The sequence below is a fragment of the Tardisphaera saccharovorans genome (assembly GCF_046635845.1).
Classification (GTDB): domain Archaea; phylum Thermoproteota; class Thermoprotei_A; order Marsarchaeales; family UBA168; genus UBA168.
Genome location: NZ_JAQQXN010000002.1, coordinates 145,999 through 202,052 on the forward strand (window position 1 = coordinate 145,999; position 56,054 = coordinate 202,052).

The following is a 56,054-nucleotide window of genomic DNA, read 5'->3' on the forward strand; positions in this document are numbered from 1 at the left end:
CGGTCTCCAACCAGTCTTCTGGGCTATTTCCTTGAGCAATGGGCTGCTAGGCCCGCCCAAAGGACCATACTTCTTTGCCACTATCATGACCTCGCCCTCGTCTTCATTAAATATAATGCTCTCCAAGCCGATATCATCGCCCAAGGTCTCCCTTATGAGCTTCTCGGCATCTTCCTGAGGCATAAGCTGAGACGGATCGGTCCTTACAATAATCCTGGTCTTTATCTGCTTTGCCATGCTTCTCACTATGCTTTCATCTGCAAGGAGCGCCTGTGGCTTCTCGCAATACAGCGCTATGTTGGGCCCCTCAAACTCGACCTTCGTGAGCCTGGCTTCCGGAGGGACGCTCCTGAATATTACCTCCCTTATCTGCTTCAGCCTTGCTTCGAGGTCATAATCAGCCAAAAAAGTTCACCGGATTCCTCATAACTTTTTAGCGCCCTCTTTGGTTATTGCCACCACGTCGACGCCTTCTCCTGTGGCTGTATCCCACTCCATTGCTGCTTGTATTGCCCTTCTAACTATGGGTAGGGCCTCCTCCACCTTCATAGAAAGGAAGTCGTGACCCTGAAGCTCTCCGAGCGCGACTGGCGAACCCGAGCCCGTAGCTATGAGTTTTTCCTCTGTCATAGCACCGAAGAAGTCCACGGCGAACAGCGAAGGGCCATCGTCGTCATATCCTCCGATTATGAGTTGAATTGGGTAATGCGCGAACCGATATTGCCCTCCCATGTTCTGGGCTGCAAGCGACGCGAGCGCCCTAACGGACATCCTTCTGCCATAGGTCATCTCGAACAGGTTGGCCTCACCCTTAAGCTGATCTATCAATATCTGAGCCTCAGCAACTGTACCAGCCATGGTAACCGCTATGTATTGCTTTATCAAGGAGATCTTGTCAGTCCTCTTGTGGCTTATGAAGTAACCAGAAACCGCCCTCTTGTCAGCGGCCATTATGACACCATCAGAGCAAAGTGCACCGACCGTCGTAGTACCCTTAAAGACTTTAGCTGTTTGCAAGCTAGAACACAATTGTATTGTTTTTTTGCTTTTAACGTTATCGGAGCTCGGCGAAACCCCAGCGGACCTCTTAAATGCGGATCGTTCTTTAAAATATGCAGGAGAGAAAAGTTGTGCTTATGCCGGCCGAGTCCGCTAAGGTCGGCTACACTTTCAAGAGGTGGGTTGGTGAGTCGGATTGTTTGGATTGCCCTTTGCGCGACTTTTGCGGAGGAGACCTTGACCCAAAAGCCAATTATAGGGTAAAATCCGTTAGAGATGCCGGGAGAAAGTGCCCGAAGACAGGAGAAGACCTGAGGGCAGTCGAGATAGAGAGAGCACCAATAGTGACCGTAGTGGAGAAGAAAGGACTCATAAAGGGAATGACGGTGACCTTCAAAAAAGTGCCATGTGATAGCATCCTAAACGAGTACTTCTTTTACTGCCAAAAACAACTCGATGAGGGCGATAGAATCAGGGTTGAAGAAGTGCTCCGGGACGTAGTCATAAATGGGCATGAGTACGCCATGGTCAGGGGTTCTCTGAAGTCCGAGACCTCAGGCGGCAAGCAGAAAAGAGATCGATCACTGCCCCATATATTTACTCTTAAATTCCTTTATCTTTGATGCCACAACCTCGATGTCCCACGAACTTATGTTAAACCTTGCGAGATCTACTTTCCACTCCCCATTCTTGTTTCTCCAGCGGTAGAGCCTAATCTGCTTCGACCCGTTTCCCGTTTCCACGGCGAGTATGGCCTCCCAGAAATTTTGGCTTTTCAGTATAGTGTATCCATCGAGCACCTTGTAGAAGTCACCAACTGGATACGTAGTTCCTTCCTTCGTTTGCCCCTCAGGGGCTCCTTCTTTTTCGCTCAATTTCCATAGAACAAGCGGGCACAAATTTAAGTCTAGCCGTTAAATACAAAAAATTTATAATTCACAGCATCTAAAGCTTATATGGAAGAAGAAATTTTTCCCATAATTGCAAGAAAAAACACCACCGGGGAGCTCGAGATATGGTATACCGATGGCGAGAGGCGTTACAAGGCGCTGTCAACGCGAATAGACAGGATCCCGCTCTTCAAGTGGTGTAAGGTCGAGCTCACGCCAACATATTCCTACGGCCCTGAGCAGCAGGCGCAGTTCGCAATTGAGAGGGTTGAGGATTCGGAGAGAAAGGAAAAGCCGAACATCAGGTGGGTACTGATCGATATGATCGCATGGCCGCGCTTCAAAATATACAGCTCGTTGAGGAGCACGTTTGGGGATGAAGTCGAGGGCGAGGGCTTGTTTGCAACCATAGGCTATTATGATCCAGATTTCATAGGGATAACCACGCGCAGCAGGCGCGCGCTTGACTCGCTGGCCCTCGACCACGCCAAGGAACTCAGGGCCCTTGGCAGAGATGGTAAGGGATCGATGATAAAGGGATGGGGTATTCCTAAGTTGGAGGGAAGGATCGCTTTTGATCCCCTAGAGATTTCACACCTTACGGGTCTTTACGATCTTCCGGGTCCTGATGCTTTTCCAACCCTGCTGGAGGCGGTCGAGTTCCTCATGCAATTGTCCTCGTCCTCATACTCGTTTCTGCTGACATCTGGCTTTAACTCGATAGCATCCCTCATACGTAAGCGCAAAGAAAATGAGGCAGTCTACGCAAGAACTGGCATACATGAAGGAGCTTTTTACGATTCCGTTGTACTGGCAAGCGATCTGGCCGATCTGGCCAAGATAGCGGACTCGCAGTTGAAGATGAAGCTTCTCTCTCAGGTCGCCGAAGGGCTACCCGCAGGAGAAAGCGAGGGCCAGCCCCTTTACAAATGCGGAGCAAAGATCATATCAGGTGACGGCATTGGAACTGCTGTGGCAAAATACAGCAAGGTCCTCGTGGGAAGGAGAGAAAGAGAGTGGGCGGGGATAAGCAATGATGGAGTATTCGCTGAGTTCCAAATGAGTAATCCTAGATACTCTCCCCTAGCGAGAAAGTATCAGGCGTCCTTTATAGCCGCCGTGCTACAGAAAGGGCCAAAAGAGGCCAAAGACGAAATACCTCCATCAATGCCTGAAGTCGTAAGCCCGTTTCAACTGGTTGTCGAGAGAGAGATAAGAGTGGACGATTTAATCAAAAGGAGGAGAGGCGTCTTGATGATAGATGGAAGCCTGATGCCTCCTCTTTGGGTTAAGCCTGATTTGAGTGGCGTTGACCTAGAGGCTTACAAAAAAGAGCTATCAACTCTTCAGGCTCAGGTCCTATCGATTTTTGAACAAACCAGGCTGGGAGACTTCGGCACGCAAAGCCGACAACGAGGCTCCTAACGTTTTCTGAGTTCCTTTTCTGACATTATGGTGAGGCCAGGGGGGTTCTTGGAAACGTTGCCAACCCTTACCCCTATTATGGTCTTGACGTTCTTCTCTGCTGCTATGTCAACTAGGCGCTGGGTTATTACGCCGTCGAAAACGACCGCGTAGACCTTATCTGGCTCTGAATCTCCTAGCTTTTCGGCAAGATCTCCTACCGGAATGCGAGCTATTGTGTTTAGCTTTGAGTCAAGAAGCACTGCCTCCAGCGTCCCCTGGACGCTGTCCAATACGTCTATGACCTTCTTATCTACAGTAGGTTGAGGTGCGGCTTCCTCAAGATGAACCTGCTCTTCGCCACGAACCTGCGCAACCTGCGCAGGTGGTACGGCTTGCTCCTTGACCTCCTCTTTTTGCTGCTCCTCGACCTTCTCAACTGCTTGTTCAGCGACTTGCTCAGGCCGCGCTTCGACGCTCTCCTGCTCGGTAGCTTCGTGGGCTTCAACTCTAGCCCTTTCCTCGATGCGCTCACGGGTCTTAACGAATGGCTCTTTGGCATCTAGCGCTCTTGCTATCTCTTTGCCTGTTAGTTCCTCTACCTCCTTTCCGCTGGGAGCGCGGGCCACAAAATCGATGTCAACGCCAGCTTCCTCGAGCTCTCTCAGTATCATGTCGCCTCCGCGATCTCCATCGAGAAAGGCTATGAGGGTTCTCTCCTTGCCAAGCTCTATAACCTCTTTCGGGATGTTGCCGCCCGTAGCACCTCCCAAAGCCAAGGCATTCTTATACCCATGCTTGAGCAGATTAACGACGTCTGCCCTACCCTCCACAAGGATGACTTCCTCGGATTTCTTAACTTCAGGGCCAGCTGGGAGCCTTGACTGCCCGTACTCTTCGATCGAAGAACCCTTTATGGAATACATGAGCTCCATAAGGGCTTCCTCAACGCTACCTACGTTCTCCTGCTCTTTTTGTTTCTCAATTATTTCTTTCGTGCGCTTTAGTATCTCTTCCCGTTTCTGCTGACGCAAATCCTTAAACGATTTTAACTCTATGCGAGCATTATAGGGCCCTACCTTGTCGACGCTCTCTATTATAGCGATTATGAAGGCAGTTTCTTCCTTGCTGAGGTTAGATGGAACGGTTATCTCTCCTATTGTCTTCTTTCCCCTCACCTCAGAATTTATTTGAATCCTACCTATCTTACCCTTTTCTTGAAGCTCCCTTAGATCATATTCCTCCGTAAATAGGCCCTCTGTCTGGCCGAAAAGCGCGCCCACTATGTCAGCGCGATCAACTGGACCGTCAACTTCCAGCGAGAAGAGCGCTTCATACTTTGCGCTTGCTAAACTTGCTCCTCCCAAAACGTTTCACCGCTCACCTGACGCCAAAGGTATCCCCGGCGCCCTGTTCTTGTCCGGCGCGGCCCTTCTTTGTGGTCCACTTCAGGTCCATTTCCATGAACTCAAGGGCCACTTTCTTAAACCCGTCGAATAGCTCTCTCAATTCATCCTCCGTGAAGGTGTCGATTATGGCTGGATCGCTAAGCCATTGATTCCAGCCATTTACCGACTCCAATATCGCGAGATTGATAAGTCTCACGTCGGAGTAAAGGGATAACCTATCCCCATAATTCATCTTTTTAACCATATCCATTTTCTTAATCAATCTGTCTTCCCATGTGGACATTCCTAATCGCCTTAATGAATAAACTATATTATCTATATTTAACCTTACCGGGCTTAAGCGAGCGGAAATCCCATTCAGTAAAGCATACGATGAATAGCCCCTCTTATATGCTTTGTTGAACAACCCCTAAGTGACTTTTTTCCCTGGCCTTTTTGCCTCTCTTATTCTCACGTCTTTACCCTCGCGTAGCGGGCCATAAAGTCGTGAGCTTAGGCTTCCTGAGCAGCTCTACCACGAGCGTTCTCTTATTTCTAAGGGTTGAATGCTCATCGATCTTCCTCTTCACAGCGGGCAAGAAGCCCTCGACGGTCCGGCACATGCCATAATCGACCTTTTTCGCTAAACCTCCTGTACCGAAAGCGTGGCGCTTCCCGATCTCGTCAGTTCTTCTCTCAGACCCATGGAAACGATCCCTAATGATTTTTCCCTTATGTTCACGGCGCTCTCCCTTGCTCCCGACCTCAGACCTAATACGGTTTAATGACGTCTTTAGCTCTTGATGCTTAGTGATTTATTTCTGGGGTCATCCTCGTATGCTATGCAGGCCGTTATGCAGCAATCAGTTCTGGGTATCATGCGACCTACCCCCTCCCCTCCCCCCGCGTCGTTACGTGAGGACTTTGGGGGCCTCAAATAGCGTGGCCGCCTTAACCTCCCTTAGGGTTGCGCAGCCGAGCCACACCTCTCGTTAAGTCGCTGGACCGCGTTTGAATCGCGATCGCAGGTTAAACACAGGTTTCCAGCGATGAAATAATGACCATTAGCTTCCAAGCGTAGCGTTTATCGAGCACCACAAGCAGATGCATTCTTGCTCATTTCATCGTTCTCTTTAGCCGTTCAAGGGCGTTTTGCATTCTAAACAACATCTCATGTTAGAAGTGCAAAAACCTGGTCGACGTAAGTGTAAAACTCAAAGGACTTCTTATCCCTTGGCCGATTCAACAGGATGTCGATCTCACCCACAACGTGAGCGGGACGGGGAGAAAGGACAACCACCTTATCGGAGAGTTCTATGACCTCCTCAACATTGTGGCTTACCATTATAACGGAGCGTATCGGAGATTGGGGGTTAATGAGATAAGAATATACCTCATTTCTCAAGTGGTCGGCAGTTAATGGATCAAGCGCGCTGAAGGGCTCGTCCATAAGCAAAATCTCGGGCTCGAGGACAAGCGCACGCGCTATGGCCACCCTTTGTTTCATCCCGCCGCTAAGCTCGCCCGGATAAGCGTTCTCAAAGCCGCTCAGCCCAACCGCCGTCAGGGCCTTCAGCGCTTTTCCTCTCTTCTCCTTCGCGGGCAGCTGATCATTAGAATAAAGCGCTATCTCAACGTTCTCGAGAGCGGTTTTCCACGGTAGCAAAGCGTAATTTTGGAACATCATTGATATGTTCTTAATCGGACGAGTTACCTCTTGATCGCGATAATAAACATGACCGCTGGTAGGGCGCACAAGACCCGCAATTATCCTCAGCAGCGTCGACTTGCCAGCCCCGGATGGACCTATGATTGAGACGAACTGCCCATCGTTAACCGAGAAGCTTATGTCCTTAAGGACGTCGAGCACGCGTTTTTCAAGCTGCACACTATAGGATATCGACTTAACCGTAAGAAGAACTGCGCTCGTTTCCTCTTGTGGCTGGCCTTCATCCTGTGTGGCCTCTTCATACATTGTAGCTGAACCTCTTGGTCGTGTAATTATAAGCCCACCGCCAAAAAGTCAAGTTTATGACAACAATCAACAGCGACATGGAGATAATCGATAACCCGAGCAAGGGTAAGTTTCCTGAGTACGTAGCTATGTCAAGCAGTTTTCCTATGCCCTGGCCGACCTGGGTCAGTACCACCGATCCAGAGCTGGATGAAACGGCGAAATACTCAGCTACCATAAGGGTGTTCCAAGCACCTCCTATGAATGTTATAGAACCCGTGACTAGCGATGGCATTACGGCAGGTATATAAATATCTTTCCAGCGCCTAAGTCCCCTAATTCCGTAGAGGTCGGCGGCTTCTAGCATGGGCTTCGGTATGGTGCGGGCCGAACCTAGGACGTTGAAGAATATATACCAAAAACTTCCGAGAAAGATTACTATAGCAGCGACAAGCTCTCCCCTGAAAGGCAGCGTCAACAACGCAACTACCATTGCCGGAAGGAGTACCGGACCAGGTATCGAAGATATGATCTGAGTCGCTGTTGACACTGGCTCGTAAAGCTTCTCCGAAAGGGCGGCTTTTATTGCCAGAGGTACGCCTATCACAAGGGATATCGCGTAAACGCCCCATACGCGAATAAAGGAGTAAGCTAATGCCACGATGACCTCCCTCTCGAGATGGGCTAAGTAAAGCCAGAACGAGAGTTGAAAAATCGGATGGAGCGCCACTATGCCCAAGAATATTGTATGAATAATCAGGGCCAGTACGAAAAGAGAAAATACAATGACAGCCAGCTTGCCGACAAAAGTGGACCTAGTTCCAAGGCGCCTGTTAATGGACCTAGCCGCCCTTGAAAAAGGCTTGAATATTAGTCCGATTCCTTGAAGGTTATAAAAGATCTTTGCCTTTGCTTTTTCGCCTATCCATCTATAGCTTCTGTACACCACGTCCGGGCGCTCCGCTCTGGCCTCTTCGGCAGTCTTGAATTTCTCCGACCACAATGCCCATGGCCGTAGGAAAAGCGCGCGCGTGATCACAAGCACAACTAGCAAAAGCGCAATTGCTTCTGAATATGCGACGTAATTTCCCTGCGCTGCGTACGTTGCTATGGCAACGCCGATTCCATGGCTGACCGAGTAACTAGAATTGCCAAGTGTTATTATCTCACTCGAGACTAGGAAGAAAAGACCCACATCCCATGACACCAGGGCGTTGTAAGCGAGCTTTGGCCAAGAGGCAGGGATGTACAGGTGGCGGAGCTTTCCTAACGCTGACATACCTATGTCGTTGGTCATCTCTACGAATTCTTTCGGTATCGCCTTCACGGCCTCGTACACGGCAAAAGCCATGTTCCATGCCATGCTTGTGAATATCAGGAACACGACCGCAAGTTCGATTCCTGGCTTTCCTGGCAAAACTGCAATTATGGCAAAAATCATGACGGGAAAAAAGCCGAGTATAGGCACCGATTGCAGTACGTCAAGAGTCGGAAGGACTATCTTTTCGGCAGTTTTGTTTGTGGCTGCTGTCACGCCGACCGCCCAGCTGAATATAACGGAGAGCAGAAGGGCGGCTAACATACGCCACCATGAATAACCTATGTCAACGAGTATAGGTATAACGTAGGCCAGGGGGCTAGTCATTACTTTAAGCTACGCTTGCCCTTTAGGTTTTTTCAATGGGGTTGTCAGATTAGATTGGGCTACGTTAATGTACCGAGTTGATAGTTGAGCCGCGTCGCCGAATCCCTGAGGATTGCCTTCGTCTCGAGGGGAAAGTGTGTCAGCGAAAAATCGAGAATCTTCTTCTTGGCATTCCGCCTGGGTCCGTCACTGAGCTTGCCTAAATATGCGTACAGCGATGAACGGGGCAAGCCCAGTTGACTTGACAGCGCAACACCACCGATGCGATCAACTAAGAAGGATAGGAGCATCTTTGAGGCAGCCGGGGATATTAGGTCAACTAGCTCAAAAGACCCCCACCCCTCCATTTCCGGTGGAATAGCTTGTTTGTTTTTATTTTCGTGCGAACGTATTTTCTTTCTTACCATTTCCAGCTTTCCAGTAGAAGAACACGGGTGGGGGATATGTGTTTCTACCCGCAGACTAACGCTCTAATTGATGACATAAGCACATTGCTTTTTCGTCGTTATTAGTGTAGATAAGCAGATTACCTCTCGGAGCTTCCCATGTTAGGACTTAATTGGTTCATTGCCAAATAGATATCTGTTTTTATCTTAAGTCTATGTGAGGCGTCAATCAAGGTCGTACTTTGTGAGGAAAATTCAATTAAAAAAAGAGGGAAGAACGCCTACCCCTTACAGTTAATATGCATGTGCTTCATAGGAATATAAATTATGTCGCGCAAACCCGCTCTATCGGTGAAATGTGCGGTTTACGTTCTTTTAAGCCCCTTAATTCGCTAAGCAAGCCTATACTCTCTATGAACGCGGTTACCGCGACATACGAGCTTGCCGCTCTCTTTCATTCTACTTAGATAAGTAGATACAACAGGCAGTGGCACATCTCTGTTGAGTTGTTCACGCAATATGTCTCTTGCCCTTTTGCTGTCGAACCACTCCGTGCCGAAATATTGTACTGCGCTGTATAGCATATCCATTAGAGTACCCCTTTCTTCTTGCGAAGCGTATTCCGCGTATTGGTCCTGCCCCTCACCAATTATTGCCATTATCTTGTTGAGTTTTTCCGCGTCAAACTTACCACTCATAATTATGGTCAGTTTCGACCCGTTGCCATCCTTGACCTCAACCTTGACCTGGGGCTTCACGGTCAATACTTGACCCGTTAACAGTGCATATACGTTTTTTGTTGAAAATGATAATGTGTTAATCAGTTAACTCGCTCAAAGATCAGCCGTTAAACGTCTACTCGCGCTTGTGGATTTCCAAGCGCTCCAGTGGAAATACAGGGGTACTTTTGCCAGAGGGAGCGCGCAAACAGTTTAAAACTGTTGAAGCGGGCTTAGGCACGCTCTTGTAGAAATTCGGTAAACAGTACAACTGAAAGAGTTGACCTGGCATCGCGTACGTCGGTTAACCGGTTAAAGTTTCAGCAATAGCAATTTGAGTTTTAACCGTATCAGATATAGCGCGAACTGACAAACAAGCAACGCTTATATCCGTCCGTATCGCTAAAAAATAGCGAGGTAGAGAAGCCAGGTTATCTCGCAGGGCTCATAACCCTGAGATCCGAGGTTCAAATCCTCGCCTCGCTACCAATTATTAGTTCTCATCCAAAACCATGCTCCTTAATTAAGTGTCCATTAATTTAGACACCGCTATGTGCGGAGGCTATTCGATTTTTACGTTAAGTCGGCCCTAAAGGCGCAGTACAGCGGCGCCGCCATATAAGGCATGAGAGACCCTACGGTGAAAGTCTTTGAACGGGTATTATCTGAAAAGTACTGAATGATTTTCTTTTGAGATCGGCTTACCGGGTTGAGCAGCGGCAATGAGCAAATAGACCAAGTAGCGAGCTAAGGACCGGCTTTTATGTGCGCCCGGTTAGATTAATATGATACCTAAACCCTAGGTGAAAGACGAAGCGATTTTTGATCTGCGCGCTTCATCCAGTTCATTTATGATCATACTATTTTATGAGAGAACGGATTTGATCTCTTGAGGAGTCCGAATTGGCCTGCGGCCTGCGGGTTTCATAAGGTGCTTAAATGCAGATGCCGATGGTTGATATATCCTATTAACTATAATATCCCGCTTAAGGTAAAACCGTGCCCTGCCTATGGCCTGAACCTTGCATGTGTCACATATGTAACGCCCCGCGTTGACTTGCCTCATTTTTCTATGGCAAAAAGGGCAAGAGGGAACTTCATCATACAGGATTTTTGGTGCGATCAACACGAGCCCTTGTCCGTTGATGACCTTGCGTTGGGTCTCTGGCCGCACGCCGCCCCATACGCGCACAAGGTCACCTTTCATGAGTCTTCTAGCCACACGGTTCAAATTTCCCGTCTGCCTATAGAAAACTGCCTGCCCAGAATTCCCATCTCTATCAATTATGTCTATTACGACGTGCCCCCCAGGTGTTATGGTCGGATTTGAGACTACGCGCGCCTCTATGGACACGGTCGTGTACGGATATGCCAATCCAAAACCATTAACCCCGACTACATGCTCATTCGTTCCTTGGTTGGTCTTGAAGACCATCCAAAGCGAACATCTGTTCCCTAGCATCATCATTGCTGCTTTTAGTACCCTCGGATCTTCTCCCCTTATGCCGAATAAGACTGGGTCTGGGCCATGCGGATATATTAACGGCTTTCCCACTTCCCTGTCGAAGTTCGCGAATGTGACTGGAGCAGTTAGCGAATCCATCCAAAGTACGTCGTCACGAAATTCCGGACGTTCATAGTTCTGGTCGTCACGATAAGCTATCAATTCGTAAGTTGCATCAGACCATGGGTGATTGATAGCCGCTATGCAGCCTATTAACCCCCGCATCTTGCCCGGTTTCTTTAGAAAGTACTTAGAGGTAGGGCCTATTTTTTCCAGGGTGCGCTCTAGCTCCCTTTTCGTAATTATATCTCTAATCGCTTTAATTGCGAACCTTTCCTGCCTTTCACCTCCCCAACTTATAAGAAGAGAGGGGTTTGTTTTTCCCTCATCGCGCGCGGTAGCCATTACAAACGAAGCGACCTCTTCTACTTCCTTGTCAGTCAGAGAAGAAAGCCCTATTGCCAGAGCCCCATTTCCACGGGTTTTCCAAGGTATTTCGGGATTAAGCCTTATCAAATACGGAAAGTCCACCAGCCTGTCCTTAAACCGATAAGAGAGCTTAGCGGCGATCCAAGTCGTGCATCCTCCATAATAGGAGTCCGTGTCGTCTATTCCAATCCAGACAGGCAATTCACACATATAAGTGAGCCATCTTTTTGTCTTACGCTATCCTTAGAACATACAAGCCTGCCGCATATCTTACACGTGCCTATGCTAAGGTTGGAGTGACAGACCTCGCACATGGTTTCTTTGCAGACCGAGCATAAGCCCGCACCAACGTCGTAGTCGTCCTCGCAGACCATTCTGCCACATACTTTACATTTATAGACGGCTGGTTTTTCTCCGCATATGGCGCATACCTCTAAAAAAACTTTATTTTTCTTCAGTTACGATCATCGTAAGTGTAGACCTTACCTTATCTATCTTTCTTATCTTGTTTGTTACCGTGTCTTTTAGCGCCTCGAGGGTAGGTGCCTCTATCTTAACGATGAGATCGTAGACGCCGTATACTTCGTGAGCCTCTTTGACCTCTGGTATTTTCCTCAGCTGCTCTAGGGTTTCTTCTTCGCCACCGATTTCGGTATTTATTACCACGTATGCGGAAGCCAACTCAATATATTATGCGCGCAAGGCTATATATTTATCCCCTTAAGGAAAGAAAGCACCCTCAAAGCATCTGAAAGGGTTTATTAACAACAGCAAAGCTCTAAGTGAAGGATGCCGAAAATTTGGGTATATAGGAAAGGGGATGATAATCCCCACGCATGTACCGCGCTGCGCTTGGCCAAGGCAGGAGACGTTGAATTAGTCAGAAGCGTTAATGCAATTCCTAGAGGTTCGCTTTTGCTTGACCCGTTCTCTCAATACGCACTATCTCCTGCGGATGCTACATTTGTTGGATGGCATGGACTTGTCTTGATAGATTGTTCTTGGGAGCACGCCGAGCTCGTGTTTAAGCATGTGAAAAACAGGGTAAGAAGGGCTTTGCCTTTTCTCATAGCCGGCAATCCAGTCAAGCAAGACCAACCGGTTAACCTCTCTACTGCCGAAGCCCTTGCGGCCGCGCTTTACATACTTGGATGGAAAGATAAAGCGCTTGAAATTCTTAACCGCTTCAAATGGGGCGCGCATTTTTTTACCCTTAATCAGGACCTTCTCGACAAGTATGCGAGCTGTCTCACATCTAGGGAAGTAGTTGAGGTACAACTTAGTGAATTAGAAAGGAGGCGTGATGCCCGTAACCCGCCTTCTGTTCTAGATGGCATTTAACTAAGCGGGCTACCTTCACCTCCCCGTGGCTCTCATTGGTGATGCTTGCCCTTGCACGCCAGAGGCTGGCCATTTCACCACGGCAAGGGCTCGTCAACCGCTTGGTCTCCCCCTCATATGCCCTTCCGTGCCTCGTTTCTGTGCCAGGAGCATGGCTCTCGCCATGCACCGTTACGGTGCTCTGGTGCCACGGCGTGGGCGGAGTTTCCTCAGCACCTGAGGTGCCGATAGCCATCCAGCATCTCGCCTCCAAATAAAAACGCTGGTAAAAGATAAACATGATATAGCTAGTATATTGCCAGTAATACTATAAGAGCTCCGTTTACCATCAACGATACCAAATAAAGCTCCTTCTCCCTTGCCTGAAAGTGCATTTAGATCGCACATAAATTCTATTGTTTGGATGGGATCATACATGAGTTCCTTAGAAGTCTGGGCTTATTCCTTGGTTGCATTTCATCGCGTTCGAGTTTGTACTATGTATGAAAAACTATTATCGGATTAACGCTATGAGGGTGAAGCGTGACACCTGCGTAATGTTCCGGTGCAGGCATTTGCTCTAAGTGTTTTTCGGATTAAATCCACATAGACTTGTATTTTATTTTGGACAATATTTGCGGTATCCTGGGGCATTATGTGTACTCGATAATCGTATTTACGAAGGTACGTTATGCGATAGCTGTTTTTACATGTTAATGTGGTTGTTCGGTAATACATAGCACCAAGGGAACGATCATTTTTTGAAGTACTTGAGTTTTGGTGATCAAATCCCCAGCTTTAGTATGCGTAGAGCTCGTGATATTCTACTTTGTTCTCTCAAGCTAATGTTATTAATGGTAATCAGAACACGCAGAATCCTGATGATTCATTTGACAAACAGATATTGCAGTATGAGTCAAGGCCTCACCAGAAACCCAGTTGTTCTTAGCATTAATGCTGGTAGGTCTCATTAGTAATGCTCCTATGGAGTCTCTATACAATGAGGTCTTTGGTCTCAAAATCTAAGCGTAACGCTATGACCTGCTGCAATGGCCTCAGTGAGTCCTTGAGGCTTTGTGAGCTGTCCGGATCTGTTGCCATGAATTGCCGCTCCATTTGGCTGGATTTGCTTGAGAGTTCCTTACCAATTTTATGAGCGCATACGTATTTATTCTGAGCTTATAATCGAAGGGTCCTTCAATAATCAGAGGGGTATTGGCGGAATGTGCAGATGGCAGTATACGGACGACTAAAATAGCTCCGGTCTTCTAGCGACCGGCAGTCTACTGGTTTGCGCAAAGCTGTCGAACGTTCAAGCAAGTCTCGATTTGCAGACTGAATCATTCATAATTATCACTCTTGTCTAAGACTAAGTCGTAAGGGCGTTCGAGGGTTTTTCGGTTATTGGCGCGCGATGTGCGAATGATTGCCGATGTTTTACGTTGTTTATCCATATCCCGTTTGGAGTTTATATAAGATATTGTGATACGGAAGTTGCGCGATTGCGCTCTATATGTATAAAAATGATGCGTGTGAAATAGGTTAGCATAGCTTAGCGTTGTTAAGCATTGATATGTGGTATACGCAATATTAACATAGGGGGACTCCTTTAGGGTGAGTTGTGCTGAGTGCGGTAGCGACCTGGTGTATGTTGGTTACCCCGGCCGGTACTTATGGGTTAGGTTCGGTTTTCGCGATGCGTTTTTTGGGCAGTGGTTCTTTGTGTGGTTTGGTTGGCGTAGTGATTGGTGTCTTTTATGGGGTATTTTGGTATTTGTTATTGCTTGGTTGGAATTACTCATTGGGGGCTCTAAGGTGAGACCCTGGGCAATACTTAAATTGGTATCTGCTAGCTATGGTATGAAAGTAAGTACCAGCTTTGTGTTGCCGGATGAGCTGTGGAAAAAGATCAAGGTTACTGCGATCGAGCGTGGCACTACGGTGTCGGCGATTGTCGCTGAGGCGCTTTCAAGCGCTGTTTCCCGCGGGAGTGGTTCTGGTATGTTTATTCCCGAAGGAGCTCCCAAACATGCCTTCATGCTTAAAGTCTTGACGAGTGAAAACAAGCAACAACTGATGACTTCACTGATAACGGAGTTTATGGAGATGGGCGTAGGGGACGTGGATTTGCTCGGAAAGTACTTGAGGGGTGCCAAGGATGGCTGGAAGCATCCATCTAGAACGGGAAAGGAATCCGAGGCACTGACTTACTTGTTTAAGCTTTGTTCCGAACTGCATTATCCTGGTTTCGATTAATTAGCGGAATAGAAATCGCGTTCAATGACCGACCGGAAGAAGAGCTCTATGCGCAAAGGTTTTAACTGTAAATGCGTGTTCTGATATGAGGAAGCCCTCTGTAGCGGACAGGATTTTGCTTTTGTTATCTATAAAGGAAGAAGGCAAATACATAGGAATGGACCATATATACGAAAAGGTCGCGAGGGACACCAAGGCCTTTGAGAAGATTGATCTAACTAAGTCTGAGTTGGAGTCTGAGGTCAAACTTCTTATAGCTAACGGCCTTGTAGAAGAGTCGGCGGGGAAGTATGCGATAACTGATAAGGGCGAAACGGAGCTTGATAATAGACTTAAGGAGATTTCCGAAGGCCTTAATTTATCTTATGTAACCGTATGGAAGGCGAGAAAGTATTATCCGGAAGTAGCCAGAGCGTTGCTTCCTTTTTTGACCGACCGCCCAGTATCCGTTATTAAGGTGTTTTCGGGAAAGGAAGACCCCATACATCAACTAGAACCCCTTTTCGTGAGATACAAGAGGTACAAACCTAAGCCGCAGTTCATATCCATATCCAATGAGCAAGAGTTGCTAGCATACGTAGACGATCATTGTGTTGATTTCATACCTTATGTCAGCAAGTTCAATTCGAATTACCCTGACTACTTGATCCTGGATTTGGATGCAGGTGAACGGCTCAAACAAGGCGAAAGGGGATTCCTAATGGTCAAGGCTGTGGCTGAAGCTATAGTGGACTTAATGGAAGAAGCGCGCATAAATTATCTACTGAAGTTCAGTGGATCGCGTGGTTTTCAGATATGGGCCGCGCTGGATAACTCTAATAAAGTTATATCTGAAAAACCCGACGCTTATTCGTTCTATCGGCAGGTAGCTGTTGAAGTCAGAAACTACGTGGAAAAGAAGTTGGAAGAAGATAGATCATGGATAGAAGAGTATGGCCTTGGAGAGGTAAAATGGCCAGTAACTTCTTCTATTGTGGCAAAAAAAGAGGAGAGATCAGATCAAATATTGATAGATTGGTCAAGCATGAAGCCCAACGGTGACGTAAGAGCCCCTTACTCTATGCACTATAAAACGGCGATGATTTCGTTACCGATCTTCCCCTCCGAGTTAAGGCAATTCAAAAGAGAGACCGCGTCAGTTGAAAACGTGATGGCAGCTCCCATCAAGGAATTCCCGCCTCCTGCGCCATCGGACCCATCGGCTTTGTTTCGCATTTTAGGTATTACATGAACTCGTCTAAATAGACTTATATCTGTGATGCCATTTTACACAAGGTTGAAATAAATGACCAGAGCGCTTTCTCCCGAAAAAGGCGCTGGTGGCATGAAAAATTCTGCTAAGGTTAGCACCGGAACTGCGCCCCAGGGTTCGGTAAACTCAGGGCAAAAAATCCCATGGAGTGCGCTAATAGCTCTAGGCATGGGGATGTTGGTTTACGGGGTTGCGGAGAGCTTCGGCCCGGTGGCGGCCATCACCGGGATAATCCCACCGAGGCTTGCCTTCTTGGGTTACAGCCTTCCCTATATAGCGGGGGGAGTAGGAGCCTTCTTCGCGGGATATATGGCCGACTACATGGGAAGAAAGACATCGTTTTTAACAACAATCGCAATGCTGCTTGCAGGGCTCGTGCTGTACATCGCTCTAAGTGGGTCAACAATAGCACTTTTGATCTCATTCATATTGGTAGGGATGTCAGCCATAGGTCTTGAAAGCCCGATATTAGCGATGATGTCTGAGCAGGCATCAGCTAAAACCAGGGGGACTCTTCTTGTCATAACTCAAAACTTCGGTAATTTGGGTGTTGCGATAGTATTCATTCCCGTGCTTCTGGGATTCAGCGCTTTTCAGCAAACCATTGCGATATCCCTTATGTTCATAGGCCCTCTTATCGCCCTAGTGGTAACCTGGTTCCTCGTAGAGGAAAGCACACCTTGGAGCGCAGTAAAGCATAAGGTTGACATGAATGTCGAACAAGCTTGGCATCAAAAGGACGGTTCTGCTGAACCCGTGAAGCCTCGGGGTGGACTATCTCTGAGGTTTCTTGTCCTGATTCTCATAGGCATAGCTCAGGACGTAGCATTTGTATACGCCACCTATGGTGTGTCTTACTCCTACTTCTCATCATCAGCTGCCAGCCTAGTCCCGTTAATAGGCGGCTTTACGATGGTCGTGGTAGGTGTTCTAGCCGCCCTTTGGGTGGTCCCTTACATAGATAGGAGGACGTTTGCGACTCTGTCCTATGGTCTTCTTTTGCTCTTATGGCTTGTCTTGTGGGCCTTTGTCTCAATAACTAGGAGCAATGGTGGTTTTATGCTGCTAGCCATAATGACGTTGATATTTGTGCCCGTTGAAATCACGTGGGGGGCTAGGGCCGTGCTTGAGCCTGAGTTGTTTGGCACAGAGAGGAGGGGTCTGTACGTCTCACTTGTAAGAACAGTCGTTTGGATCGCTACGGGAATAATAACCGGCATCCTCACCTCAGGAATAATTTCGTTCAGCTTCAGCTCGGCGATGGCAATTACAACCATTGTTTTTGCCATAGGCCTTGCGGCTGCGCTAATTTGGCAGGTCAAAGGGTTTGAAACCAAGGACAAAAGCCTGTATGGGCTTGACACCGCTAAATGACCTTCCATAAATCTAAGTCTTGTTTTTTACCTAGAAAAAACTTAATAGCGATAGCTGAGATTTCACTTGCCGGTGTAGCTCAGCTACAGGTAGAGGCAAAAAAGCCGCCTAAAGCGATCGGCTGTTAACCGATTGGTCGAAGGTTCGAGTCCTTCCACCGGCGCCATTTTCATCAGCACGTAAACGGAGCCTGTCTCGGTTAGCTCAAAAATTGTCTTTGCGCCTATTACGGTTTGAGGCGATGGAACAGGTGTCGCCCTCCAGCTCGTTGATTTACTACCGATTACAAAAGAGATAGGCTGGTATTCTGCGTTTTTGCGAATTTCGATCCTCACCTAAGCGCGAAGCCCCAACTCAGAACTGTTCCAGTTGATTGCGAAGGGTTTAAAAACGAATTTCTCTAAAATATTCGTCGGGCTGTAGCTCAGTGGTAGAGCTGGCGGCTGTAGAGATCGCGGGCGCAAGGGCGCATCAGCGCATCAGTGAACGCCCGTCCGCCGTCACCGCTAGGTCGTGGGTTCGAATCCCACCGGCCCGACTAACCTTGTGTCTTGGTTCCATAACGCTTTATTTCCACCTATAATTCTGCATGGGCCTGTGGCCTAACCTGGATAGGGCGGCAGAATCCGGCCGAACCCCCTAAACAGGATTGGTGAGGAAAGCTGTAGATTGTGGGTTCAAATCCCACCAGGCCCGCTTCACCGTGTTTTCCGGCGCTTTTACACCGTATCGAAAAAGTGTTATTCTCTTATAGAATAGAAACTTAAAATTTGGGAATATTGGTGATGCATAGCTTAACCCGAAAAAGCTCGACATCAGATTAATCTCAACTGCGAGGTTGGCGGCGAAAGGCAAAAAAGCGCTTCGATTCTAAAAGATGGACCCGTAGCCCAGCCAGGATAGGGCGGCGGCCCTCTAAGCCGCAGATCCGGAGTTCAAATCTCCGCGGGTCCGCGTGGTCACTTTCATGATACTCATCAATGTTTAAAAGCCGATTTAAGTATTTGATGTGCCAACCGACGAGATAGTTAAACGGGTATTTTCGTCAACAGACTTTCTCTTAAAAAAACGCGAGCAACGGTTGCAGGAGCTGTCAGCGTACGTTGAAAAGCTTCGCTTTGCCTTCATTAAGCGCGAGGTGGTCGACGCTAAGCCGCTTAGCTACATGGCCATAGACGGCACGGAGAGCGTTGACAGTCGGTATGACCTTCTTGTGTTCTATGCTGGGGCCTTCGGATATGCTGGCACGTTGGAAAGAGATGCTTCGGGGGGGCTGGTCATGTCGGAGGAGACGTCCGTAGACCTTCCTACTGAGATCTCCATGGCAATACCCATGCATGAGGGAGACGTGGCTGATGTTACCAGAAAGGTTGATGGGTCGCCTGCCGATGTCCCGCCGCTCCTCATGGAACTGAGCGAGCTCGCCCTCGCTCGTGCAGCTGTAAAAACCGGTGACGTGGGAATCCTCCTCTTGGATAGGTCGCTTTCTATGGAATATTCACACCTTTCAACCGACGTGGAGAACTTTCTAAGAGGACATCAATCGCTTTTCTTTGACGATGCCACGGTAGAGATCGCCCTTAACGCTATCCCTTCTCGCGGGGCCACGGAAACGCTTGGACCTCAACTCGCGTGGCAGGTAATGAACGAGTTCGGCAGACGCGGTGGCTCTTGGTCCGAGATTTCCTCGGCCTTAGGTCTCAGCAAGCCAGACCTCGCGCGCGAAGCGCTGTCATGGCTTGAAAGCGCTTCAGCCAGGGGTATTGCGGAAAAAATTGACTCGGACAGGTTTTTCGTGGGATTTGAGAACAGGCTAGAAATGGGCCTTGATAAGGCATTGGGCAAAGTCCTGTTTAGCCCAGAAGGCCATCCGCTCTGGAAAGATGGAAAATGGATTGAAGAGGGTGACATAAAGTTATTATCACTTCTCGTGCTGCGCTCTCTCCTTAAGCTTGCGCTCGAAAAGAACACCCTGCTGATAGGCATCACTAAGGAATCTTCCTCTTCTGACTTCATCGAGGGCGCATTTAAGGTGCTTGCCCTTAAAAAGGGCATCTCCGAGTACTCGCCTAACATGGGAACAGATTTGGCCTATCTGTCAACGGTTTCTGACATGCTGGGAGTGCACGCTCCTTGGAGATCGCTTGAGTTTGATGCGCACTTTCATGGGGAGAGCGTTCCCGCCAGGGTTTTCGCGAGGGGATATGTGAAGCTGTCCTCTTCATCACTTAGCAGGGTTTTCGGATATGATAGGCCGTTTTACTCGATTCCGCCTTGCGATGACTGGGTTGAGGGCAACGGCGACTGGGGAGGAGATGGTTATTCCGATCTCGTGCTGACTTACCTTGAGCCCATGGCGAAGGAGGCGATACCTGAAGCCCTTGGATACAATTACCCACTCTTCCTGGCAGATAAAAAAGCCAAGACCATGCAGGCTGAAGCCAGAAGGGCTTACCTTTCGGCAATAGACCTAGAGCTAAGCAGGGCTGGTCTGCCGCCCGGTGCGGGAAAGTACAGGGACATGAGAAAATACTACGAACAGATGAGGAGGAGGTCCGTTGTTCGACGACATAGGAGGGAAGTTCAACTGCAGGCTCAGAGAACAGGTCTCAGTTAATAGGAGCACTGCGGATGGACGTGGCATAATCACGTTTAAGCTCGTAAAGCTGGAGGCAGAATACGACCCCGAAGTCGCCAAAAGACTGACCGTTGGTCGCCTTCTTGCTCTTCAAAACGTGAAGACCAAGGATGGTTATTACTCGGTTTACGAGTTGGCTGACAGGAACCTCATGCACTACTCCATGCTCACGCTTGATCTCTCGCAGCCTGCCGCCGTCAGGAGAGAGTTCATGGATTTAATAGAGAAAGATTGGGAGGGCGGGAGCAAGAGCACTTGGATAGAGATAGTGGCCGCGCCAACGGGATACCTGATGAAACTTGAAGATGAGCCCAAGTACGTCAAGGGTGAGGAACCCTTACTCGTGGGATCAGCCGCGCAGCTGCTTGACGACGAGGCCCTTCGCTCGTTTTTCTGTTACAGCGGTAGCGACAGCGCTCTTGGAGACCTCATGATAGAGGGGCAGAAACCGATACCGCTTACGGTCAATATGGAAAACCTTGTCCATTACCATGCTGGGGTGTTCGGATATACGGGAGCCGGAAAGTCAAATCTCATGGCCATGATGATAAGGAAGGCGTTGGAGACCATGCCTGACCTGAAGGTCGTCATAGTTGACGTGTCATCTGAGTATGCCATGTCCCTCCTTGACGTCCTTTACGAAGACGGGCGCGTGATCATAGCTAACCGCTTGAGGGGAAGCGATCCAAAGGAGCAGAGCTTTGACTTCATGCACAGGCACGTCATGCCAGCTTCCCTGACTTCCCTAAACGACCTCGTAAGGCAAGCGGTGTACCGGCTCATCGTAGATGAAAGGGTCAAGGAAATCGAGCTGCCAAATCCCGACGTTGAAAGCGCCATGCGCATGACCACTTATGGAGGCCTATTGGAAGTCCTTGGGGATATGAGCAATGACAAGTACACTCCCGCACAGCAGAAGGTAGTGCTGCCAGTTCTGATAAACATGATAAGGGCGAGGGCCGAGGAGAGGAAGGTCGAACTTGGGTTTGACGGCGAAGCAGAGGACATAGAGATATATGGTGATAAGAAGCTCGCGAACGAGTTTGAGGCAGAGCTTGACAAGGCCCAGATTAGGGAGAGCAGCGCGCTAAGGGCCATGGCTGCGTCTCTGAAAAGCGTGATTGATGTGATTAGGACAAAAAGGGCAGGATATACTTTGGAAAGGAGCCTAACGGAGATAACTTCGCCTGGTTCGCCGAGGCTCTTTGTCTTTGATATAGCTGACACGCGCAGGGCTAGATGGCTTTCCAGCTATCTCGTCGACAGCTTGATGAAGAAGAGGCGCAGCGAGTACAATGACAACCCAAAGATACTCTTGGTCTTCGATGAGGCACAGGAGTTCATACCTTATGAGACCAAGAGGGAGGATTACACAGATATGTCGACACAGGCCGTAGAGACCCTGCTTAGGCATGGAAGGAAGTACTACCTGAGCGGTTGGATAGCCGCCCAAAGGATAGCCCGCCTGAACACTAACGTGCTGCAGCAGCTCCACAGCTACTTCGTAGGGACGATGCCAAGGCCATACGATAGACAGGTCATATCGGACACTTTCGCCATAGACGACGTATTTCTCGACCGCACCTTGAACTTCAACAACGGAGACTGGTTCATGGCCAGCTTCAAAGCTACAAACACTCAAAACGTGCCCGTGTTCTTCCATGCTCAGAATAACGAGGAAATACTGGTCAGACGGATAGAGGACATAGCGAAAAGCATGTGAGTTCTCATCATTGTTAGGGAAAGCGTTAAATCCGAATAATTTTGTGATAGCACATATGTCGGTTACCTTTGACGAGTACATAAGGCGCATACTTAGGGCAATCGAGGACATAGGATTCTTCAACAAGGATTTGCTGGCTGAGAAACTGGGCATGAGCAAGGAACAGCTCGAGCTTGCTTTAAGGGAGTATTTCTTTGGAAAGAGCTTCGCCATCAGGGCTTATCCAAATTACGCAAGGCTGGGACTTAGGTACTCCGTGGCGTTTCTTGACTTCTCCTTTAAGTGGATAGACAAGGCGCCTGGTTTTTTGGACGCGATGGCAAGGGATGGCTTTCTGGTCACTTGGCTTAAGCCCTTTGGAGGCTACACCTACGTTACTCATCACGCCGTTCCGTCATCCTTAATTGGCAATTACAGGAGGTTTTTCGACCACCTTACCGACCTTGGACTGTTGACTGGATACAAACTCTACGAGATTGATTCCGAGCCTGAGGCTTTCGCTTACGATCCTGTGGTCTTTGACTACAGGAGAGGGGAGTGGAAAGAACGCGCGGAATCCCCGAGAGTTGAGCGCAAGCTTAGAGAAAGCGCGCAGGAGGCCTTTCCTCAGTTAGACGAAACCGACCTGCTGATAATAGATCAGTTGGAAAGAACTTCTCTGCAGAGCTTAGATGCCATGGCCAAAGCGCTGGGACTAACATTAGATAACGTGAGGTCTCATCTAGAGGAGCACGTCGTTAAAGGTGGCTTGATAAAGAAATACATCATAGATATATTCACAACACAGATGCTGAGCCCTGAAACGGCCGTGCTCGCGGGTTTCTGCGAGGGAATGAGCGGCGAGGGATACGGCAAGCTTTTGGATTACGTGCTAAATCATCCTTACCTTGGATACGTAAATCCAGGGGCAAGTGCCTTGGAGTTCTATTTGGAGATGCCATGGCGCGTTGTACCCATGTTTAGCACACTTTTGGATAAGAAGATTATAGAAGTTAAACCCGCTCAATACGCGTTTGGCATCTCGGTGCTGAGTCAAATCCACACGTTTACGATACCGTACGAGCACTTCAGGGAAGGAAAATGGTTCTTTGATGAGGCTGATGCGTTTAGCACTTTTCAAAGGTACTTGGAAAACCCGCTATTCTAAAATCAGAATAAAAAAATCAGAATGGTAATCCGCCGCCTATCGGATTGCCGTTAGGAGAGACCTTGACAGCTAGAGCCAGCGCTATGGAGACTGCGAGTAGGGCCAACCTCATCTTCATATAGGAACTCATTTTGCTCGTATAAATAAATCAACGGTATATAAACTTTGCTCGACGTTATGTGAAATTAAAAACAAAAAAATAGCAATCAGTTGGTAGGCGCGGTCGTCTTCTCCCCTACAATCGTTTTATAGCCAAGTTCCGTTATACCTACGGCCGGTCCTTTTCTCAGCTTCCACACGAGCCCCTTCCTTTCGAGCTTCCTCAAAGCCATATTGAGGTTTTTCCTGTCGACGTTTAGCTCCATCGACAGGCTATCTAAGGAGAGAGGTGCGCCCTTCTCTACCAGCTTCTGAAGTATTAGGGAGGTATCCACGGGCTTCCTTTTGTTATAAAGGGATAAAATCTCATCCTCATCGAGCCATTGCCCCTTCACATAGATCTTGGACAATCTATATAGAATGGCGCAATGAAATATAAATGTTGTTCAGAACCCACACCTAGAAAAAGCGCCGCGGCCGGGATTTGAACTCGGGTCTGGGGCGTGACAGGCCCCCATGCTAGACCGGGCTACACCACCGCGGCACCCAAAAAAATGGTTTTGGAGCATATTAACCTTTCGGGTTGATTTTGTTTCAGCTATATTCCCTCCAAACGTATCCGCAAACGGTGCATTTGTAGAAGCGCGTCATGGGTTCATCCCCTGCCCTGGTCTGCTCCATCCAATAGTAAGCCTCCACCTCCTTTCCGCACTTCGGGCACACGATTTTTATCTTTGGTAGGTTCTTTTGCTCGTTTAAGTTGATCTCCACCATTTTATCCTTGTGTTTTATGGAGACCTTCTCTTTAGTCTGCGCGGCCTCCTTTATCTCCTCCGTGTAGCCACAGGAGGGGCAATACCACATGGTCTTTCCATTTACCTTCTTTATCTGCATAAGAGTTCCGTCCTTAGGGCAAAACTTCATTTTACGTGCTCACCTTTAGAACCTATCAAAAGGAAAGATTCCTCTCATAAATTAAGCTTATCTAATTTTGATCTATCTTCTTCGCATCTTCCATGAGCTTCGAAAGGACCTCGCTCAGTGCTTCGACCGCCTTCCTCACGGCCTCGACAGGTTTTTCCTCCCCATCGGTTGAAACCCTTATCGTTGGCACGCCGAGCAAAGGGTGAGCGACTCTATAGGCCGCAAACGTGACGTGCGAATCCTCTCTGAGCTTGTCTACTAGCATATTTGCGATGGTCTGGTCGCTGTCCTCGAGGCCAAATTCAAGGTTTTGATCATCACTCCTCTTGATCTTAACGTTAAATTGTGGCATAAAAAATCAGTTAAATGGCTTATAACCTTTTTGCGTTTTTCAGCATGCGGGAGGTGGGGTTCGAACCCACGTAGCTATCCGCAGCGGATCTTAAGTCTGGGCCAAAAATGCCCGCCCCCTTTGTCCCCTCGGGCACTCCCGCATGCAATATTGCGTTGTAAGCTTTTATGTTCTGCGGTTGCTGAATGCGTTAACCGTTCCTTTTATAAACTCCCTTACGAGATTAAATCGGCAAGACTTATGGCAGAGCTGGTATTTACGCCCTACAAGGCGTCTCCTCAATGCCTGTTGTGCAGGGGGACAAAGATGCTTTGCGGGCGCTCATATTGCCCCATACTGGCCAGAAGTTCTGCCTTGACTAAATCCGTTGAGGCCGTGAAGGGGTTAAGCTTTGATGGTCTTACTCCTCCGAGTCTCTTCATCGGTAGATATGGCTACCCAAGGGTTTATGCTGGTCCCCTCCTTCTTCCCTCTCGCCAAGACGCCGCGGTTTACGACTCACCAGACCTATGGCACGATATAACCGTCTTCGACCTCATAGCAATGCGCTCCTCTTTAATAAGGGGAAAGTATCCGGTTTCAGCGAAACAGCCTGAGGGCAGGATGGTGGACTATATCCAGGAGCTGGCTTTAGCCCCCTCCCCAGCAGAGGTCGAGGCCGTATTTGAAAAAGAGCCAAGAGGAATGATAGCGCTTGACGAAGACGTTCAGCCTATGGGGCCTAGTGCAGAACTCAAGGACCTTAAGGTTTACGGGGTTAAGGGAGATAGGACAGCAGAAGCGGTGACCTCCGATACGGACCTAGACGCCACGCATGGTATGTTGGAGCTTTACTCAAGAGGATTGAACGTTTACAGAATACAGAAGATATTGAGCGCAGGCCTTCTTGGGGTTAAGAAGGACAGGAAGCTTGTGCCAACTAGGTGGGCAATAACGGCAGTTGATGATACAACCTCGAAGGCTTTACTTGAGCGGGCTAAGGAGTTTCCAGAGGTCTCTGATTACAACCTTTACGTAAGCGAAAGCATGGACAACACTTACATGGTGCTTCTCATGCCGGGCAAGTGGGAGTACGAGTTAGTAGAGGCCTGGTACCCGGGTAGCACGTGGAATGCGTTCGGTACATCCACGGAAATTTACTCATCATATGAGGGTTATCAAGGAAGAAAGACCTACGCTGAGATAGGAGGCTGTTACTACGCGGGAAGGCTTGCGGTGGTTGAGGCGCTTACGAGGCTTCGCAGGCAGGCCAGGGTCGTGATATTGAGGGAGGCAAGGGAGGGTTACATCCTACCCGTGGGCGTTTGGCATGTGAGAGAAAACGTGAGAAGGGCCCTTTCAAGCCAGCCCATGAAGTTTTCAACACTTAGAGAGGCACTTGAAGCGATAGGGGAGAGGGGAACCGTGAGCCTGAACGACTGGATCTCGCACAGTAGAATACTTTTCGACTCGCTTCACAGAAAAACCCTGCTCGACTACACCTGAACTCTGCTTAGATTTCACTGTTAAGTCATTTCCGTTAAGCCACCCTCTTAAACCCAAGGGCCTTCCGAAGAGCACGCTGAACACAGATACCACGGGCTTGCTGAAGGAATCGGCATCATCGTAAGGGAGTCTCGGGCAGGCTGCTAAGATCAATACATCATAGGGGAGCGCAGAAAGCTGAGCGGGATCGAGGTTTGAAGCCGATATGATGTCCACGTGCTTTCCAGAACGCCTCAGCTCAGCGGCTGCCTGCTCGGCCTCCCACAAGAACCTTTGCCCAGGTTCCGTTCCCACGATCACTCCCACTTTTGCGGCATCCTCTAGCTTAGTCCAGGCGTAGCTTTCACCGATCACCCAGGATCTGAGCGCCGTGGGATCAAGTTTTTTCCATGACAGCGAGTACGGATCCAGTTGAAGTAGTTCTCTGTTAAGCGCAAAAACTGCACCTAAGGCATGAAAGTCGCCTGCCGTAACGATCAGAAACTGATCTGCCTTTCCCGCTAGCGACGTGAGCGCGAAGTAATCGCAACCAAGGATCTGTGCGGGCGCTTTGGTCCTCTTGCCATTTTCAACCATGACGTTGAAGCCTTTTTCGCTGAGGTGTTCCGATATGGGTTTAAGAGCCCTAAGGTACTGCACGCTCGCTGCCACTGCAATGTTCCTTCCGCCTTTTGCCAGCAGGATATCGAGTTCCGCAAAAGACGGCGAGGGATCAAAGTCATAATAGGCCGGCACGTAAAGCGCGGGAAATCTTCTGGCTACCATTTGTAGGTGACCAAAATGAATCACGTGATCTACTCCGAGCGATCCCGCTTCTTCATCGCCTACCTCGCAAGCGCCGTGAAACGGTTTAGATGACATAAAAACCGTATAGGAGCTAAGCGCAGGCAGAACTTCTGCGACGATTTTTTGCTTGAGCCCCTCTGGGGCTTCTATTAGCACCCTTTTTGCTCCCTCATCCCTTAACCAGCTCAAAACCCTATCTAGTTCAAAATCGTAATCGTTCAACGACCTTTTCTGCCTTTTCCTGCTGTACCGTCGTGCTAAGGGGCAGCTTCTTCCCGGCAAGGCGCAAGGCCTTCTTAACGGTCTCGGCCGCGCTCTGGTTTGCCCTTACCAGAAGGACATAATCACCCGAGTTGACTCTAACTGCCAAGCCGGCGGGCTTTCCAAATGAAAGCCTCATTCCATCCTGCAGCCTGTCTGCTCCGGCGAACGCCATCATCTTGTTTTCCCTTATTACGTGATGAGGATACTTAGTTATCCTGAGGTCGAAGCCCTGTTCGGTGAGGGCATCGGCGAGGATCTTATGCGCGGCATTTCTGGCTGCTTCCAATGCATTGTGCCTTATTTGCCCTCCCTCCTTAACCACAAGCTTGAAAACAGTGTCGAAGTCGCCGTTGGGATTGCCCATTGTGAACTTGGTTATTTTCGGAGCTGGTACCCCCTTTATATACTCCTTTCTCGTGTAGGGTGGCGTGATGAAAGCTCTATAGCATTTAGCAGGCCTAATTCCCAATTCTAATCAAGTAAGTCCTTATACAAGATATAGGGTTATCGCTTACGCCGTTTCGCTTAACCTCCTTCACGCAAAACCGACAAACGATAAAATATGCTACGCTCAAAATAGATTTATAAGCGATTACGTAAATCTCACGAAATGAGCAAGCCAGTGGAATTAGGCACTCTAAAAGAGGGAAATTACATAATATTAGACGATGAACCTTGTAGGATAGTTGAGGTCGAGCACAGCAAGCCAGGAAAACATGGAGGCGCGAAGGCCAGAGTCGTCGGCATAGGCCTCTTCACACAAAACAAGCGTACCTTGGTGGCGCCGGTTGATGCCTCAGTACAGGTGCCCATAGTTGAAAGGCGCAGTGCGCAGATAATCTCGAAGGCTGGAAATACCTTCCAACTTATGGATCTTGAAGATTTTCATACCTTTGACGTGAGCGAGGGTATAGAACCAGACCTTGCCGCTAGGCTCCAGCCTGGCGTAGAAGTTGAGTATTGGCTTATAATGGGAAGGCCAAAGATCATAAGGACGAAGCGAATGAAAGCCCCTATGATCGAAAAGCTGGCTGACTTTTATGAAGAGCCTTATGAGTGGAGAGGGGTGAAGCGCCGATGTTGGACTCCCTTAAAGGTTCCCTGCAAGCGGCGCTTGACAAGCTTAGAGGGGCGGCTGCAGTTAACGATAAGCTGGTTGACGAGACCGTCAAGCAAATAGAGAAGGCTCTTCTTCTTGCTGACGTCTCCCTTCCTCTTGTCGCCTCCTTATCATCCCAGATAAGGGAAAAGGCCAAAACCGAGGAAGCCCCACCAGGATACACAAAAAAGGACGTGGTTCTGAAGCTGATTTACGACGAGCTCGTGAGCCTCTTAGGAGGGGGTTCCCCTCGTGCCCCGAAGCCCGACAAGAACCAAGAACATAAGATAATGTTGATTGGGATAGAAGGAAGCGGTAAGACCACAACCGCAGGTAAGCTTGCCCTTTACTATAAGAAGGCGGGCTACTCTGTTGGCTTGATCTCGCTTGACAACTACAGGCTTGGTGCCGCAGAACAGCTCAGGCAGATAGCCGAAAGGGTCGGCGTGCCCTTTTACGCCGATCCCTCATCATCAATAAAGAAGGCCTTTGAAGAGGGTCTAAAGCAGCTGAGGGAACGCGGCGCGAGGTTGATCATAATAGATACCGCGGGCAGACACAAGGACGAAGAAGGCCTCATGCAGGAGATGGGAGAGCTGAACGGCTTCATCCACCCTGATCACGTAATGCTGGTTATTGACGCGAACTTGGGGCAAAGCGCATCATCACAAGCGGCGGCCTTCTCTTCTAAGGTCAAGGTCGGGTCGGTCATCATAACGAAGCTTGACGGTTCCGGAAAGGGAGGAGGAGCGCTATCCGCGGTCGCCTACTTGAAGGTGCCGGTTTCATTTATAGGTGTCGGCGAGGGTTTAGACGACATCGAAGAATTTGAAGCATCGAGCTTCGTGAGTAGGCTGCTTGGTATGGGAGATCTAAGATCCCTTGTAATGGCCATGCAGACGGCCGAGAAAGAACAAGAGGAGTCCTTAGAGCGCATGGCGAGTGGTCGTATGACCCTTGATGACATGCTCAGCCAGATAAAGGCCTTTAGAAAGATGGGACCCCTAAGCAGCGTTTTGGAAAAGCTTCCCCTTGGGGGAGGGCTGAAGATCGACCAGTTGACCGAGGAACAGGGGGAGGAGCGCATGAAAAAATGGGAGGTAATAATCCAATCTATGAATAAGAAGGAAAGGAGCGACCCCTCAATTTTGGATTCGTCGCGCATAAGGAGGATAGCTAAGGGCTCGGGCACGCGCCCTGAGGACGTCAAGGACATGATTAGGCAGTACGAGCTTTTGAAGAAGACCATGAAAAACGTGAGGAGAAACAAGCGCCTTGCTAACCTTTTGGGTGGTTAAGTGATGGAGATACTGGACAAATCGTTGCAGCTCTTGAAAGAGCACCCTCTTTGTGACCACTGCCTTGGCCGCATGTTTGCGAGATATGGCAGAGGCCTAAAGAACGAGGAGAGGGGAGCCGCGATAAAGGCCGTGCTGACAATGGAAGCGCACAAGGACATATCCAGCGGAGGAGAGGAGACGCTTAGGGTCCTGTGGACTAACGGCGCTTACGGGCCAGCCTTAAAGGCCCTGGTGTTTGAGGGTCGGGAGGTAAGCGAACAGCCGAAGAGCTGCGATGTCTGCGGTGGCGTGCTGGATAAGCTGGCCGATGCCGTCAAGGATGCCCTATCGCAGCTGTCGGAAATCCAGTGGAACACTTTCCTGGTGGCAACAGTTGGGGCTGAGTCCATAATGAAAAAAGAAGAGGCGCTAGCCGTGAATAACGGCCTCGAGGGATACGAGTCGATAAAATGGGAGATTAATAGGGAAGTCGGGAAGGCCATATCCGCAGCTACAGGAAAGGAAGTTGAGCTCAAGAGTCCAGATGTGATAGTGGAGGTTCATCCGCTTTCCATGACGGTCTCGCTGAACATCTCTCCGGTCTACGTTTACGGGCGGTACTTGAAGCTGGAAAGGGGAATACCTCAGTCAAAATGGCTTTGCAGTTACTGTCATGGAAAGGGGTGTCCTCACTGCAACTTCACCGGTAAGAAGTACCCGACGTCGGTTGAGGAAGAAATAGCGGCCGTGCTTGTACCTCTGGCAAAGGCGGAGGGCGAAAAGATACATGCCGCCGGTAGGGAAGACGTGGATGCGAGGATGCTGGGTAGTGGAAGACCTTTCGTTATGGAACTTCTCAGCCCAAAGATAAGGCAGCTTGACCTGAGCTCAGCGGAAGAGGCCATAAAGGAGCACTCAGGGGGTAAGGTGGAAGTCAGGGAATTAAAGCTCGTGGGAAAGGAAGCGGTGAGCTTGGTTAAGGGAGAGGAAAAGAGCAAGAAAACTTACGAAGGAGTGATCGAGAGCGCTGAGGACATAACCGATGACGATATATCAATTCTGAACTCGGCCTTTAACGGAGTCGAAATAATCCAGCGCACGCCCACTAGGGTGAGCAGGAGAAGGGCTGACCTCGTTAGAAGGAAGACCATTTACGAGCTCAAAGTAGAAAGAGTTGACTCAAAAACGCTTAAGTTTTTAGTGAAAGCCGAAGGAGGTACGTACATAAAGGAGTTAATAAGCGGTGACGGCGGTAGGACTTTACCGAGCTTGTCGAGTAAAATAGGAAAATCGCTTAAATGTAAGTTATTAGATGTTATGGAGGTAGAGGGCCCATTTGAAAGCCAAGGGATATAGGAGAAAAGGTAGAAGCGCACTGGGAAAGGATGGAGAGAAGGCCGGCTTTCCTCCCCTTAGAAGGTGGCTTGCCACTTATAATGAGGGACAGAAAGTCATCATCGACATATGGCCTGGAGTTTACGAGGGAATGCCCCACACTAGGTACCAGGGAAAAGTGGGGCAGGTAATCGAGAAGAAGGGTAGGTGCTACGTGGTTGCCATTCCTCTTGGTAAGAGGAGCGCTAAGCTTACCGTTTCACCAGTGCACATAAGGCCGGCCGCGTAGGTGGTTCTTTTGAAGATACTGGAGAAGAAGGAAATAACGATATCTGAGGCCAGCCAGTACTATGGTAGGATAGCCGTAACCACAAACTACGAAGACGCCATAGTACAGGAGTACCTCACTAAGTTCTCAAAGCTTACGGCCGAAAAATCAAGAGAGCTGGTTAATGAGCTGGTTAGCAAGGGGGTCAGCGTTCCGACGGCGGTGTCAATAGCTAATTCGCTGCCCAGTACAAGGGATGAGTTGCTCCCGTTTTTAGCGCATGAGCAAGCGATAAGCCCGCTGGAAAAGCTTGGAGAGCTCTTTTCCGTGGTGGAGAAGTACTTGCCCCCCAAGCAAGCCTCGGTAAACGGGTGAGTTAGGGGGAAGAGCGATTGAGCGAAAGAGATAGGGGAAGAAGGGGGCACATAAGGATAAACGAAGAGTACGCCATAGTGTTGGATTACTTGCCATATGGCAACCCCTACTCTAATCGCCAATCGCCCACACCCATAATACAAGCCATGGGCGAATTTTACTTCACCTTGTTCGAGGCGACCCCTGGACCGGCATTGGGGCAAGTCAAACCGGGCGAGAGGATATACGTTGGACCGGACGTGAGTTATAATTACATAAGGGTAGACGGTATAATATCCTACGACGACCTCACCCCCGCGGCAAAGAAAACGCTTGACGAGGTCCTTGATAATTTGATCAAGCAGAGGGAAAAAGACTTCGTCAACTTCCTCAACAATTCCTCGCCCATAACCACTAGGCTTCATCAACTTGAGCTTATCCCGGGGATAGGGAAGAAGATTATGTGGAAGGCGCTGGATGAGCGCAAGATGGCCCCCTTTCAGTCCTTCGAGGACTTTGAGAAGAGGGTTGGTGTGAAGAACGTGGCGCAGGCCATAAAGAAAAGGATAATCGAGGAAATGCAGGGCAAAGATAACTTCAGGTTGTTTGTCCGCTATTACAGAAGGCCCGTCACACGCCGACTTTCAGCGTGGCAAGCTTCTAGTAGTTGAAGCGCTACGCCTGCGCCTTGACGTCAGTCAGAAAGCGTTTTTAAGTTCAACGTATTTTGGGTATGGAGAAATACACCAGATGGAGCAAGGGCGTGGAGATCTTATACTTATCTCATAGGCCTGGAAGCAAGGCAGCACAGGAAGCTGAAAACAAAGTTGCTTCGCTCGCTGAAAGTATGGGCATAGAGGTAGTTAGGCTTTCTGAAATAGAGAAACTAGAGGCTAGCAGAAAGCCCTCTATTATAATATCGCTGGGAGGAGACGGGACGCTTTTGCGGGCAAGGGCTAAGGTAGGGAATGCATCAGTGCCCTTTCTTTCAGTGAACTACGGTGGTTTGGGGGCACTCTCTGAATTGGAGCCCGAGGAGCTTGATGGGTGGTTGCCAAAGGTCTTGAAGGGAGATTTTATGGTTGAAGAAAGAGCGCTTTTGGAAAGCGAGAACAGGACCGCGCTCAACGAGGTCCTCGTAAAGTCGTCTGAAATAGGCAAGAGCGCCCTCATAACGCTAAGGGTAGGAGGGCACTACCTGTTCAAGGCTAGGGGAGACGGGATAATCGTGGCAACTCCAACGGGTTCCTCGGCTTACGCGTTTTCGGCAGGTGGTCCATTGGTCGATCCCTCTTTGGTTGCCATGGTCGTGGTACCAGTGGCTCCCTTTTTCTGGGGTATCCGCCCGTTTGTGATAGGGGATTCCGATGTGAGCATAATTGCCCATGAGAACATAGCCCTAGTCATCGACGGCGAAAGGATTGCATGCGGGGCACGTGAGGTATCCGTTAGGTTATCAAGGGAAAGGGCAAAGTTCATACGCGTGAAGCCGTTTTCATTCTCCGGTCTTTACAGGAAGCTCGAATCAAGGCTTGTGTAAGGTCGTTTAATGGGATGCCCGTTTCGGATTGCGGCCGTTACCAAAGCGGCAGACGACTGGCATTAAACTTTAAATGATATAGAGGTCCTCAAAGAAACGCGACAAATTTATAAGCTATGCGAAAAACAGATATGTTGCCCAATAGGGCTTTGCCTGTGGAACGCAGGCGAGATGCCCGCGGACGGTAAGGCGAGCGCAGCCGTTGCGGTTGCGAGCCCTGCCGAAGGAAGCGGGAAGCTGCGCCCGTAAGGGCGGAGCAGTTCACTGTGGGCTGGTAGCTCAGCCTGGAAGACCGCATAGCGGCCAGAGAGCGCTCGGTTCGCATCCGAGAGGTCGCGGGTTCAAACCCCGCCCAGTCCACTTAGTTCTAGAGCCAGCTTAAGAAAAAGGGTCGCAACTCCTTGGCTTTCTTGAAAGTGATCGCGAAACTCCTCGCTGCAACCGATAGGAAGGGACAGGGTCGAGCTGCCGTGAATCTCTTTTTTGGGCCATGAAGGATAGGGAGGCGGCCCAACGAGCAATATGTACGACGCGTCACCAAAAGTGGATAGAGCAGTCACGGCAGCCCAGTCTCTTGACCTCTTGGCGTCCGCGTTCGATACAAGCTTACCTCTAAAGGAAACAGATACCAGCATATCGTCTATAAGAAACACGTAAACGAAGCGTTTCTCCGACTTCATTTTTAACGATGCTTGCAGGGGCGCTTTTACCCATTGTCATGGGCATCCCATCGAGAGGGCCCCGATTTAGGGATAAGGCCGTAAAATTGTGGGCTCAAACCTGAGAGGTTGGCAAAAGTGGTCGTTGCGAAAAAGTTATATGTCAAGTGGCAAAGAAAATATGGAGACCGTTTACAAGGAGAGTAGACCACAGCTTCAAGAGATAAGCTGGGAAGATGTCATGATATTATCATCCAAAGTGGCAAAGGCAATTCTCTCCGGGTCTTACAGGGTTGATGCCGTTATAGGCATATCCAGAGGGGGTATAATTCCCGCGCGCATAATCTCGGACATGCTTTTGGTGAGGGATTTCTACGTTTATGGGATAAAGTATTACAGCGGTATAAACGAAAGGGATGAGATAAAGGTAGTTCAAAAACCCGAGGGGAACTTTAAGAACAAGAACGTGCTAATAGTTGACGACATAATAGATAGCGGAAAGACCATGGCTTTCGTAAAGAAGGAGCTTGAGGACGAAGCGGCAAGCGTAAAGCTAGCGGCTCTTCTCAAGAAGCCGTGGAGCGAAATTGAACCCGATTTTTGCGCCGGTATAACAGATAAATGGGTGGTGTTTCCGTGGGAGATCACGGAAACAAAGGCCGAGCTCGAAAGCAAGGTCGCCGGCGCCGAAAATAAGGCATGAGGTAGGGTTAGGCCTTGAAGGTAGTTCTGATAGTCACGGGGCCACTTAAGAAATCGCACCCAGGGCCAAGCTTGTTTGATGCTAAGGAGGGGTGCACGCTTATCCAATTCCTATCGGAGACCGCCAAAGACCTGCTGGACGGGTCATCGCTTAGGGGAGATTTGCTTTTTCTTATAAACGGTATAGACGCCGAGGTAAGGGGAGGGGCAGCTGCTGAACTAAAGGACGGTGACTCGATAACAGTAGTGCCCATAGCGCACGGTGGTTGATCGTTTGAAGTACAGCACTTCTTCTTCAAAGATCTTTTTTCCTATTTTGGATTGGGGCCTTAATAACCTCATGGTCCTCTTAAAAATTAGCTCCCGGATATCGCACTCGGCTCCTAATGGAAAGTTGAGGTTCATGGGCCGCCCAGGCACCACATGTCTTGTGGACTTCGGAGGATATAGGTTATGCATCATGGCATTGGATATGATCTCGGGTTTCGACGGATATGGAAGGTATATCGTGGGAATCCCTTTTTTGGGAAAGGCATCCCTGAGCACTATTCCTCCGGTCTCTTCTATCCGTTGGCTTATATCCCGTGCCTTTCTGAGAAGCTCCATGGTTTCTCCTGGATCGCTCGCGTAGAACTCCCCGCGATAAAACAGAGTGAGCCGTCCTGGCCGAGGGTGACCACTTACCTTCCACTCCTTTGTTAACTCATCTGGAACTGGTGTCGTTCCAAGTATGTTCAGGACCCATCCCTTAACGTGTATCCTGTAATCGGCGTAGTCAACACAAGCTGCTGGAAGCTTCTCGATTTTGAGTTCTTTCGCAACGGCATACCTATGAGTGCCATCCAATATAACGCCTGTCCTTCTGTCCACTATTATCGGGTCTTTGATCCTGTTGCTTCTGGTGACGTACTTTCTGGTTGCCTCCAGAACTCTTTTATCTGCCTCTTCATGAGGCATTATCTCATTTACGTCAACACAGCATAAGACTATATCCGGTAAACCATCAAACTTGATCGCAAATGGCGAGTAAAGTTTCAACAAAAAGATCGCCACGTCCCAGAATACCGGTCAGCGAAGGCGCATCTCTTCATCGATCCGAGCAGGTCAGCTGACATCATCCCGGTTTCTCCTGGGAGCTTTTTTGGTCGGTTTCGCTTTTTACCCCTTCAGCCGCTGGGGAAGGTTCCTTCTGTGCGGGTTGTGCACCGGCTTCCTGAGTTGCCGCTGGCTGAGCCGAGGCCTGCTGAGCTCCCTTTTCAGCCTTAGTTACCCCCGCCTTTTTGCTTTTGCGCTCCCTCCTGGGCTTCTTCTCACCCTCCTGCTGCGGGGCTTCTGCGGCAGCTGGCTTCGCTCCCTCTTTTTCCTCTTGCTCGGCCACTTGCTCGGCCACCAATATCTCGGCGCTTTCCTCAACAGTTGCACCCTGCTCGGCCGGGCCTCCCTCAGCCCGCTTAGCTATCCTGGTTATGTAACCTGCCACCTTATTTCTCATGCTTTTTGAGGGAAATATCAACAACTCATCCAAGCTTTTCTTGTTTTTCTCGAAGTCTGAGCTGAAGCGGTCTGGATACTGCGAGACTATCAGACTTGCTATCCTCTTCGCTTTATGAGTGTTTAACTCGCTCAATTACATGATAAAGGGGATTGGCCTAAAAAGGATTTTCAATTAAGATATTATGGGAGAGCTTCCTAAAACCGTTATAGAAAGGATGTTGAAACAAAAGAGTGGGCTCAGGATATCCTCCGAGGCCGTGGAGGAGGTTTCCCGTTTGGTCGAAGGCTTTATAGATCGGGTGGGAGAAGAAGGCGCGGTCCTCGCAAAACATGCAGGCAGGAGCACGCTTATGGCGAGCGACGTGCGGCTTGCGGCAAGAAGGGCCAGCGAGGAAATAAGTCGGTCGGTGGCCCAGCGAAAAGGTTAACTCGCAAGCCAGGTGAAACCCATGAAGCGGGTGATCGTAGCGGGCACCGGCGCCAGTGGCATGCCGTACTTGATATCTGTTCTGAACTACTTGAGCGCGCTGCCCGAAGTGGAAACACACCTCATAATGACCGAGTCCGCGCGTGAAGTGATAAAGAGGGAAACAGATCTCGCGGAAAGCTTCTTTGCGTCAAAGGCTTCAAGATATTATGATGAAAGGGAGATATATGCACCCATCGCGAGCGGTTCATTTAAGACTGACGGCATGCTGGTAATACCCTGCAGCACAAAGACGTTGTCTTCCGTGGCTAATGGTTACTCCGAAAACCTGGTTTCGCGGGCGGCTGAGGTAACGTTGAAGGAACACAGGAAGCTGGTCCTCGTGGTGAGGGAAACCCCACTCTCGCTGATGGATATCGAAAACATGAGGAAGGTAGCGCTGGCCGGTGGCGTGGTGATGCCGGCGTCTCCTGGATTCTACTCCAAACCTAAGACCATAGATGATCTCGTCAACTTCGTGGCTGGAAGGGCGTTGTCACTCCTCGGGATAGAGAACGACCTTTACAAGGAGTGGAATGGGCGAGCTTCTCGTCGGGCCCCGCCCTCAGATAATGGCGGTCTCTCGGAAAAGGCCAAGTTAGTCCGTACTGATTCTCAGTTGGTTTTGGCAAGAACCATGAGACATCACACTTAAATATTTTCGTCTGGCAGATCTTGCCTTGAACGGCGTCAGCGCGTCCCGCGAGCGCGTTGGATGCGCTCGTTCAAAGCGCCTGGGCCCGTGGTCTAGTGGTTGGGACGCCACTCTCACACAGTGGAGGTCCTGGGTTCGATCCCCAGCGGGCCCATCAAAAATCACCTGATTAAAAAACGCTTGCTCTGGAGACTTCTTCGCGGCCTCTTCGAGAAATGGGAAAATTGGTTGCGATTTTGCCCTTTTCAGCATTCACACGGTAAACGAGTCGCCGTTGTTGGCGGCCACGGCGTCTATGCCCATTCCCCTAAGCGTGTCCTGAAAAGCTTTGGTTGTCTCCGGTTCTCCATGTATCAATATGACCTTGGCCCCTCCCTTTAATTGCTTTACGAAGTCTAGCAGTTCTTTTCTTCCCGAATGAGCGGAGAAGTCGTAGAAGTACGTCATGTCACTGGCATCTATGAGCTTGCCCTCCACGGCGATCTTTCCCGTGTCGAGAAGCACCCTACCAGGCGTGCCGGGTATCTGGAAGCTTACGAGGAATATCCCGTTCTTGTGGTCTTTGATTATGTGCTCCAAGTAGAACATCACCGCGCCACCCCTGAGCATTCCTGCTGGGCTGACTATCACTCCAGGCTTCTGTATGGCCCTTTGCCTTTCCCTGTTCCCCTTAACGAGCCTAACGCTCTTCATTACCTTTGTAAATTCATCGTAGTTTTTGATGTACTTCGGAAATCCTTTCATGATCTTCGCGGCTTCTCTTGCCATTCCGTCTAGATAAATGGGGCCATCGTAGTTTTGCGCCCTAAGGACCGATACGATCTCCTGCGAGCGCCCCACCGCGAAAGCCGGTACAAGCGCAATGCCACCTCCCTCTACGATCTCCTTCACCTTTGAGGCGAAATCTCTTTCAAGTTGGCTCCTTTCAGGGTGATCCGTTGACGCGTAAGTGCTTTCCATTATCAATACGTCAACGTCTGAGAGGTCTACCTTTGCGCCTGTCAACAGCCTTGTATCGGTAGTGTTAAAATCTCCTGTGAAGAGGATTGTCGAGTTCTTTGTCCTGACCTTTGCCATGAGGGAACCGGGTATATGACCCGCATTTATTCCCTCGAGTTCTATGCCCTTTACGTGAACTTTTTGATTGAAGGTTATGGGATGGACGTGGTCAAGCATTTCCCTGAGCTCTAGGTCCTCATAGGGAACGTAATATCTTGATATGTTTAGCATGTCCTCTATGAGCAGCGTTGTTATTTTCGCGGTAAGCGTCGTAGTGTAAATTGGTGGTCCTCCCCTCAGGTAGAGAAGAGGGAGGCCGCCTGAGTGATCGAGATGCGCGTGAGACAAGAACACCGCGTTGATCGAGGAAGGAGTTACCCTTTCGGGAAACTCGGGCTTCCGATCGGTCATCAAAACACCGTAGTCCAATAGCACGGTAGCGCCATCGTTAGAAACGCTGATCGCTTCCCTTCCTATCTGCAAGCCTGCACCGTGGATTCTGATCACGGTCTCGCTCTTACTAGACATTTACAAAATAAATAATATACCTACAAATAAGTTATTACTCCGTCAAGAGCTGAGCGAATCCCTAGCTGATCCTTGACGCGTGAGGGAAGACCGGGCTTAGCACAGCGCGTATTTTGAGCGGTATCCCGTGCATAAGGGGTTCAGCGTTCGCTGCTCTGAACAGTTGAGCTTATAAAGCAAAAAGATATGACTATAGTGAATTAAATGTTTATAAAGTTTCATTTAAAAGAGGACCCGTCAGTCCTTAAGGATAAGATATTCATCACGGGCTTCCAAGGCATAGGATTTGCTGGATACATAGCCGTATCTCACATGGTCAAGCAACTAAACGCGAGACCCGTTGGATATATACTATCGGACCTGCTACCACCTTTGGTCTCCATGGATGATGGGAAGCTCACCCTTCCCTACACTTTTTACGTGGCGGACGATATGGTAATGCTCGTGCCTGAGGTCGTCCCAGATCAAAGGGAGCGCGGGATCTTGCTGCGTAGGGTTAGCTCGTGGGTAAAGAGCAAGGGAGTGAGAGAAGCCATTCTGTTCGGTGGTCTTATGAACGAGTTTAAGAAAAACGAGGGCGAGCTCGCGAGGGTAGCCTATACATCTAGTTACGACGTGAGCTCGAAGGGAGACTCGCTTCCGCCCACTATAGAGAAGGGGTTGCTGGTAGTTGGCCCAATCGCTACGCTCATGGCTTTCTTTGAAGCCTACGAAGTACCAGCCTTATCTATCTTATCATACGTTGATCCCAACAGGCCGGATCCAATGGGGGCGGCCAACGCCATTAAGGTCTTCTCGAAGGTCTACGGGAAGAGCATTGACGTTGCTGAGCTCGAGAAAGACGCCAGGAGGATTGAGCAGGAGATAAGCGAGGCTGAAAAGAAGAAGCTAATACAGGAGAGCGGAAGCGCGGGACAGGGAACACTTTACGTGTGAATCTCTATTTGAAGCTTATGCCTCCACCGATTCAAAGCTAACTGATAGTCCTAATTCCTTTAGCGCCTTGGCGAGCTCAGCATCTCCTATAACCCTTACGTCCTTTTCCTTTAGAAGCGCCAGCAGTCTTTCTTTTAAAAAGGTGATTTCTTCGTCGTGGTTTGGCTGATTATACTTAGCGAAGTAAACCGGATACACTTTAAGCAGCGACTTTTTGGTTACGACAAATGGAAATCCTGCGATATAGGCGCCTGATGGCGCCTTGTTTGCAAAGTACCTAGTGGTTATCGTTACCTCGCTTTCGGAGTCCAGCAGCCTCTTTATCGACTCCAAATGCCATAGTAACTCGGGCCTTTGAGCGGAGTCGGAGTCTATAACGGAGAACCCTCTGGCACCGGGGTTTCTAACTTGGGTGTGGTAAAGGAATCCCCTAGAGTACAGCCCAAAGTTCTTAAAGACCTCCCAAAGCTCAGGAGAAGCCCTAGCCCTGCTCTCAACGAGGTCCCAGAGCTTACCCTGACTTATTGCGTTTCTTATGGTCTTTATCTCAGCCAAGGAAACGTAGAGATTATGTTTCGCCAAAAGTCTTTCCCTTTCTTTCTTATCCATCGTCAGCAGCTCGCTGGGCTTGTAAGTGGTGCAAACTGGACAAGAGCATGGGAACTCCTTTAGGTTCTCGAGCTTCTCTGAACCCATTACCGTCATGTATCTTCCCTCTTTGGCAAATAGAGCGTAAGCTGCCGAGTCGAAGGTGTCTGCTCCCAGCGCAACGGCAAACGAAAATATGGACGGGTGGCCAGCTCCAAACAAGTGCAGGGGTTTGTGCGGAGGAAGCATCATCCTCACCGAGTAAAGCACTTCAAAAAGCTTCGAGTACATGTGCCCTTCCATCAAAGGAGTAGGAGATCCTAGCGCGTAAAGGGGATAATCCATGGCGGCCGCTGCTTCAACCATTTCCGTTAGAAGCGACCTATAGGTGCCGCCCTGTATAGGGGCAGTCCAAATTATCTCGTTGTTTGATATCAGATTCAGTGCCTCCTGTTCACTTTTTATCGTATTTTCAACGGTTCTTCTGGCCTCTCCCTCGCTTACCATACCCGTTGGCGTGTCTAGGACAACGCCTATATCGGTATTTATTCTCTCTTGAAAGCGTATTATCTCCTCGTTTGTCGTGTCGACGCTCTTGTAAACCAAGAGCTGGTAAGCGCCGGAGTCGGTCATTATAGGCCCGTTGACGTCCAGAATCGAGTGGATATCGCGGCTCTCGCCTTTTCTCATCCAGAGGTAGGCGTTGGTTATGACTAGGTCAAAACCCATGTCCTTGATTTCTTTAGCTGAAAGCGGCCCACCTGAAACCGATATGACTGGAGCTAGCGTAGGAGTTTCGAAGGAACCCGATTTCGTGCGCATTTCGCCGAGGCGCCCGAGGAGATCCTTCGTTTTGACCTTGAAGGCGTTATTCATCTTTATCACTTAAGGCTCCATCTACTAAGGTGGGAGACAGCAAACAACGTGCTCGCAATATAAGTATTTTTGGGTGCTTTTCTTAAACCCTACTAGCGGTATAAGCACAGCAGAAGCCTCAACGCGGCCATAAGCTTGGTCCCTAATAATAGGTAAGAATCGTGGGCGCGAGCGCAAACGGGCAAGGGCTGTTTCACGACGACGCCCAATTGCTCTACAAACGCCAGAGAGGCCTTAATTGCCTCGCTTTCCTAGAAAGGCGGTGCATTTGGAAGGCGCGGCCTACATATGGGGCGGCAACGCGGAAATGGCCATAGGCGAGCTTGAGTCCATTTTATCAACTTACGATAGAGAAAGCCGCGTTGTTCGGGCAGAAGGAAGGCTCGTTTACGTAGAAGCAAGCGATGAGGCGCTTCGCAGGCTTAACGCGCGCGCCGCCTTTACCAGGTACTCGGGCAAGCTGGTAGGAGAGATCAGTAACAGGGGCCTTGGAGAGATCTCGCTATCCTTGAAGGACGTGGACCTAAGCGCCTTCAAAGTTATCGATGAAACTGGTATGGGCCTTGAGCGCCGGATTGGAGAGGCCGTAGTCAAGGGATATGGAGGAAAGGTTAACCTAGACAGACCCATCAATTTGATCGTTGCAGCTAAATCGGAGGACAAAGTCGTTCTTATTGTCGCCGAGATGCCACCTGAAAAGGGATTTTGGGAGAGAAGAAAGAAAAGAGTGTATTTTGAGATAAGCGCACTTGCCCCTCAGCTCGCTCGCTTCATGGTCAATCTTGCCATGGTAAAGGAAGGCTCGCTTTTTCTTGATCCCTTTGCTGGCTCCATGAGTATTCCAATCGAGGCAGCGTCGCTGGGCGCCTATGCCGTGGGAGGGGAGATAGATGCCGTTTCGGCCACGGGTGGCTTTGAAAACATGAACAACTTGTTCGCCGCCGGCTGGGATGTGCTGGTGGCCGATGCCGTTCATCCTCCTTTTAAGGACGGTACGTTTGATTCCATAGCAACCGATCCTCCTTTCGGAAGGCTGAAGAGGGCCTTCGGAGATAAGGGATCTTATGTGGATTTTCTGTCGACATTCATGCTCGAGGCCAGCAGGTTGCTAGTTCCTTTCGGGGGTCTGGCCTTCTTGCTGCCTCAAGGAGTTGACCAAGGGTCCTTGCCTTGGAAGGAGGCGGGTTTAAAACCGCTCAGGTTTATACCTATGCGTGCCCATAAGTCATTTACGAGGTATGCAGTGAGGGCGATTAAAACTGGATGAGAGGCAAGCTTCGGTATCGCTCTTAAGCGACCAGCGCTTGCTGGCAATAGCGCTTCACCTGGAAGCCGCTGGCATTGACTATCCCTATTCGATAGCAAAAAGAAACGGCATGCCCATGGAGGTCGTTGAGGAGTTGGTTGCACAAATGGTCTCTATGGGCCTCGTGGAGCGCAGCGGATCATCATCCGTGAAGAAGAGCGATGACGTGTTCAAGAAGTCGAACGAGGTGCATAAACACCACACCTACTTTGCTCTTACGGAGCTCGGAGAAAAAACGTTGAGGGAGGTAAAGTTAAGGGCAAGGGCCGTATCGCGCGGAGTGAGCCAAAAGGACATAAGGGTCGCGCTGAAGTCTGGAATTAACGGTAACCACCTTGAGAAGCTAGGAATATTGGTTCGCAAGAATCGTGGAATGGCCCTGACGCCCTTTGGTGAGCTCGTGATGTGGTATTCAAGAAATGGTGGAGACTAATGGCCATAAGGATAAAGTTTCTGGGAACTGCCTCTGGTACCCCGATTTCCGGCCTGTTTCCGGCTTCCGCCTTACTTGAGGATAACGGCAAGAAGTTGCTCATAGACTGTGGTGAAGGAATACAGTACCAGCTTTTCAGGAGTGGTGTGGGGTTAAGGGGACTGGAGGCGGTCTTGATAACACACATGCACGGTGATCACGTGCTAGGGCTCCCCGGATTCCTGATGACTCTCTCGCTTCTAAGATGGGATGGAAAGCTCGTTATATATGGGCCCAAGGAGCTTGAGGGATTCGTGACCTTCACATTGAAGATCACGCGCTCTGGTCTTGACGTTCTTGAAAGGACGGAGTTTAAGGAGCTCGACTCCGCTGGAACTTTCTCGGTTGGAGATATGATGGTAACCCCCTTTCCCGTGAGACACAGAATAAGGGCTTTCGGAGCGGTCATAGAGGAAAGGAGCAAGCCCGGCAGGTTTAATGTGGATAGGGCAAGGAAGCTTGGAATTCCAAGAGGTCCCCTTTGGGGAGAGCTTCAGAGGGGGAGAAGCGTAGCGATCAATGGAGTTGAATTTAAGCCGGAGCAGGTATTGGGACCACCGAGAAGGGGCGCGAAGGTGGTGTACACAGGAGATAGCGCTCCATCTGACAGCATAATCGAAAGGGCACAGGGAGCTGACTGCCTAATTCACGACGCGGCCTTCCCCAAAGGAGATGAGGAAGAAGCACACGCCTTCGGTCATTCTACATGGGGTGACGCGGTTCAGGCCGCGAGGACGGCTGGAGTAAGAAGCCTAATCTTATTTAACTTCGGTGGAAAGGCCGTAAGCAATATATCGAAGATAGGATCAGAAGCAAGAAAGGAATTTCAAGAAACTTACGTGGCGAACGACCTGTGGGAGTGCGTTGTTAAGGCAGAAGAAACACCGAGCTTAAGATCCGATGGGTGAGAATTTGATGAGATCAGGGCAAAACTTCCTGATAGGCCAGGAATACGTTGAAATGGAGTTAGAGGCCCTTAACCTGGGCGGCGATGAAACGGTACTCGAAATAGGCAGCGGAGATGGACGCATAACTAGGCTCATCGCGGAAAGGGCCAGACGCGTTATAGCCATAGAAAAAGACGAGGTGCTGATGGCCGTGGCAAAGGCTAGCCCCAGCCCAAATGTGGAGTGGGTCCTCGGCGACGCCCTGCACTTGGACTTTCCTAACGTCGATCTGGTTTTTTCTAACGTCCCATATTATATATCATCCCCACTGGTCCTTAAGCTCCTTAAATGGGGAAAGTTCAAGCGCGCAATTTTAAGCCTTCAAAAGGAGTTTGCTGCCAGGCTTACTTCGCCGCCTGGAAGCAGGGACTACGGTAGGATCTCGGTTATTTTTCAGCTCTTGGCAGATGGTCGCCCGCTTTTTGACATACCACCATGGGCCTTCGATCCGAAGCCAAAGGTGTGGTCAACTGTAATCGAGGTTAAGCCGGAGCCAAAGCTGGCATCTGACGAGTTGCCGCAGCTGGAAAAGTTCACGGCAGCGCTTTTCTCTCAGAGAAACAGGCTGCTCCCTAAGTCGCTTTGTAAGCTCGGTCTTTGCGACAGCCAAAGGGAGGCGATATCGATGATAGGTGATCTGGACTTGGCCAAAAAACGCGTGCGCGAGCTAACCCCGAGCGAGATCTTGTCGCTTTCCTCTAAATTCTATGGGCGTTTGAGTTGATATACGAGCCTTCCGATGACACGTACCTACTAATGGACTCACTGCCAAACGACACTAAGGGCATGGCCGTCCTTGAGGTGGGCACCGGATCGGGCATCATAGCGGAGGAAATCGTGAAAAGGGGGGCGCCGTTCGTTCTGGCCACCGACGTCAGTTTCGAAGCCGCTCTTTCGGCTAAGTCAAGAGGGCTTGAGGTCGTAGTTGCCGATCTGCTATCTGCTTTAAGCGATAGGGCCGTCTTTGACCTGGTGCTTTTTAATCCTCCCTACCTACCCTCAAGCCCTAGGTCGAACTCGGAGGCTTGGACGGGCGGAATCGGAGGTTGGGAGCTCTCCTTTAAGTTTCTTGCTCAAGCAAAATATCACATAAAGCCCAATGGAAAGATACTCATGGTGCTATCTTCGCTGACTTCGGAGCGGATTCTCAAGGCCTGCGCCGATCTCGGCTTTGCCTTTGAGCGGCGCGCGTGCAGGGACTTCTTTTACGAGAGTCTTTGTGTCTACGAGTTTCGCGAGCAGCGCCAGGGCATCCCAAAGCTCTTATAATGCGACCTATGGGTTTGATTGTTTGCAGCCTTAAAAGTGAGAATCTGGTGATTGAGATGAACTCTCTGAGCAATGTTTACGTGATACTGGTTCAACCCACGGGAGAGTTTAACGTGGGACTTGCGGCCCGCGCATCGGCTAACTTTGGGGTGGCTGGATTGCGCATCGTAAACGCACCGCTGGGTGTTAGTTCATCATCTCTGAGGTATTCTTCCGGAGGGAGGGAGCTGCTCCAAAACGCCCCCCTCTACAGGACGCTGGATGAAGCAATTCAAGACTTAGACTACGCAATAGCCACAACTGCTAGGACAGGAGGAAAGAGAAACGTGCTAAGGGAAACGTACAGGCCCTCATCTATATTGCCGTACATAAACAGCGGTAAAAAAGTAGGTCTTGTGTTTGGGAGGGAGGACCGTGGTCTCACAAATGAGGAGCTTGTTAAGTGCGATTTCGCAGTTACTATAGAGGCTTATGAGGGATATCCTGTTCTGAACCTATCCCATGCGGTTGCAGTTTTGCTTCATTATCTGTTCATAAGCGCAAGCCAAAGCACGCCTAAGAGGCATCCGGCTTTGGGCCCCCTAAGGGCAGCCTTTATGGATCAATTCTCAAAACTTATGAAGAACTCGGGTTACCCTGAGAGAAAGTGGGATGAGACCTGGCTTACCATGAGGCGCGTTTTAGTTCGCGCGGATCCTGATGAGTGGGAGCTGGCGCTTTTGACTGGAGCGCTTAGGGCAGCCAATAGGGCCCTAAGCGGTGACATAGGGGAAGCGGCCGAAGATCACCAGCTCGAGAAAGGATGAGTAAGGGCCATGCTGTTTTTGCTGGTAAACTCCTTTACCTTTTTTAGTACGCGAATGTAGGCCGAATCGTAATCGAGGTCTGTGGGCGTGCCTAGCGCAGAGGCGATTTTTTCTTGGAGGCCAGGCCTTAACCGCATCCTATCAACACTGACCTCTCTAACTCCGGCCTCTTTGAGTAATGTCAAAAGCTCGCCTATATCAGCGTCTGTCCATCCAGGAAAAACTGGGCCTATGAACGCAAACGTATGAAGCCCGGCGTCTGAAAGTTTCTTCATTGCCTTTATCCTTGAGGATACGCTTGGGGCGCTTGGTTCCAGAGATTCCTTGTACTTTCCATCGAGGCCTAACACCGTGAAGCCAACCTGAACGCCTTCTTTATGTGTTGATAAAATGTCAAGATCCCTTATCACGAGAGGCGACTTTGTTTGAATTACAACTCTCATCCCGGAAGAAAGAAGCGATGAGATAGTGGCCCTGGTAAGGTTGTACTTGCCCTCTATGGATTGGTAGGGATCCGTCAGCGATGATAGGAAAAATATCGACCCAGTTTTTATTTTGCGCCCTAATAGCTCTCTTGCAAGAATTGGCTTTAGGTTTATCTTAGCTTTAACTTTTCTCTCCCAATCCGCGTTGTGCGTTAAAAAAGGAACGTAGCAGTAAGCGCACTGGTGTTGGCATCCTATGTATGGATTTACGGTAAAATCACCTAAAGACGACTTCGATATACAGGTTGAGCAGCGTACTTCTTCGAAATTAACGTGATTCATTAACGAGCCCCATCACCGCCTCGATTGCGGCGAGTTTGGCCTTAACTGGGCTTTCAGCGCCGCATACAAGTATTAGTTCCCCCCTCTTGGCTCCCATCTTCAAGAGGGTTTCGTGGTCGCTGGGAGAGACGTCCTTTAACTTGACCCCGTCTGGCGGTATGATCAGATCATCTGAGAACTCTAAGGTAGTCATACCGGTTGCGTTCATGCGCACTGCCAGATCTCTAAGGGCCAAAGGGTCAACGTGACCTAAAGCTTGTGAGTTTATGAAGAGCGCCGCGTTGTATGGCCCCATTTTCAGGTAGTTAGTTTCAAGTGGTTTTATGTCGATTATGAGATTATGTACTGCAGATACAACTGCTTTTCCCTTCTCAGTTAGCTCGTTACCCGATTTTCTTACCTCGATTAGGCCCGCTTCCTTCAGCACCCTTACAAGGGTCTTTACCGAGCCGCCACCCAGCTCCAGCGAGGAGGCGAGCTTTTCTCTGCTCATGGGGCCGCAGGCCTCGAGCTCCAGCAGTGCGGCAACTATTTGCGAGCAACCAAATTCCCTCGGCGGTCCCAGCCTCTTGTTTGCAAGCCTCCTTATCTCAGCTAGCGCGGACGCGTGAGAAAAGCCCTGTTCCTTGCTGTCTTCCATAGTATTTTTTAAAAAGCAATATATAAGTTGTGATGTGCAACTTAGAAAAATCGAATACCTTTAGGAAGTAATTATCATCGGAAACAAGGAGTGCAAGCCAAGCCTTAAACCCAACCCCCGAAACAACCCCTAAGTACCGCGGGCAGGTGCGTTTAGGTGTGGTCATTTATATGTTAGATTCTTAGAGGGGCCCTCAGCCGTATAAGCTACGCTCTAATTTTGTCTTGAGGTAATTACCAATGGATGATGATACTCTCGAAGGCTACATGAAGGCTGGCCAAGCGCTGGCGAGGACCCGGGAGAAAGTCAAGCAATGGGTGAAGCCTGGCGTTAAGTTCACGGACATAGTTAAGCTGGTTGAGGACGACTTCATAGCCAGTGGAGTTCTTCCGTCATTTCCAACAAATGTGGATGTCAACGAAGTAGCGGCCCACTATACGCCCACCATAGGAGAGGAGACCACAATACCTGAGGACTCGGTAGTCAAGATAGACTTGGGTACCCACTACAACGGTCTTATAGCTGATTCTGCTGTAACGGTCTCGCTTTCGGATAAGTACGATGACTTGGTGTACGCGGCTGAGGAAGCTCTGGAGGAAGCCCTTAAGGTAGTTGCACCAGGCGTTCCAATCACCGAGGTCGGCAAGAGGGTGGAAAGGGTGCTTAAGAACTACAACTATCAGGCGGTCTCAAACCTCACTGGTCATTCGATAGAGTATTTTGAGCTTCACGGTGACGTGAGCATTCCTAACGTCCAGGTAAACTGGGATTTGGGAAAATTCGAGGAAGGCAAGGTTTATGCCATAGAGCCCTTCGTTACTTTTGAAGGACGGCCCTCAAAAGTTGTGGATTGGAAGCCCGGAGGCATATACATAGTTAACAAGCTCAGGAACGTTAAGGATCCCAAAGCGAAGTCGCTTTTCGATGAGATAAATAGGAGGTTTAGAACCTTGCCATTTGCTGAGAGGTGGCTGCAGGACTTTATGCCTAGTGACGAACTCCATTTGAACATGGAAAAACTAGTGAAGCTCAAAGCCCTTTACGAGTACCCTGCGCTGATAGAAGTAGGAGGCCGGCCCGTATCCCAGGCTGAGCACACTTTTGTGGTCACGAGAGACGGGGCATTGGTTACAACGCAGCGAGTTTGCTCCTGTTCGCTGAGTCAGCGCGTATCCATATGGCCCAAACCAACTCAAGTCTTGTTATGCCGAGGGTAGAAGACACCTCGTCAATGGCCCTCATGATGTCGCTTGGAGTATCAAGCCTGCTCGGATAGTAAGCGGATAGGAATTTCCTGACGCTTCTGTCTGGTATTGGCACGTCGAGGCCCAGCTGTCCCCTGAGGTATTGGATCGAGAACACGCCAAGTCCCTTTGTTTTAGAGAAGGGGTCGTCTCTGCGAAAGGGATCTGCGTTGCGAGCCCATTTGATCAGCTTTTCTCTCTCAGAATGCTCATCGCGTGAGGAGAAGCGATTTATCGCTGACAGCATTATCAGCGCGCATCTATCGGATACACAGTACCAACTCCTTTGCAGGAAAAGGTTATGCGATGAGCTCAGTGTGAGGCCATCCAGCAGCTCTCTTTCAAAGCGCCTAACCCTTGGCTCAACAAAGGAGAAATAGCTGAAACCTGTTGACGTGAGTGCTGTGTCGAGAATTATTAAGAGCGATTTCCCACCCCATCTCTTTCCTTCAAAACACGCAGTGGCATAGCTTCTTGCTTCCGGCAAGTAGGGGGCTATCGCGTTGCGAAGGGCTTCGAAATTTTCCATAATCCTTTGCGCTCGTGGTTTTTTAACTCGGTGATGGCCAGGAAGCGGAATTCCCATCGCTTCTTGAGGGTAGAGCGCTTCACTAGCGCCTAAGTTATTCCTCTGCAAGAGGTCTCGGATTAAGCTCTCTGTCATGTTCGATAAAACCTATGGCGCTCGCTCTCTGGTTTGCAAATAAAAAACCTTCAAACCTCATTGTGCCTGGCTCCTCAAAAAGTCCTCATAGATTTTCTTTACCTTCTCGGCTGTGGGCCCAGCTCCTGAGACACCCCTATTGGTTACCCTAACCCTATCTGCAACTATGATTAAGGAAGCGGACTCATCGATCTTTACCATTCTCGGAAACGTTTTTTCAAGGATCTCTGCCAAGGCGCGAAGGTCCACGCTCTTCTCTTCAACCACTATGTGCTCGATTATGGATCCTGGAATGAAAACCACCGGCATAGCCTCTCCGCCTTGTAGCGTCGCGTCCTCAAGATAAACGTGAAGGTGGTCTGGGTCGATTGATCTCAGGGTGCCCTCGAATTGCTTTCCGGTTGTCGTGATGATCTTGACTTTGCGGTCCTGAAACCCCATTACATCAGATGCAAATTTATGAGTTGTTATGAAGCTCATGTCATTCACCTTAAGGTTTATAGCCCATGCTTATAAGGGATTATCCTTAGGAAAATTAGGTTGAAATTTGATTTTATTGTAAGGCAGGTCGGCGATAACGTAGAAGGTATTAAAAAGGTTACCTTGGAGGGAAAGGAAGGCCTGGTCTACATGGATGATCCCGTTAAGCTCTTTTCATTAGATCCCGGGGAAAGCGTGCAGCTTCTCATTAACGAAGGAGAGGAGGGCTTCTTCTCGGCCTCTTACTTGCCAGTCTACGCTAAAGATGTGGGAAACGGAAAGAGTTACCTGTACTCGGCCTACGGGTTGCTTATAAGATTTGACGGCAACTTCACCCTTCCAAACGAAACCATAAAGGTAACCCTCATTAGGGGTACAGCGGCTAAGCGCGGCTAATACCTTAACGTTAAATGCTTTAATCGAAAATCGTTGGATAACCCGAGGCTTAACCTTCAGACCTAACCTACTGGTTAAATGCCTCCCTCTTAAAGAGCGGCGCTAAGTGAACCTTTGAAACGGGCGACGGTATGGAGTCGCTGCAAACCACGTCAGAAACACCAAGTGCGCGAATTCTGTTAAGAGAATCGTTAGCGAAGATGCCGTGAGTGCATCCCACAAATATCCTTGAGGGTTCTTCTTCTTCGAGCATTTTGAGGGCGTTTATTACGGTTTCTCCGGTGCTTATCTCATCATCTATGACTATGACGTCCTTGCCCTTTGCGCCGATCTCTCTCTTCTTTGTGCGAACCTCGCCAGTGATCCAATCTCTCTCCTTGAGGTATCCCGTGTAGCAGGACGATCCAGCTCCCTCGGCTGCCTCCCTCGCCCTCGCGAGGTACTTCCCTTCAAGAGATTTGGTGCCGGGCACCAGAATTATGGGGTCGTAAAGGTTGTATCTACTGCGAAGGTATTCACCTATGGCCCTGGCCGTCATGATGTTATGCGCCCTCACAGGCATAATCGGTATGAGGTCAGGATTGTGGTAATCAGCTATGTAAAGCTCGTCAAGGCCGGCGTTTCCCAATGCCCTCACTACCGCTAAAGCGCTTACTGCCTCACCCTCCCTTTGTACGCGGTCCTGCCTTCCGTAGGCCAGGTAGGGTATAAAGGCCTTGATCCTTTTGGCGCCGGCATGCTCTGCGGCGTCAACGGCCAGAAAAAGCTCAAACAATCTGTCGTTTGGATTTGGATAGCTTGTGCCTACAATGATCACGTCATCGCCCTTTACATCCTCGGTTAGCCTTACGTAAACTTCTTGGTTAGGAAATACCTTTTTTTCCACGGGTATGAGATGAGAGCTCAGCAGGTATGCCAGCTCTTGCGCGAAGGACGAATTACTCCTTAGATCGAAGATTTTCATAGTGGGCACCTAAAGGTGTGCCACCATAATATAAGCGTCTTCGCCGTCGGAGTAGTAGTTCGCGTTGACGTCCTTTATCTCGTAAGAGAGCTTCTTGTAAAGGGCTATGGCCTCATCGTTATTAACCCTGACTTCGAGATAAATCTCGGTCGCTCCGTATTCCTTAGCTCCTTCGTGAGCTTTCTTCATAAGGGCCGTTCCTATGCCCCTCCTCCTGTACTGGGGCAACACAGCAAGAGATATTATGTGAGCTTTTGTAACCCATTTCATCCCATAGAATGAAAATCCCTTCTCAACGCGGGTCATTACATAGCCGACTATCTTTCCATCCATCTCAGCTACAATGAACGCCTTGGGAAAGTTGATCAGGTGTTCCACGAAGAACGAGCGCGGGTAATTTTCTGGCAGGCAAATCTCATTTATCTTTATTACCTGATCTAGATCTTCTGGCCTGCAGCTTCTGAGGACGACCGGGGATTGTTCTGTCAATTCCACTAAAACACCATATTATGAATATACGTTTTGCGTGTGCTTGAAAGGCCAGTTGGATAGCTAGCTTTAAGGCAGCTTTCTAAAGTTTATGTGAAAGCGTTGGCTTGCCGATGTCCCATAAACATATAAATTTTGGCAAGGTATACCAGTTGCTATGGAAGAGGCGGTCACGCTAACCGAAACGGCGAGAAAAATTCTTGAAGCCCGTTACTTGATCAAGGACGAGAAGGGCAATGTTGTAGAAACCCCCGAGGGGATGTTCAGGCGCGTCGCGGAAACGGTAGCGAGCGCCGAAAGGGCTTACGGCAAAAGCGAGGAAGAGATAAGGGAGCTCAGCGCGAGATACTACGCGATGATGGCGAGGCTTGATTTTGTCCCAAACTCGCCCACGCTTATGAACGCGGGCACGCCACTAGGCCAGCTATCGGCGTGTTTCGTGCTTCCTGTCCCTGACTCGATAGATGGCATATTTGATGCCCTCAAAAATACCGCCATAATTCACAAGAGCGGCGGTGGTACCGGTTTTTCCTTTTCAAGGATAAGGCCAAAGAACGACATAGTGAAGAGCACAATGGGCGTCGCTAGCGGGCCAGTCTCGTTCATGAAGATTTTTGACGCTGCCACCGAGCAGATAAAGCAAGGGGGCAGAAGAAGGGGCGCCAACATGGGCATACTGAGGGTTGATCACCCGGATATCGAGGAGTTCATAACCTGCAAGGCGGATATGAAGACGCTTCAAAACTTCAACATAAGCGTTGGAGCAACGGAGGAGTTCATGAAGGCATTGAAAAACGACACCACGTACAAGCTGATCAATCCGCGCAACGGGCAGGTAACATCGGAGGTGAGTGCCAAGAAGATATTTCAGGAGATATGTCAGCAAGCGTGGACAACTGGGGATCCTGGTATGGTGTTCCTGGATCGCATAAATCAATACAATCCGACACCCCAACTTGGTGAAATAGAGAGTACAAATCCGTGCGGCGAGCAGCCACTTCTGCCTTACGAGTCATGCAACCTCGGTAGCATAAACCTAGGGCATTTTGTTAAGGGCTATCCGCAGTCTCCCAAAATCGATTGGGAAGGTCTCGCGGAGACGGTTAAGCTGGCCACGCGCTTTCTCGACGACGTCATAGATGCCAACGCCTTTCCGTTAAAAGAGATAGAACGGATGACCAAGGCCAATAGGAAGACTGGGCTGGGGGTTATGGGATGGGCTGATATGCTTATAATGCTTGGCATACCATATGACTCTGAGGAAGGGCTAAATGTAGCTTCGCAGGTGGCGGAGTTCATCAATTACCATTCAAAGCTAGAAAGCATAGAGCTAGCTAAGGAACGTGGTAGCTTCCCCGCCTTCAAGGGAAGCATATACGACTCCGAGCAACCTACGTTGCCATTCTCTGGCAGGCTTTTCGGTAAGAACGTTGACTTGAACAGGCCACCTTTGGATTGGCAATCGGTGAAGGAGGGAATAAGGAAGTATGGGTTGAGAAACGCTGATACCATAACCATAGCCCCTACAGGTACGATATCCATGATAGCAGGAGCGTCTTCAGGCATAGAGCCGCTTTTCGCGGTGGCCTACGTGAAAAAAGTGAGCGTCGGCGAGTTTCCAGAGGTGAACCCTCTTTTCCAGGAAGTTGCAAAACGCCTTGACTTCTATTCAGATGATCTCATGATGAAGGTGTCAAGAGCTGGTAAGCTTGAGGGCATAAACGAGGTCCCGGACGAGGTCAAGAGGTTATTCAAGACCGCGCTCGAAATAGATGTTCATTATCACGTGGCCATGCAGGCCGCATGGCAGGCCTTTGTCGACAACGCGGTTAGTAAGACTATAAATATGAGGAACTCCGCAACCGTTGACGAGGTCGCTAAGGCTTACCTCGAAGCGTACGAGCTCGGATGCAAGGGGATAACGATTTACAGAGATGGTAGCAGGAGCGTCCAGGTGCTTTACACGGGTTCAACTGCCGAGCAAAAGAACGAGCAAAAGAAGGAGGTGACAAAGGAGGCAGGAGGAATTTTGCCTGAAGCCCGCCCGTCAGTCCTTTCTGGCATGACCATCAAGATGAAGACCGATTCTGGTAACCTTTATGTGACTATCAACGAGAAGGACGGCAGGATGTTTGAGGTCTTCACAACTTTGGGAAAGAGCGGGGCGGCCATAGCGGCCTTCACGGAGGCCATAGGTCGGCTAATATCATTATCCCTGAGGATAGGGGCGGATCCCAACGCCATAATAAAGGAGCTGGTGGGAATCAGGGGAGGAGAGCCGGTCTGGCAAGAGGGGGAAAAGATTCTCTCGGTTCCAGACGCTATTGGCAAGGCCCTAAGCAAGTACATGGAGTTAAAGTCCGGTAAGGTGGAGTCCCAAAAGCCGCTTGTTTCGCTGTCGCTCGAAAAACATCAGGAAGGTCGCGAAGGACCCGAAGATGACTCCTGGGGATACGGTAATCCAACGTGCCCGGAGTGCGGAAGCCCCTTGATAGTGTCTGAGGGATGCATGACGTGCCCGGTTTGTGGATGGAGCAAGTGCGAACGAAGCCGTACCGATCCCGGGCAGCGTTTCTAAACTAAGGCGCGCCGCTTTTGCATTAATTAGGCACCTATTTGGTTTGTCTTTATTACGGGCACCTTCCGCTAAGATGCGGGATATGGAAAGGATGCAGTTCAATGCGTTCGGAGATGTTCGCTAAAAGCCAAGCTCGACTTGCGGTACAGGAGAAGATATCCTCTTCGAGCTGCGACCACGTCACGAAATCAAACGAAAGCGATTGGTGCTCTAGCTGGGTTTAATCTGTGATTCAAACGCGGTCCAGTGACTTAACGAGAAGTGTGGCTCGGCTGCGCAACCCTAAGGGAGGTTAAGGCGGCCACGCTATTTGAGGCCCCCAAAGTCCTCACGTAACGACGGGCGTAATCTACTGAATAAGAGATAATACCATGCCAAGGCCGCGAGCCCTTCCCTCTCTGAATATGAATGTATCGCCAACTTTCACAAATTCCGGCCTTTGTGTGAAGATCATTTCGACCTGGTCTACGTCACCGCTTCTAAGCGCCTCTTTGCTCATTTTGGTTATCCTAGCTGCTTGTCTTATGGTGTGTATGTGTACCACCGGAGTGTAGCCCACCCTTATGGTCGTCGGGTGGTGCAAAACCCTTATCCTAGCTATAAATCCTTTGCTGGCCTTTGGCGACAGCGATGGGTCAGCAAGTATCATGCCCTTTCTGACTTCCGCGTAGTCGACTCCGGTTAATGCAAAAGCGGCATCGCTTCCAGCGCAAACCTCGCTTGCAAACACCCGATTTGTCTGTATGGATTTGACTCTTACCTTTCTGAAGGAGCCATCTGCGAAGGGGCCTATTTCAAGCAAGGTCTCGCTCTTGACCTTTCCCTGCTCAACTAAGCCGCTTACAACCAAGCCAACCCCTGTAACGTTGAACTTTTCGTCAATATAGGCCATGAAGGGATAGTTATCCCTTTCAACCCACTTGATTCTGGGTGGGATTAATTCGAGGAACTCCTTTATCAAATCGATGCCCCTTCCATCGACATTCGAAACCATGAATATGGGGACCACTCTGGCGTATGGCATGTTTTTGGCGGCTATTACCACATCTCCCTTTGTTTTGACTAGGAAGGGAATCTTGCTTACGCCCGGTAATTTCAAATAGCGCTCGACTTCCGCGAGCGTCCTCTGTGTGATTTCCGCTGGCGACAAGTCTATCTTAGTTACGACGCAGAAAACCGGCAGGTTAAGGGCAAGCGCGATGCCAAGGTGTTCCTTGAACGTGCCAACCGTTCCGGCGTTGGCCGCGACTATTATCGCGGCGTAGTCTGGCGAGTGCCCCATTATTCCAGCCAACGTGGTCTTTATGTACCGCTCGTGCCCAGCTAAGTCTATTATAAAGACCATCTTTCTGGACTTGAGGAAGATTTCGGCTTCGTCGTAATGAGGTAGGGTCTCGTTAACGGCCCTTCCCTGTTCATCAAAACCAAGGGCGTGAACCGCAACGGAAGACGTCCTTCTGCTCTTTATTTCGTGAAGGTAACGCGCAACTTTTTCCATGGCTTTTCCGTTTCCGTTATCTAGCTCATTAGATATTAGAACTCCCTTGAGAGTGGACTTTCCAGCGTCAACGTTTCCGAGGAATGCAACGTTTACTGATGTGGGTTCTTCCCCTTTTTTCTTTCTAGTTACGTGAAGCTCTAGCACGTCGCCCTTGCTTCCTCTCTCAGAGTTGACCACGCGAAAATCTGCGCCTATGAAATCGCAGAGGCTCCTCATGTTTGCAAGGCTTTCCTCAAGCTCGGCCTGCGGAAGCCCGATTGGCTGGCCGTCGTCCGATAGGCCGAGCTCGTAAAACGCCTCACCCCCTCCCTCGTTGAGGCGATAAAGCATTTGCGTGGCCAGCTCAAGAAACCTGTCGTGATCAAGAGGAGAGATCTTTAGTTTGTACTCTATGTTTCCGCTATCGCTCTCTTGTTGCATTCCCTTAATCCCCATAATATAGGAAGCCTTAACTCTTTCTATGCGAACGTCTGACGGCCAATTACAAGTTAAAAAAGCATACTAAAATCGCGAGGTTAACGCTCATGCCTCTATGTAGTCCTCTGGTTTTGGAAGGACCTGGGGCAGCCCTTTGCGCGACCTTATCTTCATTATTAGGTCGTTAAGCAAAGCCGGTGGCACTGGCGCCCAATGGCTGAACTGGGCTCCCCAGAGCGCCTTTCCTGCAGTCGCGCTCCTTATCTCGTTGCTGAGATCGAAGGACTCGGCTACAGGGATCTCAGCGATTATCTGCATGTTATTGCCCGACGCGGAGGGAATAACCTCAAGCACTCTTCCCCTCTTTTGGTTTATTATGCGGTTGAGAGGGGCCATG

General features: G+C 49.5%; 56 protein-coding genes, 9 tRNA genes, 1 other RNA gene and 3 pseudogenes (2 of these 69 only partly in view). 38 read left to right on the forward strand and 31 right to left on the reverse strand.

Annotated elements, in window-relative coordinates:
* Positions 1-405: the beginning of a beta-CASP ribonuclease aCPSF1 gene (locus tag PRZ02_RS04120; RefSeq protein WP_449464585.1), read on the reverse strand. 1,515 nt of this gene lie to the left of the window's left edge; 405 of the gene's 1,920 nt are visible here — the first part of the coding sequence; the start codon lies at positions 403-405; its stop codon lies beyond the left edge, outside the window.
* An 18-nt stretch (positions 406-423) separates the two neighbouring features.
* A complete protein-coding gene (locus PRZ02_RS04125) occupies positions 424-1,017 on the reverse strand; it encodes a proteasome subunit beta (protein WP_449464586.1) in 594 nt (197 codons plus the stop codon).
* 95 nt (positions 1,018-1,112) lie between these two features.
* On the opposite strand from PRZ02_RS04125, the gene PRZ02_RS04130 reads away from it, so the two are divergent.
* Entirely contained in the window at positions 1,113-1,622 is a 510-nt protein-coding gene (locus PRZ02_RS04130) for a UPF0179 family protein (RefSeq protein WP_449464587.1), read from the forward strand.
* Here the strand turns inward: PRZ02_RS04130 and PRZ02_RS04135 are convergent.
* Complete coding sequence (locus PRZ02_RS04135) at positions 1,581-1,874, reverse strand: hypothetical protein (RefSeq protein ID WP_449464588.1); 294 nt, start codon at positions 1,872-1,874, stop codon at positions 1,581-1,583. The genes PRZ02_RS04130 and PRZ02_RS04135 overlap by 42 nt on opposite strands.
* Positions 1,875-1,955: 81 nt before the next feature.
* Between PRZ02_RS04135 and PRZ02_RS04140 the strand changes: the two genes are divergently transcribed.
* Complete coding sequence (locus tag PRZ02_RS04140) at positions 1,956-3,314, forward strand: hypothetical protein (protein ID WP_449464589.1); 1,359 nt, start codon at positions 1,956-1,958, stop codon at positions 3,312-3,314.
* On the opposite strand, the gene dnaG is transcribed toward PRZ02_RS04140, so the two are convergent.
* The 5 genes from dnaG to PRZ02_RS04165 form a co-directional block, all read right to left on the reverse strand.
* A complete protein-coding gene (dnaG, locus tag PRZ02_RS04145) occupies positions 3,311-4,660 on the reverse strand; it encodes a DNA primase DnaG (protein ID WP_449464590.1) in 1,350 nt (449 codons plus the stop codon). The two genes, PRZ02_RS04140 and dnaG, sit on opposite strands and share 4 nt — an antisense overlap.
* A 13-nt stretch (positions 4,661-4,673) precedes the next feature.
* Positions 4,674-4,985: a DUF2153 family protein gene (locus tag PRZ02_RS04150; RefSeq protein ID WP_449461528.1), complete on the reverse strand. Its 312-nt coding sequence runs from the start codon at positions 4,983-4,985 to the stop codon at positions 4,674-4,676.
* An 867-nt stretch (positions 4,986-5,852) separates the two neighbouring features.
* The gene (locus tag PRZ02_RS04155) at positions 5,853-6,656 is read right to left on the reverse strand and encodes an ABC transporter ATP-binding protein (RefSeq protein WP_449464591.1); all 804 of its coding nucleotides are present in this window, start codon (positions 6,654-6,656) and stop codon (positions 5,853-5,855) included.
* The gene (locus PRZ02_RS04160) at positions 6,649-8,280 is read right to left on the reverse strand and encodes an ABC transporter permease subunit (protein ID WP_449464592.1); all 1,632 of its coding nucleotides are present in this window, start codon (positions 8,278-8,280) and stop codon (positions 6,649-6,651) included. The genes PRZ02_RS04155 and PRZ02_RS04160 overlap by 8 nt, the downstream gene beginning before the upstream one ends.
* Before the next feature lie 778 nt (positions 8,281-9,058).
* Positions 9,059-9,424 (reverse strand): hypothetical protein, encoded by a 366-nt coding sequence (locus PRZ02_RS04165; protein ID WP_449464593.1) that lies wholly within the window; start codon positions 9,422-9,424, stop codon positions 9,059-9,061.
* 372 nt (positions 9,425-9,796) lie between these two features.
* Here PRZ02_RS04165 and PRZ02_RS04170 point away from each other — a divergent pair.
* Positions 9,797-9,874: transfer RNA gene (locus tag PRZ02_RS04170), tRNA-Met, on the forward strand.
* A gap of 376 nt (positions 9,875-10,250) precedes the next feature.
* Here the strand turns inward: PRZ02_RS04170 and PRZ02_RS04175 are convergent.
* Complete coding sequence (locus PRZ02_RS04175; RefSeq protein ID WP_449464594.1) at positions 10,251-11,528, reverse strand: TiaS agmantine-binding domain-containing protein; 1,278 nt, start codon at positions 11,526-11,528, stop codon at positions 10,251-10,253.
* Between the two features lie 234 nt (positions 11,529-11,762).
* Entirely contained in the window at positions 11,763-11,999 is a 237-nt protein-coding gene (locus PRZ02_RS04180) for an Lrp/AsnC family transcriptional regulator (RefSeq protein ID WP_449461534.1), read from the reverse strand.
* A gap of 108 nt (positions 12,000-12,107) precedes the next feature.
* Here PRZ02_RS04180 and PRZ02_RS04185 point away from each other — a divergent pair.
* Positions 12,108-12,590: pseudogene (locus tag PRZ02_RS04185) on the forward strand (DUF367 family protein); the annotation flags it as partial.
* Between the two features lie 26 nt (positions 12,591-12,616).
* Here PRZ02_RS04185 and rnpB read toward each other — a convergent pair.
* An RNA gene (gene rnpB / locus PRZ02_RS04190) (RNase P RNA component) lies at positions 12,617-12,906 on the reverse strand.
* A 1,592-nt stretch (positions 12,907-14,498) separates the two neighbouring features.
* On the opposite strand from rnpB, the gene PRZ02_RS04195 reads away from it, so the two are divergent.
* From PRZ02_RS04195 to PRZ02_RS04240, 10 genes are all read left to right on the forward strand, one after another.
* Positions 14,499-14,894, forward strand: a complete 396-nt coding sequence (locus tag PRZ02_RS04195; RefSeq protein ID WP_449464595.1) for a hypothetical protein — start codon at positions 14,499-14,501, stop codon at positions 14,892-14,894.
* An 85-nt stretch (positions 14,895-14,979) separates the two neighbouring features.
* Positions 14,980-16,125 carry a non-homologous end-joining DNA ligase LigD gene (gene ligD / locus PRZ02_RS04200; protein WP_449464596.1) on the forward strand — a complete coding sequence of 382 codons (1,146 nt, stop codon included), beginning with the start codon at positions 14,980-14,982 and terminating at the stop codon, positions 16,123-16,125.
* 54 nt (positions 16,126-16,179) lie between these two features.
* Positions 16,180-17,520 (forward strand): MFS transporter, encoded by a 1,341-nt coding sequence (locus PRZ02_RS04205; protein ID WP_449464597.1) that lies wholly within the window; start codon positions 16,180-16,182, stop codon positions 17,518-17,520.
* 68 nt (positions 17,521-17,588) lie between these two features.
* Positions 17,589-17,686: transfer RNA gene (locus PRZ02_RS04210), tRNA-Asn, on the forward strand.
* Between the two features lie 247 nt (positions 17,687-17,933).
* Positions 17,934-18,058, forward strand: a tRNA-Tyr gene (locus PRZ02_RS04215).
* Between the two features lie 53 nt (positions 18,059-18,111).
* A tRNA-Arg gene (locus PRZ02_RS04220) sits at positions 18,112-18,216 on the forward strand.
* A 183-nt stretch (positions 18,217-18,399) separates the two neighbouring features.
* Positions 18,400-18,474: transfer RNA gene (locus PRZ02_RS04225), tRNA-Arg, on the forward strand.
* A 55-nt stretch (positions 18,475-18,529) separates the two neighbouring features.
* A complete protein-coding gene (locus PRZ02_RS04230; RefSeq protein ID WP_449464598.1) occupies positions 18,530-20,137 on the forward strand; it encodes a hypothetical protein in 1,608 nt (535 codons plus the stop codon).
* A complete protein-coding gene (locus tag PRZ02_RS04235) occupies positions 20,079-21,881 on the forward strand; it encodes an ATP-binding protein (RefSeq protein WP_449464599.1) in 1,803 nt (600 codons plus the stop codon). Before PRZ02_RS04230 ends, PRZ02_RS04235 begins: the two co-directional genes overlap by 59 nt.
* 55 nt (positions 21,882-21,936) lie before the next feature.
* On the forward strand, positions 21,937-23,028 hold the full coding sequence (locus tag PRZ02_RS04240) for a hypothetical protein (RefSeq protein WP_449464600.1): 1,092 nt from the start codon (positions 21,937-21,939) through the stop codon (positions 23,026-23,028).
* A gap of 206 nt (positions 23,029-23,234) precedes the next feature.
* Here the strand turns inward: PRZ02_RS04240 and PRZ02_RS04245 are convergent, their stop codons facing one another.
* From PRZ02_RS04245 to PRZ02_RS04265, 5 genes are all read right to left on the reverse strand, one after another.
* Positions 23,235-23,537 carry a winged helix DNA-binding protein gene (locus PRZ02_RS04245; RefSeq protein WP_449464601.1) on the reverse strand — a complete coding sequence of 101 codons (303 nt, stop codon included), beginning with the start codon at positions 23,535-23,537 and terminating at the stop codon, positions 23,235-23,237.
* A gap of 59 nt (positions 23,538-23,596) precedes the next feature.
* A tRNA-Asp gene (locus tag PRZ02_RS04250) sits at positions 23,597-23,671 on the reverse strand.
* Between the two features lie 50 nt (positions 23,672-23,721).
* Positions 23,722-24,051, reverse strand: coding sequence for a transcription factor S (locus PRZ02_RS04255; protein WP_449464602.1), 330 nt, complete (start codon positions 24,049-24,051; stop codon positions 23,722-23,724).
* A gap of 61 nt (positions 24,052-24,112) precedes the next feature.
* A complete protein-coding gene (locus PRZ02_RS04260; protein ID WP_449464603.1) occupies positions 24,113-24,403 on the reverse strand; it encodes an RpoL/Rpb11 RNA polymerase subunit family protein in 291 nt (96 codons plus the stop codon).
* A gap of 45 nt (positions 24,404-24,448) precedes the next feature.
* A tRNA-OTHER gene (locus PRZ02_RS04265) sits at positions 24,449-24,545 on the reverse strand.
* Positions 24,546-24,643: 98 nt separating this feature from the next.
* Between PRZ02_RS04265 and PRZ02_RS04270 the strand changes: the two genes are divergently transcribed.
* A complete protein-coding gene (locus PRZ02_RS04270) occupies positions 24,644-25,888 on the forward strand; it encodes an Nre family DNA repair protein (protein WP_449464604.1) in 1,245 nt (414 codons plus the stop codon).
* 90 nt (positions 25,889-25,978) lie between these two features.
* On the opposite strand, the pseudogene dph2 reads toward PRZ02_RS04270, so the two are convergent.
* A pseudogene (gene dph2, locus PRZ02_RS04275) lies at positions 25,979-26,830 on the reverse strand (diphthamide biosynthesis enzyme Dph2); the annotation flags it as partial.
* Positions 26,831-26,876: 46 nt separating this feature from the next.
* Positions 26,877-27,407: a 50S ribosomal protein L16 gene (locus PRZ02_RS04280; RefSeq protein WP_449461545.1), complete on the reverse strand. Its 531-nt coding sequence runs from the start codon at positions 27,405-27,407 to the stop codon at positions 26,877-26,879.
* A gap of 141 nt (positions 27,408-27,548) precedes the next feature.
* Here PRZ02_RS04280 and PRZ02_RS04285 point away from each other — a divergent pair.
* From PRZ02_RS04285 to PRZ02_RS04320, 8 genes and pseudogenes are all read left to right on the forward strand, one after another.
* Positions 27,549-27,938: pseudogene (locus PRZ02_RS04285) on the forward strand (translation initiation factor IF-5A); the annotation flags it as partial.
* Positions 27,939-28,018: 80 nt separating this feature from the next.
* Positions 28,019-29,335, forward strand: a complete 1,317-nt coding sequence (locus PRZ02_RS04290) for a signal recognition particle receptor subunit alpha (protein ID WP_449464605.1) — start codon at positions 28,019-28,021, stop codon at positions 29,333-29,335.
* 3 nt (positions 29,336-29,338) lie between these two features.
* On the forward strand, positions 29,339-30,673 hold the full coding sequence (locus tag PRZ02_RS04295; protein WP_449464606.1) for a tRNA pseudouridine(54/55) synthase Pus10: 1,335 nt from the start codon (positions 29,339-29,341) through the stop codon (positions 30,671-30,673).
* Positions 30,654-30,941, forward strand: coding sequence for a 50S ribosomal protein L21e (locus PRZ02_RS04300; protein ID WP_449464607.1), 288 nt, complete (start codon positions 30,654-30,656; stop codon positions 30,939-30,941). The genes PRZ02_RS04295 and PRZ02_RS04300 overlap by 20 nt, the downstream gene beginning before the upstream one ends.
* A 9-nt stretch (positions 30,942-30,950) precedes the next feature.
* The gene (locus PRZ02_RS04305) at positions 30,951-31,295 is read left to right on the forward strand and encodes a hypothetical protein (RefSeq protein ID WP_449464608.1); all 345 of its coding nucleotides are present in this window, start codon (positions 30,951-30,953) and stop codon (positions 31,293-31,295) included.
* 17 nt (positions 31,296-31,312) lie between these two features.
* The gene (locus tag PRZ02_RS04310; protein WP_449464609.1) at positions 31,313-31,945 is read left to right on the forward strand and encodes a DUF655 domain-containing protein; all 633 of its coding nucleotides are present in this window, start codon (positions 31,313-31,315) and stop codon (positions 31,943-31,945) included.
* A gap of 62 nt (positions 31,946-32,007) precedes the next feature.
* Positions 32,008-32,814 (forward strand): NAD(+)/NADH kinase, encoded by an 807-nt coding sequence (locus PRZ02_RS04315; RefSeq protein WP_449464610.1) that lies wholly within the window; start codon positions 32,008-32,010, stop codon positions 32,812-32,814.
* A 268-nt stretch (positions 32,815-33,082) separates the two neighbouring features.
* A tRNA-Ala gene (locus PRZ02_RS04320) sits at positions 33,083-33,174 on the forward strand.
* On the opposite strand, the gene PRZ02_RS04325 is transcribed toward PRZ02_RS04320, so the two are convergent.
* Positions 33,156-33,494 carry a hypothetical protein gene (locus PRZ02_RS04325; protein WP_449464611.1) on the reverse strand — a complete coding sequence of 113 codons (339 nt, stop codon included), beginning with the start codon at positions 33,492-33,494 and terminating at the stop codon, positions 33,156-33,158. The two genes, PRZ02_RS04320 and PRZ02_RS04325, sit on opposite strands and share 19 nt — an antisense overlap.
* Positions 33,495-33,654: 160 nt before the next feature.
* Between PRZ02_RS04325 and PRZ02_RS04330 the strand changes: the two genes are divergently transcribed.
* Positions 33,655-34,176 (forward strand): phosphoribosyltransferase, encoded by a 522-nt coding sequence (locus PRZ02_RS04330; protein WP_449464612.1) that lies wholly within the window; start codon positions 33,655-33,657, stop codon positions 34,174-34,176.
* Positions 34,177-34,190: 14 nt separating this feature from the next.
* Positions 34,191-34,445 carry a MoaD/ThiS family protein gene (locus tag PRZ02_RS04335; protein ID WP_449464613.1) on the forward strand — a complete coding sequence of 85 codons (255 nt, stop codon included), beginning with the start codon at positions 34,191-34,193 and terminating at the stop codon, positions 34,443-34,445.
* Here the strand turns inward: PRZ02_RS04335 and PRZ02_RS04340 are convergent.
* Both PRZ02_RS04340 and PRZ02_RS04345 read right to left on the reverse strand, forming a co-directional pair.
* The gene (locus PRZ02_RS04340; protein ID WP_449464614.1) at positions 34,395-35,213 is read right to left on the reverse strand and encodes a hypothetical protein; all 819 of its coding nucleotides are present in this window, start codon (positions 35,211-35,213) and stop codon (positions 34,395-34,397) included. The two genes, PRZ02_RS04335 and PRZ02_RS04340, sit on opposite strands and share 51 nt — an antisense overlap.
* A gap of 76 nt (positions 35,214-35,289) precedes the next feature.
* On the reverse strand, positions 35,290-35,802 hold the full coding sequence (locus PRZ02_RS04345; RefSeq protein WP_449464615.1) for a hypothetical protein: 513 nt from the start codon (positions 35,800-35,802) through the stop codon (positions 35,290-35,292).
* Positions 35,803-35,851: 49 nt separating this feature from the next.
* On the opposite strand from PRZ02_RS04345, the gene PRZ02_RS04350 reads away from it, so the two are divergent.
* From PRZ02_RS04350 to PRZ02_RS04360, 3 genes are all read left to right on the forward strand, one after another.
* Positions 35,852-36,097, forward strand: coding sequence for a histone (locus PRZ02_RS04350; protein WP_449464616.1), 246 nt, complete (start codon positions 35,852-35,854; stop codon positions 36,095-36,097).
* A gap of 21 nt (positions 36,098-36,118) precedes the next feature.
* Entirely contained in the window at positions 36,119-36,790 is a 672-nt protein-coding gene (locus tag PRZ02_RS04355; RefSeq protein WP_449464617.1) for a UbiX family flavin prenyltransferase, read from the forward strand.
* Positions 36,791-36,871: 81 nt separating this feature from the next.
* Positions 36,872-36,944 (forward strand) — tRNA-Val (locus PRZ02_RS04360).
* A 98-nt stretch (positions 36,945-37,042) separates the two neighbouring features.
* On the opposite strand, the gene PRZ02_RS04365 is transcribed toward PRZ02_RS04360, so the two are convergent.
* On the reverse strand, positions 37,043-38,317 hold the full coding sequence (locus PRZ02_RS04365) for an MBL fold metallo-hydrolase (RefSeq protein ID WP_449464618.1): 1,275 nt from the start codon (positions 38,315-38,317) through the stop codon (positions 37,043-37,045).
* Between the two features lie 204 nt (positions 38,318-38,521).
* Between PRZ02_RS04365 and PRZ02_RS04370 the strand changes: the two genes are divergently transcribed.
* Positions 38,522-39,253: a proteasome assembly chaperone family protein gene (locus PRZ02_RS04370; RefSeq protein WP_449464619.1), complete on the forward strand. Its 732-nt coding sequence runs from the start codon at positions 38,522-38,524 to the stop codon at positions 39,251-39,253.
* A gap of 15 nt (positions 39,254-39,268) precedes the next feature.
* Here the strand turns inward: PRZ02_RS04370 and tgtA are convergent, their stop codons facing one another.
* The gene (gene tgtA / locus PRZ02_RS04375) at positions 39,269-40,717 is read right to left on the reverse strand and encodes a tRNA guanosine(15) transglycosylase TgtA (RefSeq protein WP_449464620.1); all 1,449 of its coding nucleotides are present in this window, start codon (positions 40,715-40,717) and stop codon (positions 39,269-39,271) included.
* A 268-nt stretch (positions 40,718-40,985) separates the two neighbouring features.
* Here tgtA and PRZ02_RS04380 point away from each other — a divergent pair, with 268 nt between their 5' ends.
* The 6 genes from PRZ02_RS04380 to PRZ02_RS04405 are packed head-to-tail and all read left to right on the forward strand — an operon-like array spanning position 40,986 to position 45,517.
* The gene (locus PRZ02_RS04380; RefSeq protein ID WP_449464621.1) at positions 40,986-41,984 is read left to right on the forward strand and encodes an RsmD family RNA methyltransferase; all 999 of its coding nucleotides are present in this window, start codon (positions 40,986-40,988) and stop codon (positions 41,982-41,984) included.
* Positions 41,977-42,456: a DUF2250 domain-containing protein gene (locus PRZ02_RS04385; RefSeq protein ID WP_449464857.1), complete on the forward strand. Its 480-nt coding sequence runs from the start codon at positions 41,977-41,979 to the stop codon at positions 42,454-42,456. Before PRZ02_RS04380 ends, PRZ02_RS04385 begins: the two co-directional genes overlap by 8 nt.
* Positions 42,429-43,403: a ribonuclease Z gene (locus tag PRZ02_RS04390; RefSeq protein WP_449464622.1), complete on the forward strand. Its 975-nt coding sequence runs from the start codon at positions 42,429-42,431 to the stop codon at positions 43,401-43,403. The genes PRZ02_RS04385 and PRZ02_RS04390 overlap by 28 nt, the downstream gene beginning before the upstream one ends.
* A 7-nt stretch (positions 43,404-43,410) precedes the next feature.
* Positions 43,411-44,166: a 16S rRNA (adenine(1518)-N(6)/adenine(1519)-N(6))-dimethyltransferase RsmA gene (rsmA, locus tag PRZ02_RS04395; protein WP_449464623.1), complete on the forward strand. Its 756-nt coding sequence runs from the start codon at positions 43,411-43,413 to the stop codon at positions 44,164-44,166.
* On the forward strand, positions 44,163-44,711 hold the full coding sequence (locus tag PRZ02_RS04400) for a HemK2/MTQ2 family protein methyltransferase (protein ID WP_449464624.1): 549 nt from the start codon (positions 44,163-44,165) through the stop codon (positions 44,709-44,711). The genes rsmA and PRZ02_RS04400 overlap by 4 nt, the downstream gene beginning before the upstream one ends.
* A gap of 56 nt (positions 44,712-44,767) precedes the next feature.
* A complete protein-coding gene (locus tag PRZ02_RS04405) occupies positions 44,768-45,517 on the forward strand; it encodes an RNA methyltransferase (protein ID WP_449464625.1) in 750 nt (249 codons plus the stop codon).
* Here the strand turns inward: PRZ02_RS04405 and PRZ02_RS04410 are convergent.
* A complete protein-coding gene (locus PRZ02_RS04410; protein ID WP_449464626.1) occupies positions 45,496-46,284 on the reverse strand; it encodes a radical SAM protein in 789 nt (262 codons plus the stop codon). The two genes, PRZ02_RS04405 and PRZ02_RS04410, sit on opposite strands and share 22 nt — an antisense overlap.
* Entirely contained in the window at positions 46,271-46,924 is a 654-nt protein-coding gene (locus PRZ02_RS04415) for a DUF4443 domain-containing protein (protein WP_449464627.1), read from the reverse strand. Before PRZ02_RS04415 ends, PRZ02_RS04410 begins: the two co-directional genes overlap by 14 nt.
* 239 nt (positions 46,925-47,163) lie before the next feature.
* Between PRZ02_RS04415 and map the strand changes: the two genes are divergently transcribed.
* Entirely contained in the window at positions 47,164-48,141 is a 978-nt protein-coding gene (gene map / locus PRZ02_RS04420; RefSeq protein ID WP_449464628.1) for a type II methionyl aminopeptidase, read from the forward strand.
* Here the strand turns inward: map and PRZ02_RS04425 are convergent.
* Entirely contained in the window at positions 48,053-48,697 is a 645-nt protein-coding gene (locus PRZ02_RS04425; protein ID WP_449464629.1) for a hypothetical protein, read from the reverse strand. The two genes, map and PRZ02_RS04425, sit on opposite strands and share 89 nt — an antisense overlap.
* A 192-nt stretch (positions 48,698-48,889) precedes the next feature.
* Complete coding sequence (locus PRZ02_RS04430; RefSeq protein WP_449464630.1) at positions 48,890-49,312, reverse strand: Lsm family RNA-binding protein; 423 nt, start codon at positions 49,310-49,312, stop codon at positions 48,890-48,892.
* A 60-nt stretch (positions 49,313-49,372) separates the two neighbouring features.
* Here PRZ02_RS04430 and PRZ02_RS04435 point away from each other — a divergent pair, with 60 nt between their 5' ends.
* Positions 49,373-49,708: a hypothetical protein gene (locus PRZ02_RS04435; protein WP_449464631.1), complete on the forward strand. Its 336-nt coding sequence runs from the start codon at positions 49,373-49,375 to the stop codon at positions 49,706-49,708.
* Between the two features lie 67 nt (positions 49,709-49,775).
* On the opposite strand, the gene prs is transcribed toward PRZ02_RS04435, so the two are convergent.
* The gene (gene prs / locus PRZ02_RS04440; protein ID WP_449464632.1) at positions 49,776-50,672 is read right to left on the reverse strand and encodes a ribose-phosphate diphosphokinase; all 897 of its coding nucleotides are present in this window, start codon (positions 50,670-50,672) and stop codon (positions 49,776-49,778) included.
* 9 nt (positions 50,673-50,681) lie between these two features.
* Positions 50,682-51,167 carry a ribosomal protein S18-alanine N-acetyltransferase gene (gene rimI, locus PRZ02_RS04445; RefSeq protein ID WP_449464633.1) on the reverse strand — a complete coding sequence of 162 codons (486 nt, stop codon included), beginning with the start codon at positions 51,165-51,167 and terminating at the stop codon, positions 50,682-50,684.
* A 151-nt stretch (positions 51,168-51,318) separates the two neighbouring features.
* Here rimI and PRZ02_RS04450 point away from each other — a divergent pair, with 151 nt between their 5' ends.
* Positions 51,319-53,739: a vitamin B12-dependent ribonucleotide reductase gene (locus PRZ02_RS04450; RefSeq protein ID WP_449464634.1), complete on the forward strand. Its 2,421-nt coding sequence runs from the start codon at positions 51,319-51,321 to the stop codon at positions 53,737-53,739.
* Positions 53,740-54,088: 349 nt separating this feature from the next.
* On the opposite strand, the gene PRZ02_RS04455 is transcribed toward PRZ02_RS04450, so the two are convergent.
* Positions 54,089-55,660, reverse strand: coding sequence for a GTP-binding protein (locus PRZ02_RS04455; protein ID WP_449464635.1), 1,572 nt, complete (start codon positions 55,658-55,660; stop codon positions 54,089-54,091).
* A gap of 102 nt (positions 55,661-55,762) precedes the next feature.
* Positions 55,763-56,054, reverse strand: the 3' end of a protein-coding gene (locus PRZ02_RS04460; protein WP_449464636.1) for an elongation factor EF-2. 1,913 nt of this gene lie beyond the right edge of the window; only the last 292 of its 2,205 coding nucleotides appear in the window; its start codon lies off the right edge, out of view; the stop codon is at positions 55,763-55,765.

Excerpts from the sequence above, each read along its gene's own strand:
- PRZ02_RS04130 (WP_449464587.1), top strand. The coding sequence starts at position 1,113 with ATGCAGGAGAGAAAAGTTGTGCTTATGCCGGCCGAGTCCGCTAAGGTC.
- PRZ02_RS04140 (WP_449464589.1), top strand. The coding sequence starts at position 1,956 with ATGGAAGAAGAAATTTTTCCCATAATTGCAAGAAAAAACACCACCGGG.
- PRZ02_RS04150 (WP_449461528.1), bottom strand. The coding sequence starts at position 4,985 with ATGTCCACATGGGAAGACAGATTGATTAAGAAAATGGATATGGTTAAA.
- PRZ02_RS04155 (WP_449464591.1), bottom strand. The coding sequence starts at position 6,656 with ATGTATGAAGAGGCCACACAGGATGAAGGCCAGCCACAAGAGGAAACG.
- PRZ02_RS04160 (WP_449464592.1), bottom strand. The coding sequence starts at position 8,280 with ATGACTAGCCCCCTGGCCTACGTTATACCTATACTCGTTGACATAGGT.
- PRZ02_RS04175 (WP_449464594.1), bottom strand. The coding sequence starts at position 11,528 with ATGTGTGAATTGCCTGTCTGGATTGGAATAGACGACACGGACTCCTAT.
- PRZ02_RS04195 (WP_449464595.1), top strand. The coding sequence starts at position 14,499 with ATGAAAGTAAGTACCAGCTTTGTGTTGCCGGATGAGCTGTGGAAAAAG.
- ligD (WP_449464596.1), top strand. The coding sequence starts at position 14,980 with ATGAGGAAGCCCTCTGTAGCGGACAGGATTTTGCTTTTGTTATCTATA.
- PRZ02_RS04205 (WP_449464597.1), top strand. The coding sequence starts at position 16,180 with ATGACCAGAGCGCTTTCTCCCGAAAAAGGCGCTGGTGGCATGAAAAAT.
- PRZ02_RS04240 (WP_449464600.1), top strand. The coding sequence starts at position 21,937 with ATGTCGGTTACCTTTGACGAGTACATAAGGCGCATACTTAGGGCAATC.
- PRZ02_RS04255 (WP_449464602.1), bottom strand. The coding sequence starts at position 24,051 with ATGAAGTTTTGCCCTAAGGACGGAACTCTTATGCAGATAAAGAAGGTA.
- PRZ02_RS04260 (WP_449464603.1), bottom strand. The coding sequence starts at position 24,403 with ATGCCACAATTTAACGTTAAGATCAAGAGGAGTGATGATCAAAACCTT.
- PRZ02_RS04270 (WP_449464604.1), top strand. The coding sequence starts at position 24,644 with ATGGCAGAGCTGGTATTTACGCCCTACAAGGCGTCTCCTCAATGCCTG.
- PRZ02_RS04295 (WP_449464606.1), top strand. The coding sequence starts at position 29,339 with ATGGAGATACTGGACAAATCGTTGCAGCTCTTGAAAGAGCACCCTCTT.
- PRZ02_RS04315 (WP_449464610.1), top strand. The coding sequence starts at position 32,008 with ATGGAGAAATACACCAGATGGAGCAAGGGCGTGGAGATCTTATACTTA.
- PRZ02_RS04325 (WP_449464611.1), bottom strand. The coding sequence starts at position 33,494 with ATGAAGTCGGAGAAACGCTTCGTTTACGTGTTTCTTATAGACGATATG.
- PRZ02_RS04330 (WP_449464612.1), top strand. The coding sequence starts at position 33,655 with ATGGAGACCGTTTACAAGGAGAGTAGACCACAGCTTCAAGAGATAAGC.
- PRZ02_RS04350 (WP_449464616.1), top strand. The coding sequence starts at position 35,852 with ATGGGAGAGCTTCCTAAAACCGTTATAGAAAGGATGTTGAAACAAAAG.
- PRZ02_RS04355 (WP_449464617.1), top strand. The coding sequence starts at position 36,119 with ATGAAGCGGGTGATCGTAGCGGGCACCGGCGCCAGTGGCATGCCGTAC.
- PRZ02_RS04365 (WP_449464618.1), bottom strand. The coding sequence starts at position 38,317 with ATGTCTAGTAAGAGCGAGACCGTGATCAGAATCCACGGTGCAGGCTTG.
- PRZ02_RS04370 (WP_449464619.1), top strand. The coding sequence starts at position 38,522 with ATGTTTATAAAGTTTCATTTAAAAGAGGACCCGTCAGTCCTTAAGGAT.
- tgtA (WP_449464620.1), bottom strand. The coding sequence starts at position 40,717 with ATGAATAACGCCTTCAAGGTCAAAACGAAGGATCTCCTCGGGCGCCTC.
- rsmA (WP_449464623.1), top strand. The coding sequence starts at position 43,411 with ATGAGATCAGGGCAAAACTTCCTGATAGGCCAGGAATACGTTGAAATG.
- PRZ02_RS04405 (WP_449464625.1), top strand. The coding sequence starts at position 44,768 with ATGAACTCTCTGAGCAATGTTTACGTGATACTGGTTCAACCCACGGGA.
- PRZ02_RS04410 (WP_449464626.1), bottom strand. The coding sequence starts at position 46,284 with ATGAATCACGTTAATTTCGAAGAAGTACGCTGCTCAACCTGTATATCG.
- PRZ02_RS04415 (WP_449464627.1), bottom strand. The coding sequence starts at position 46,924 with ATGGAAGACAGCAAGGAACAGGGCTTTTCTCACGCGTCCGCGCTAGCT.
- map (WP_449464628.1), top strand. The coding sequence starts at position 47,164 with ATGGATGATGATACTCTCGAAGGCTACATGAAGGCTGGCCAAGCGCTG.
- PRZ02_RS04425 (WP_449464629.1), bottom strand. The coding sequence starts at position 48,697 with ATGGAAAATTTCGAAGCCCTTCGCAACGCGATAGCCCCCTACTTGCCG.
- PRZ02_RS04430 (WP_449464630.1), bottom strand. The coding sequence starts at position 49,312 with ATGAGCTTCATAACAACTCATAAATTTGCATCTGATGTAATGGGGTTT.
- prs (WP_449464632.1), bottom strand. The coding sequence starts at position 50,672 with ATGAAAATCTTCGATCTAAGGAGTAATTCGTCCTTCGCGCAAGAGCTG.
- PRZ02_RS04450 (WP_449464634.1), top strand. The coding sequence starts at position 51,319 with ATGGAAGAGGCGGTCACGCTAACCGAAACGGCGAGAAAAATTCTTGAA.
- PRZ02_RS04455 (WP_449464635.1), bottom strand. The coding sequence starts at position 55,660 with ATGCAACAAGAGAGCGATAGCGGAAACATAGAGTACAAACTAAAGATC.